48 protein-coding genes and 2 pseudogenes (1 of these 50 running past the window's edge) are annotated in these 57,671 nt (G+C 63.6%); 18 read left to right on the top strand and 32 right to left on the bottom strand.

Translation table 11 applies throughout. From position 1 onward, the window contains the following. The 9 genes in view from tssC to tssJ are tightly spaced (at most 47 nt apart) and all read right to left on the bottom strand, a layout consistent with a single transcriptional unit that may run on beyond the window. A protein-coding gene (gene tssC, locus AWB78_RS20020) for a type VI secretion system contractile sheath large subunit (protein WP_062607366.1) crosses the window boundary here: on the bottom strand, positions 1-679 show its start. 830 nt of this gene lie to the left of the window's left edge; only the first 679 of its 1,509 coding nucleotides appear in the window; its start codon is at positions 677-679; its stop codon lies off the left edge, out of view. Next, positions 672-1,226: a type VI secretion system contractile sheath small subunit gene (gene tssB / locus AWB78_RS20015; RefSeq protein ID WP_062607462.1), complete on the bottom strand. Its 555-nt coding sequence runs from the start codon at positions 1,224-1,226 to the stop codon at positions 672-674. Before tssB ends, tssC begins: the two co-directional genes overlap by 8 nt. 47 nt (positions 1,227-1,273) lie before the next feature. Further along, positions 1,274-2,341 carry a type VI secretion system protein TssA gene (gene tssA, locus AWB78_RS20010; protein WP_062607365.1) on the bottom strand — a complete coding sequence of 356 codons (1,068 nt, stop codon included), beginning with the start codon at positions 2,339-2,341 and terminating at the stop codon, positions 1,274-1,276. Further along, entirely contained in the window at positions 2,328-4,334 is a 2,007-nt protein-coding gene (locus AWB78_RS20005; protein ID WP_062607363.1) for a serine/threonine protein kinase, read from the bottom strand. The genes tssA and AWB78_RS20005 overlap by 14 nt, the downstream gene beginning before the upstream one ends. Positions 4,335-4,356: 22 nt before the next feature. Then, complete coding sequence (gene tagF / locus AWB78_RS20000) at positions 4,357-5,022, bottom strand: type VI secretion system-associated protein TagF (protein WP_062607461.1); 666 nt, start codon at positions 5,020-5,022, stop codon at positions 4,357-4,359. Next, complete coding sequence (gene tssM / locus AWB78_RS19995) at positions 5,019-8,648, bottom strand: type VI secretion system membrane subunit TssM (protein WP_062607362.1); 3,630 nt, start codon at positions 8,646-8,648, stop codon at positions 5,019-5,021. Before tssM ends, tagF begins: the two co-directional genes overlap by 4 nt. Continuing rightward, positions 8,645-9,970 carry a DotU family type VI secretion system protein gene (locus AWB78_RS19990; protein ID WP_062607360.1) on the bottom strand — a complete coding sequence of 442 codons (1,326 nt, stop codon included), beginning with the start codon at positions 9,968-9,970 and terminating at the stop codon, positions 8,645-8,647. Before AWB78_RS19990 ends, tssM begins: the two co-directional genes overlap by 4 nt. A 15-nt stretch (positions 9,971-9,985) precedes the next feature. After that, entirely contained in the window at positions 9,986-11,356 is a 1,371-nt protein-coding gene (gene tssK / locus AWB78_RS19985) for a type VI secretion system baseplate subunit TssK (protein WP_062607358.1), read from the bottom strand. Next, positions 11,353-11,868, bottom strand: a complete 516-nt coding sequence (gene tssJ, locus AWB78_RS19980; protein ID WP_062607356.1) for a type VI secretion system lipoprotein TssJ — start codon at positions 11,866-11,868, stop codon at positions 11,353-11,355. Before tssJ ends, tssK begins: the two co-directional genes overlap by 4 nt. 615 nt (positions 11,869-12,483) lie before the next feature. Here tssJ and AWB78_RS19975 point away from each other — a divergent pair. Both AWB78_RS19975 and tagH read left to right on the top strand, forming a co-directional pair. Continuing rightward, positions 12,484-12,870: a TssQ family T6SS-associated lipoprotein gene (locus AWB78_RS19975; RefSeq protein ID WP_062607355.1), complete on the top strand. Its 387-nt coding sequence runs from the start codon at positions 12,484-12,486 to the stop codon at positions 12,868-12,870. Between the two features lie 49 nt (positions 12,871-12,919). Next, on the top strand, positions 12,920-14,278 hold the full coding sequence (tagH, locus tag AWB78_RS19970) for a type VI secretion system-associated FHA domain protein TagH (RefSeq protein ID WP_062607460.1): 1,359 nt from the start codon (positions 12,920-12,922) through the stop codon (positions 14,276-14,278). A gap of 151 nt (positions 14,279-14,429) precedes the next feature. Here the strand turns inward: tagH and AWB78_RS49740 are convergent, their stop codons facing one another. Then, positions 14,430-14,843: a response regulator gene (locus AWB78_RS49740; RefSeq protein ID WP_062607353.1), complete on the bottom strand. Its 414-nt coding sequence runs from the start codon at positions 14,841-14,843 to the stop codon at positions 14,430-14,432. A 680-nt stretch (positions 14,844-15,523) separates the two neighbouring features. Next, entirely contained in the window at positions 15,524-17,944 is a 2,421-nt protein-coding gene (locus AWB78_RS19960; RefSeq protein WP_082883352.1) for a two-partner secretion domain-containing protein, read from the bottom strand. Positions 17,945-18,600: 656 nt separating this feature from the next. Here AWB78_RS19960 and AWB78_RS19955 point away from each other — a divergent pair. Both AWB78_RS19955 and AWB78_RS50260 read left to right on the top strand, forming a co-directional pair. Further along, positions 18,601-19,182 (top strand): DUF7713 domain-containing protein, encoded by a 582-nt coding sequence (locus AWB78_RS19955; RefSeq protein WP_062607351.1) that lies wholly within the window; start codon positions 18,601-18,603, stop codon positions 19,180-19,182. 162 nt (positions 19,183-19,344) lie between these two features. Further along, positions 19,345-19,632: a CppA family protein gene (locus AWB78_RS50260; protein ID WP_062607350.1), complete on the top strand. Its 288-nt coding sequence runs from the start codon at positions 19,345-19,347 to the stop codon at positions 19,630-19,632. Positions 19,633-19,681: 49 nt separating this feature from the next. Here the strand turns inward: AWB78_RS50260 and AWB78_RS19945 are convergent, their stop codons facing one another. From AWB78_RS19945 to AWB78_RS19935, 3 genes are all read right to left on the bottom strand, one after another. After that, the gene (locus AWB78_RS19945; RefSeq protein WP_062607348.1) at positions 19,682-20,011 is read right to left on the bottom strand and encodes a type II toxin-antitoxin system RelE/ParE family toxin; all 330 of its coding nucleotides are present in this window, start codon (positions 20,009-20,011) and stop codon (positions 19,682-19,684) included. Further along, entirely contained in the window at positions 20,008-20,244 is a 237-nt protein-coding gene (locus tag AWB78_RS19940) for a type II toxin-antitoxin system ParD family antitoxin (RefSeq protein WP_062607455.1), read from the bottom strand. Before AWB78_RS19940 ends, AWB78_RS19945 begins: the two co-directional genes overlap by 4 nt. A 319-nt stretch (positions 20,245-20,563) precedes the next feature. Further along, entirely contained in the window at positions 20,564-21,196 is a 633-nt protein-coding gene (locus AWB78_RS19935; RefSeq protein WP_062607453.1) for an SEL1-like repeat protein, read from the bottom strand. Positions 21,197-21,871: 675 nt separating this feature from the next. Between AWB78_RS19935 and AWB78_RS19930 the strand changes: the two genes are divergently transcribed. Together AWB78_RS19930 and AWB78_RS43640 are read left to right on the top strand one after the other, a co-directional pair. Next, the gene (locus tag AWB78_RS19930; RefSeq protein ID WP_374729480.1) at positions 21,872-22,876 is read left to right on the top strand and encodes a hypothetical protein; all 1,005 of its coding nucleotides are present in this window, start codon (positions 21,872-21,874) and stop codon (positions 22,874-22,876) included. Between the two features lie 244 nt (positions 22,877-23,120). Then, a complete protein-coding gene (locus tag AWB78_RS43640; protein ID WP_074173486.1) occupies positions 23,121-23,432 on the top strand; it encodes a DUF4148 domain-containing protein in 312 nt (103 codons plus the stop codon). Positions 23,433-23,643: 211 nt separating this feature from the next. Here the strand turns inward: AWB78_RS43640 and AWB78_RS19925 are convergent, their stop codons facing one another. From AWB78_RS19925 to AWB78_RS19905, 5 genes are all read right to left on the bottom strand, one after another. Beyond that, positions 23,644-24,051, bottom strand: coding sequence for a hypothetical protein (locus tag AWB78_RS19925; protein ID WP_062607345.1), 408 nt, complete (start codon positions 24,049-24,051; stop codon positions 23,644-23,646). A 64-nt stretch (positions 24,052-24,115) separates the two neighbouring features. Beyond that, positions 24,116-25,201 (bottom strand): porin, encoded by a 1,086-nt coding sequence (locus tag AWB78_RS19920; protein ID WP_062607343.1) that lies wholly within the window; start codon positions 25,199-25,201, stop codon positions 24,116-24,118. 120 nt (positions 25,202-25,321) lie between these two features. Next, positions 25,322-26,638, bottom strand: a complete 1,317-nt coding sequence (locus AWB78_RS19915) for an MFS transporter (RefSeq protein ID WP_062607341.1) — start codon at positions 26,636-26,638, stop codon at positions 25,322-25,324. A gap of 66 nt (positions 26,639-26,704) precedes the next feature. Further along, on the bottom strand, positions 26,705-27,835 hold the full coding sequence (locus AWB78_RS19910; protein ID WP_062607340.1) for a M14 family metallopeptidase: 1,131 nt from the start codon (positions 27,833-27,835) through the stop codon (positions 26,705-26,707). Next, the gene (locus tag AWB78_RS19905) at positions 27,832-28,623 is read right to left on the bottom strand and encodes a gamma-glutamyl-gamma-aminobutyrate hydrolase family protein (RefSeq protein WP_062607338.1); all 792 of its coding nucleotides are present in this window, start codon (positions 28,621-28,623) and stop codon (positions 27,832-27,834) included. Before AWB78_RS19905 ends, AWB78_RS19910 begins: the two co-directional genes overlap by 4 nt. 109 nt (positions 28,624-28,732) lie before the next feature. On the opposite strand from AWB78_RS19905, the gene AWB78_RS19900 reads away from it, so the two are divergent. Beyond that, a complete protein-coding gene (locus AWB78_RS19900) occupies positions 28,733-29,641 on the top strand; it encodes a LysR family transcriptional regulator (RefSeq protein ID WP_062607336.1) in 909 nt (302 codons plus the stop codon). A gap of 401 nt (positions 29,642-30,042) precedes the next feature. Here the strand turns inward: AWB78_RS19900 and AWB78_RS19895 are convergent, their stop codons facing one another. The 8 genes from AWB78_RS19895 to AWB78_RS19865 all read right to left on the bottom strand — a co-directional run bounded on the left by AWB78_RS19895 (position 30,043) and on the right by AWB78_RS19865 (position 40,154). Next, a complete protein-coding gene (locus AWB78_RS19895) occupies positions 30,043-31,161 on the bottom strand; it encodes a sensor histidine kinase (RefSeq protein ID WP_062607334.1) in 1,119 nt (372 codons plus the stop codon). Between the two features lie 252 nt (positions 31,162-31,413). After that, the gene (locus tag AWB78_RS45300; protein WP_082883351.1) at positions 31,414-31,551 is read right to left on the bottom strand and encodes a hypothetical protein; all 138 of its coding nucleotides are present in this window, start codon (positions 31,549-31,551) and stop codon (positions 31,414-31,416) included. Between the two features lie 306 nt (positions 31,552-31,857). Then, a complete protein-coding gene (locus AWB78_RS19890; RefSeq protein ID WP_062607332.1) occupies positions 31,858-32,853 on the bottom strand; it encodes an amidohydrolase family protein in 996 nt (331 codons plus the stop codon). A gap of 37 nt (positions 32,854-32,890) precedes the next feature. After that, positions 32,891-34,201: an MFS transporter gene (locus AWB78_RS19885; protein WP_062607330.1), complete on the bottom strand. Its 1,311-nt coding sequence runs from the start codon at positions 34,199-34,201 to the stop codon at positions 32,891-32,893. Between the two features lie 34 nt (positions 34,202-34,235). Next, positions 34,236-35,459 carry a porin gene (locus AWB78_RS19880; RefSeq protein WP_062607329.1) on the bottom strand — a complete coding sequence of 408 codons (1,224 nt, stop codon included), beginning with the start codon at positions 35,457-35,459 and terminating at the stop codon, positions 34,236-34,238. Positions 35,460-35,502: 43 nt separating this feature from the next. Continuing rightward, positions 35,503-38,223 (bottom strand): aconitate hydratase AcnA, encoded by a 2,721-nt coding sequence (gene acnA, locus AWB78_RS19875; RefSeq protein ID WP_062607327.1) that lies wholly within the window; start codon positions 38,221-38,223, stop codon positions 35,503-35,505. A 40-nt stretch (positions 38,224-38,263) separates the two neighbouring features. Then, complete coding sequence (locus AWB78_RS19870; protein WP_062607325.1) at positions 38,264-39,052, bottom strand: amidohydrolase family protein; 789 nt, start codon at positions 39,050-39,052, stop codon at positions 38,264-38,266. A gap of 181 nt (positions 39,053-39,233) precedes the next feature. Then, positions 39,234-40,154: a GntR family transcriptional regulator gene (locus AWB78_RS19865; RefSeq protein ID WP_062607323.1), complete on the bottom strand. Its 921-nt coding sequence runs from the start codon at positions 40,152-40,154 to the stop codon at positions 39,234-39,236. A 173-nt stretch (positions 40,155-40,327) separates the two neighbouring features. Here AWB78_RS19865 and prpF point away from each other — a divergent pair, with 173 nt between their 5' ends. The 3 genes and pseudogenes from prpF to AWB78_RS43635 all read left to right on the top strand — a co-directional run. Continuing rightward, positions 40,328-41,479 carry a 2-methylaconitate cis-trans isomerase PrpF gene (gene prpF / locus AWB78_RS19860; protein WP_232477763.1) on the top strand — a complete coding sequence of 384 codons (1,152 nt, stop codon included), beginning with the start codon at positions 40,328-40,330 and terminating at the stop codon, positions 41,477-41,479. 2 nt (positions 41,480-41,481) lie between these two features. Further along, positions 41,482-42,213, top strand: coding sequence for an ABC transporter substrate-binding protein (locus AWB78_RS19855; protein WP_062607319.1), 732 nt, complete (start codon positions 41,482-41,484; stop codon positions 42,211-42,213). A 140-nt stretch (positions 42,214-42,353) separates the two neighbouring features. Beyond that, positions 42,354-42,545: pseudogene (locus AWB78_RS43635) on the top strand (MFS transporter); the annotation flags it as partial. Between the two features lie 507 nt (positions 42,546-43,052). Here AWB78_RS43635 and AWB78_RS19845 read toward each other — a convergent pair. From AWB78_RS19845 to AWB78_RS19830, 5 genes are all read right to left on the bottom strand, one after another. Continuing rightward, positions 43,053-44,108: a tellurite resistance/C4-dicarboxylate transporter family protein gene (locus AWB78_RS19845; protein WP_062607316.1), complete on the bottom strand. Its 1,056-nt coding sequence runs from the start codon at positions 44,106-44,108 to the stop codon at positions 43,053-43,055. 177 nt (positions 44,109-44,285) lie between these two features. Then, a complete protein-coding gene (locus AWB78_RS19840; RefSeq protein ID WP_157697575.1) occupies positions 44,286-45,017 on the bottom strand; it encodes a YfdX family protein in 732 nt (243 codons plus the stop codon). Positions 45,018-46,054: 1,037 nt separating this feature from the next. Next, positions 46,055-46,339 (bottom strand): hypothetical protein, encoded by a 285-nt coding sequence (locus tag AWB78_RS46645; protein ID WP_157697574.1) that lies wholly within the window; start codon positions 46,337-46,339, stop codon positions 46,055-46,057. A gap of 236 nt (positions 46,340-46,575) precedes the next feature. Next, on the bottom strand, positions 46,576-46,941 hold the full coding sequence (locus tag AWB78_RS48390) for a hypothetical protein (protein ID WP_232477757.1): 366 nt from the start codon (positions 46,939-46,941) through the stop codon (positions 46,576-46,578). A gap of 860 nt (positions 46,942-47,801) precedes the next feature. Beyond that, the gene (locus AWB78_RS19830) at positions 47,802-48,707 is read right to left on the bottom strand and encodes a LysR family transcriptional regulator (protein WP_062607312.1); all 906 of its coding nucleotides are present in this window, start codon (positions 48,705-48,707) and stop codon (positions 47,802-47,804) included. 122 nt (positions 48,708-48,829) lie between these two features. Here AWB78_RS19830 and AWB78_RS19825 point away from each other — a divergent pair, with 122 nt between their 5' ends. The 8 genes and pseudogenes from AWB78_RS19825 to AWB78_RS19790 form a co-directional block, all read left to right on the top strand. After that, positions 48,830-50,218, top strand: a complete 1,389-nt coding sequence (locus AWB78_RS19825; protein ID WP_062607451.1) for a M20 family metallopeptidase — start codon at positions 48,830-48,832, stop codon at positions 50,216-50,218. 48 nt (positions 50,219-50,266) lie between these two features. Next, positions 50,267-51,568 (top strand): MFS transporter, encoded by a 1,302-nt coding sequence (locus tag AWB78_RS19820; protein WP_062607310.1) that lies wholly within the window; start codon positions 50,267-50,269, stop codon positions 51,566-51,568. Positions 51,569-51,571: 3 nt separating this feature from the next. Then, on the top strand, positions 51,572-52,705 hold the full coding sequence (locus AWB78_RS19815) for an aminotransferase class V-fold PLP-dependent enzyme (RefSeq protein WP_062607308.1): 1,134 nt from the start codon (positions 51,572-51,574) through the stop codon (positions 52,703-52,705). A 129-nt stretch (positions 52,706-52,834) separates the two neighbouring features. After that, a complete protein-coding gene (locus AWB78_RS19810; protein WP_062607306.1) occupies positions 52,835-53,956 on the top strand; it encodes a cupin domain-containing protein in 1,122 nt (373 codons plus the stop codon). A gap of 10 nt (positions 53,957-53,966) precedes the next feature. After that, positions 53,967-54,689: an SDR family NAD(P)-dependent oxidoreductase gene (locus AWB78_RS19805; protein ID WP_062607304.1), complete on the top strand. Its 723-nt coding sequence runs from the start codon at positions 53,967-53,969 to the stop codon at positions 54,687-54,689. A 4-nt stretch (positions 54,690-54,693) separates the two neighbouring features. Then, entirely contained in the window at positions 54,694-55,929 is a 1,236-nt protein-coding gene (locus AWB78_RS19800) for a dienelactone hydrolase family protein (RefSeq protein WP_062607303.1), read from the top strand. 225 nt (positions 55,930-56,154) lie between these two features. Further along, positions 56,155-57,330 (top strand): porin, encoded by a 1,176-nt coding sequence (locus tag AWB78_RS19795; RefSeq protein WP_096031814.1) that lies wholly within the window; start codon positions 56,155-56,157, stop codon positions 57,328-57,330. A gap of 40 nt (positions 57,331-57,370) precedes the next feature. Continuing rightward, positions 57,371-57,671: pseudogene (locus tag AWB78_RS19790) on the top strand (integrase); the annotation flags it as partial.

Here is a 57,671-nt window from a genome sequence, read left to right as displayed (position 1 = left end):
ACTCGGTGTTCTGGAAGATCTTCGTCAGATCGCGCGGATTCGACAGCTCCTGCCACGAGTCCATCTGCATCAGCTCGGGCGACGCGCCGGCGATGAACGGCGCATGCGCAGCGGCCGCGATCTTCGACAGCTCGCCGAGCATCTCGACGTCGGGCGGACTGTGGTTGAAGTAGAAGTCGCCGACGAGACAGCCGAACGGCTCGCCGCCGAACTGCCCGTACTCCTCCTCATAGACCTTGCGGAACAGCGGGCTCTGGTCCCACGCGACGCCCTTGTAGCGCTTGAGCGTGCGGGCGAGCTCGCTGCGCGACGCGGGCAGCGCCTTGATCTTCAGGAGTTCGTCGGTTTCGGTGTGCGTGACGAGGTAGTGAAGGCCACGCCATGCGCCTTCGAGCGCCTGGAATTCGCCGTGGTGCAGGATCTGGTTGATCTGCTCGGTCAACTTCCGGTCGATCTCCGCGATGATCTGCTTGACGCTGCCGTACGCATCGTTCGTCATGCCGGCCGTATGCTCGAGCGCCTGCTGCGCGAGCGTGCGCACCGCGCGCTCGACCGACTCGCGCGCCTCCGCGGTTTTCGGCTTGAACTCCTTCTGCAGCAGCGCGGCGAATTCGTCGCGCGCGTCGGCCGGCTGCGCGGTGCCGCGCGCATCGGCGCGGGCGTGTGCCGTGTCATTCATCTCGCGTCTCCGTCGGGGTCGTGCCGTCCTCGGGCGCCTGCGCGGCGGGCTCGTGCACCAGCGTCTTCAGGAGGTCGGGATCGTTGATCGCGCGCTCGATCAGCTGCTCCGCGCCGTGCTTGCCGTCCATGTACGACAGCAGGTTCGACAGCTCCGTGCGCGCCTCCAGCAGCCGGCGCAGCGCGTCGACGTTGCGCGCGATCGCCGCCGGCGAGAAGTCGTCGATGCGCTCGAACGTCATGTCAACGTTGAAGGTTCCTTCGCCCGTCAGCGTATTCGGCACGGCAAACGCGGCGCGCGGCGCGATCGACTTCATCCGGTCGTCGAAGTTGTCGACATCGATTTCCAGAAACTTGCGCTCCGGCAAGTCCGGCAGCGGCTCGGCGCGCTTGCCCGCGAGGTCTGCGATCACGCCCATCACGAACGGCAGCTGCACCTTGCGCTCAGCGCCGTAGGTCTCGACGTCGTACTCGATCTGCACGCGCGGCGCACGATTGCGCGCGATGAATTTCTGTCCGCTCTTCGCCGCTCTGGTTTTGTCCGTCATCGTCCTCTCCTTCACATCGGTCAAATTGCGCGTTGGCTCATCCGGCGTCATTCGCTCCGCTCGCCGCTCGCCTCGCCGTGCACCTCGCCGCTCAGCATGTCGAGCTTCGGCAGGCTCTCGGGCGCGAGATCCCGGATGATTTCGTAGAAGTCGAGCGCGAGCAGCCGTTGCGCGCGCCGCAGCAGGATCGGCGCCGGATGGCCCGGCTCGTGCAGCTCGAAATAGCGGCACATCCTGTCGATGCCGATACGCACGTCGTCGCGGCTCGTCATTTCCGCGTCGCGCCATGCGGGCCCGCCGGACGGCGCGGCTGCTACCGCGCTGGCTTCGGCCGCCGGCGCAGGCGTCTCGCGCGGCATCGCCTGGACGATGCGCCGCAGGGCCTTTTCGACCTCGCTCGTGTCGGGCGCCCATTCGCCGCCGAGCCGCTGCGTCACGCACGCGCGGATCGCGTCGAGCGCGCGCAGCACGGCGAGCACCGGCGCGAGCGGCGTCTCGCCGCGTTGCCGCGCGGCGAGAAGCGACGCGATCAGCGGTTCGCGGTCGCCCACGGGCTGCGCGCCGTCGTCGCGGCCATCGAGCATGCGTTCGGCATCGCGCACGCCCGGACCGCCTTCGAAGAGCGGCTGGCGGCGCGCTACGCGCGCGCAGTCGTGCGCGCCGGCGACCTCGGCGAGCGCGTTGATGCGCGGCGTCGGGTCCGTATCGCCTTCCGCGTCGACGCGCGGGTGCACATCGTCCCACCATCGCCCGATCAGGCCCGCGACGAGCGCGAGCCCGTCCGCATAGCCCGCGATGCCGTGCAGCTCGGTCCAGCTGCGCGTCAGGTGCGCGGCGACGCGCAGGTCCTTCGTGCGCGCGAACAGCGCCAGCGCGAGCCGTTCGACCGCGCGCCAGTCGGGCGCTTCGGCCGGGATCACGGTGTCGCCGTACTGCTGCTCCGCGCGCGGCGTCGCCTGCGCCTGAAGCTGCAGGAAATCGGGCTCGTATTCGAGATTCGCGCCGCATGGCGCGCCGGGCTCGATCGCGTCCAGCAGCCGGTCGATCAGGTCCGCGCGCGGCGTGTCGCGCGCGCCCGTCGATGGCGCCGCGTGGCTGATGTCATTCGAAGGCATAGTCGATGCTGATCGGTTTGCTGCCGGGATCGATCTTCACGGTGCGGCGCAGCGGCGGCAGCGAGCCGTTGCGGATCTCGATCTGGTAAGTGCCGGGCGCGAGCGACACCGACCGCAGCGGCGGACTCGCGCCGCGCCGTACGCCGCTTACGTAGATGTCGCCCCACGGGCGCACGTGAAAGCGCACGGCGACGGTGTCCATGGCGTCCTGCGGCGGCTGGCCGTCGCTCGTGGCGGCAGGCGCTGAATCGGAGGAAGCCATGGCCTCGGCGCCGGAAGCGGGTGCCGGCAGCGCGGCGGCGGCTTCGGACGGCGGCATGTTCACGACACGCTCCGACGCATCGAGGCTCGCGGCCGGCGCAACAGCCGAACCCGTCACGGGCTGGGGCGGCGCGGCATCGCGGCCATTGGCCGCGACCTGCGGCGCCGGCGCTGCCGCGTTCCCGCTCGCGGGCGCGGTCGCGACGACCGGTGGCGCAAGCTGCGCCGACGCACCCGACGACGGCGGCGCGACGGCCGGCGCCGGACTGGATTGCGCGAGGCTGGCGGCGCCCTGCGCGATGACGGGCGACGACGCGCCGTTCGCCTGCGGCTCGCTCGCGCCCGCCATTTCGCCGGCATGCCGCGCGGGCTTCGCGAGGTACGTGAGGCCGATGCCGGTCGCGAGCAGCAGCGCCAGCGCGCCGCCGATATAAGCCCGCATGCGACGGTCGCGCAGCGCATCGCGCAGGCGATCGAATGGCGGCTGCGGCATGCGGGCCTCGGTGACCGGGGCTGACGCCGACGCTGGCGGAATCAATGCGCCGGGGAGCGTCGAATCGTCATCGGCGGGCGGCGGCGGGCCGACGAAGTTCGTCGCGTCGGCTTCGGGCGCGCCGGCATCGTCGGTTGCGCGCTGTGTCGGCACGGATTGCATCGCGGGCGCTTCGCGCGGCGACGACTGCGGCTCGGGAGACACCGGCGGCGCTTCCTCGCCCTGCGCGTGCTCCGCGCGTTTCGCGCGCGCTTCATCCGGTGACGGCGCGACGGCCGCGTACCCCGCACGCCCCAGATCGCGCAGCCCGAGTTCCGCGGCAAACGCCGCGACCGAATCGGGCCGGTCCGCGATCCGCAACTGCAACGCGTGATCCACCGCGGCGAGGAAGGTCGGGCTGTACGGCTCGCGCCCGGGCAACTCGCGGCTCGCGAGCGGCTGATAGGTGTCCTTGATGCTGCGCACGACCGCCGCCGGCGGCAGCTCGCCCGTGATCATCGCGTGCATGACCGCGCCGAGCGCGTAGAGATCGGTCCACGGCCCCTGGCTGAACGCGGGATCGTCGGTGTATTGCTCGATCGGCGCGTAGCCGGGCTTGATCATCATCGCGCCGTCGTCGACGAGATCGCCGATCCGCTTGCGCGCCGCGCCGAAGTCGAGCAGGACCGCGCCGCCGTCGGGGCAGATCAGCACGTTGTCGAGCGCGACATCGCGATGAAAGCACTGCGCGCGATGCAGCGTGTCGAGCGCGCCGAGCAGCGCGGCGACGACGTTGCGCAGCTGCGGCTCGCCCATGTGCGAGCCGCCGTCGAGCAGCTGCTTCAAGGTGCGCCCTTCGTGGAACGGCATCACCATGTAGGCCGTGCCGTGGCTCTCCCAGAAATGCAGGACCTTGACGAGCCCCGGATGATCGAACTGCGCGAGCAGCCGCGCCTCGTTGAGGAACGCGCCGCGGCCCGCGTCGAATGCCTGCGCGAAACGCTCGGCGCGCAGCGACACGGTGTAGTCGCCGCCGCGCGTCGCGAGCATCGACGGCATGTATTCCTTGATCGCGACGGCGCGCCGCAGCGTGCGGTCGAACGCGCGATAGACGATGCCGAAGCCGCCGATCCCGAGCACCTCGTCGAGCTGCAGTTCGCCGAGCCGATGGCCGAGCGGCAGCGGCCGCACGGTGAAATCGGGCGCGCCGCGGCGGGTCGCCGTCTCCTGCTCGTTGTCTCTCGATAAAGAAGCCTTCATGTTCACCTCCCGGTACCGCTTGCTACGCGCCGCCGCTGAACATGCGCACGAACAGCTCGCCGTCCGGCGCGCCCGTGTGCGCGTGCGTGCGCAGCGGCGATCCGTCCGCGCGATTGGTCCACCAGAAGCTCGTCGCGCCATGCGGATCGAAGTAGCCGGACAAGCCGGGCCATGCGCGTGTGTCGCTCGTGCCGCCGTCTGCGGCGGCGCGCGCCGCGAGGGGGTCGGGCGCGAGGCGCACGCGCGCGAGCGTGGCTTCGAGATCGGCGGGGGCGGACGCATCCCGGATCGCGTCGAGCAGCGCGTGGCCGATCTGCCGGTAGTACGCATCGGCGGCGTCCGGCAGGCCACTCCAGTAATCGGCCGTGTGGATCGGCAACGTGACGACGACGGGGTAATAGCGCCCCACGCGGTCGCAGCTCGGCGCGATGCAGCCGGACTGCACGCACGACGCGCCCGCGCCGGCGGGAATCAGGAAATTCCAGACCGGCGCGACTGTGTAATGGCGCTCGATCTCGTCCGCGCCGCGCTGGCGCAGCACCGCCATGCCCTGATGCAGCCAGCGCTCCCACCAGAGCGCGAGCGCATGCGGCAGCCCGTGGTTCACGAAGTCGCCCGCGCCGGGAATCTTCCCGTACCACGCCGGCGTCTGGCCATCGAATGCGGTGGGCATCGGCATCTGGCTCATGGCTTCGGCGGGCATGTGAAGGACTCCATCTGCGCGAGCCTGAACGGATTGCGCACGCTGCCCGAGCTCACCTGCAGCACGACCGGTTTGCCGTCGACGGTGAAGCGCGCGACCATCTGCCCGGAGCCGCTCCCGGCCGACAGCGCCGCGCGGTCGAACAGCCGGTGCAGCGCCCACGGCCCGTCGGTCGTGATTCCGCCGGACGCGCCGCCCGGCCCCGACACCTGCAGGCGCACCTGATTGCTGCCGCGCGGGCCGGGCCACTGCACCGCGCTCGATGTCATCGGCCCGTGCGCGTAGTTGACGATCTGTCCGTCGACGTCGAGCACCATCTCCGGAATCGACGGGTCCATCTCCTGTGGCTGGATCTGCAGCTTCAGCTGCGCGGTGCGCGCGCCGCCGCCGAAATACACGTCGCGGATCACGGCGGCCTTTTCGAACGAGGCGAGCATCGCGGTGGCCGCGGGATCGGTGTCCGCGTTGCGGTTCGCGAAGCGCCACGGATGCGTGGTCGTGTCGACGATCGGCTGCAGGTTCTTCTGGAAGAACTCGTCCATCAGCCCGCCCGGGGCGAACATCTGCGCGAAATCCGCCGGGGCGACATCGCGCGAGGCGCCGCGCGCGAACGGGTAGCGCCCCGCGATCGCCTGCCGGCAGAAATCGCCGACATTCGCGCCGGCCCGCGTCGCGACCGTGCGCTGCTCGACGCTCGCCACACTGCCGTTCGCGACGCTCGACAGATCGTCGAGCACTTCGCGGAACGGCGTCGGCAGGCGGCCGGCCTGTGCGCGCAGCCGCGCGGGCGCATCGGACGGCGGCGGCGTCGCGCCGCTTCGCAGGGCGTCGTCGGTGGCGGTGAGATACGTGTAGAGGCCATCGATCGCCTTCAGCACCGCATCGAACGCGGCCGCCTGATCGCCGCTGCCCGGCGCGAACGCGCGCAGCGCCGCGAAATGGCTGTCGACGATCTGCTCGGGCGTCGCGGGCGCGGCGTCGGCCGGGTTCGCGTCGCCGCCCTGCCTGCCAGCGAAAATCTGCGCGAGCGAGTTGCGCGCCGCATCGACCTTGTCCTGCGCGCCCGACGCGAGGTTGCGCCCGTTGCCCGGCGCGTCGCCGAGCGCCGTGTCGCGCGCGAGCGCTGCGATGAGGCGCGTGAGCGGCGAATCCACCGACGAGAGCGCGCGCGCCGTCTGGATGCTCTGCGCGAGTGTCGCCGTGTGCTGCAGGCGGATGTCGCCGAGATAGTCGTCCCAGACCTTCAGGTAGTCGTTCAGATACAGGCGGCGGATGTCGCGCGCCCACGCGGCCGCCTCGTTCGTGCCCGGAATCTCCGACGCGCCCAGGTTCAGCACCCACACTTCCTCGCGCCCGTAGGCGTCGACCTCGTCGGCGAGCTTCGGCGCGAACACGTTGCGATAGCCGTTGTGCGTATAGAGCCCCGGCACGCCGTCCGCGAGCGGCTTGCCGCTCTGGCGGCGGAACACGAGCGACGCATCGGGCCCCACCGCGCGCGCGACGCTGAAGTCGTACGACGCCGTCGCCGGGCGCAGCGTGCGCGTGAGCTGCCGGTACAACCGCTGCGAGAACGGCACCTGCCGCAGCCGCTCGCGCACCTCGGCGACGAGCCGCTCGTTCATCGGATAGGGCGACACCGCGACCCGGCCGCCGAACAGCGCCGCGAGATGCGCGCGCAGCGCCGCGCGCTGGGCCGGGGAGAAATCGGCGGGCAGCGAGCGCTCCATTTCGAGATCGACGACGGCCTGCACGAACGCCGGATCGTAGTGCGCGGCGTCATACAGCATCAGATAGGCCTTCAGCGCCGCGTAGGCGTATTCGACATCGTCGGGACGCGCCTCGCGCAGCGCCGTTTCCATGCGGCTCGCGGCGATCGGCAGCAGCACGTCTTCGAGCGCGCGCCGGTAGACGGCATCGACGCCTTCGTCGATCTTCTCGCCCTGAAAGAGTCCCCAGCGATACGCGAGCGGCGGATGCGCGAGATCGATGCCGCCCGGGCGCGACAGGCTGGCGAGCGCATTGAGCACGGGCAGGAGGCGCGCGATGTCGTTCGCATCGGAAACCTTGGCACTGCCGATCTGCGCATCGACGGCGGGCACGCGCACGGCGACCTGCTCCAGATACGCGCGGTTGTTCGCATAGCTGCGCAGCCACAGCGCCAGCACCGCGATGCACACGAGCGCGAGCGCGGCGTAGCCCGCGATCTGCAGCACGCGGCGCCGCTGATGCCAGTGCAGGTTGCTGCCGGCGAGCGCGGCCTCGCGGAAGATGAGGTCCTGCAGCAGCGACTTGAGGAAGAAGCTGCGCCCCGTCGAGCCGGTCTGCGCGGCGGGCGGCACGCCCTCGATCTTCAGAAAGCGCTTGATGCCGCTCATCACGCGATCGAACGCGGTGCCTTCCTGCGTGCCGCTCGTCAGATAGATGCCGCGCAGGATCGGCATCGGCTCGAAGGTGGACTTCGAGAACACCTCGGCGACGAACTGGCCGAGCATGTCCTGCAGATCGGCGATCTGCTGCGGCAGCAGATACGTCATCTCGCGCTGGCGCGCATCGGTTTGCGTGGCGAGCACCTCGGGCAGCGCGTCGTTGAGGCGGCCATGCAGCAGCCCGTATTCGCGATCGAAGGCCGCGCGCAGATCGAAGCCGGGCGTTTCGCTTTCCGCGAACGGGAACGTGAAGCCCCATACCTGCGCGCATTCCGCGCGTCCGAAGCCGCCGAAGTATTCGGCGAAGCCCGCGAGCAGATCGGCCTTCGTCACGAGCAGATAGACCGGAAAGCGGATGCCCAGCTGCGCGCGCAGTTCGAGCAGCCGCTTGCGCAGCACCATCGCGTGCTGCGTGCGCTCCGCTTCGGACGCGCCGAGCAGATCGGCGACGCTGACGGTCAGCATCGCGCCGTTCAGCGGCTGACGCATGCGGTACTTCTTCAGCAGATCGACGAAGCCTTTCCACTCGGCTTCGTCGAGCGCGCGGTTGCCTTCGTGCGTCGTGTAGCGGCCGGCGGTATCGATCAGCACCGCGTCGTTGGTGAACCACCAGTCACAATGGCGCGTGCCGCCCACGCCGCGGATCGCCGCGCGGCCGAACTGCTCGGCGAGCGGAAAGCTCAGGCCCGAGTTGACGAGCGCGGTCGTCTTGCCCGAGCCCGGCGCACCGATGAACACGTACCACGGCAACTGGTACAGATACTGCCGCGACATCCGCCCGAGCCAGCGCGGCAAGCCCTTGCGTGCCACCTCGGGCTGGCCGAAGCGGACCTTCCTGAGCAGCGCCGCGGCTTCGTCGAAGCGGGTGCGCAGCTCGTCGAGCGGCGCGCGCGCGGGGTCGTCCGCCTTGGTCCGGCGCGGCGCGGCCTCACGCAACTGGTTCAGCAGCTGCGCATTGAGCTGGCCGGCGCGCCAGCTGCGCCACGCGAGGCGCGCGCCCCACGCGGCGAACAGCACAACGATCGTCGAGGCGCGCGCCCAGCCGCTTTCGAGCGGCCGGAAGTCCGCGAACGCGATCAGCGGGCCCGCGAGCCAGATGAAGCACGCGAGCACGACGAGCCCCGCGAACGTCCAGATATTGCGCCACGGCATCGGCCGGGCGAATCGCGCGATGGCCTGGTTCATGGTCGGTTTGCCTCCTGCGGCGCGGACGCGGCGCCGCCGGCGGGCGTCGGCATTAGCGTAATCTCGACGCGGCGGTTGAGCGCGCGGTTCGCGAGCGTATCGTTCGGCGCGACGGGATCGAGCGTGCCACGCCCTTCCGCCGCGAGCCGCTCGGGATGATCGAGCCGCGCGGCGAGCAGGCTGCGCACGGCTTCCGCCCGCTCGCGCGACAGATCCCAGTTTGATGCGAAGCGCGCGGTGTGGACCGGCGTGTCGTCCGTATAGCCGCTCACGCGGACGTGGCCGGGCACCTTGTTCAGCGCATCGGCGACGCGCGACAACACGGGCAGGAAACGGTCGATCACCGATGTCGAGCCCGACTTGAACACGCCGTCGCCACGCATCACGATCACGCTGCGGTCAGCGTCGTCGCGAACGGCGACGAGGCCCGCCGCGATCTCCGGCTCCAGAAATTTCGACACGCGCGGCGCGAGCTCGGGTTTCGGCGCCGCTTGCACGGGCCGCAGATGCGGGACGTGCAGCGCGTCGATCGATGCGAACAGGCGATCCGAATGCCCCGCGAGCGCGATCCGCAAGCCGGCGAACACACCGAAGCCGATCAGCAGCGCGAGCGCCGCGCACACCCACAGCGGTATCGCGAAGCGCCGCGTGACGTCGCGCGTGATGACGTCGCGCCAGTGCGGCGAGAGCGGGGCATCGAACTCGCCGCGCACCGAGCGGATCGTCTGGGCGAGCTGGCGCCGCAGCGCGTCGAGCTCGCCGTGGCCGTTGTCGAGCACGCGATAGCGTCCCTCGAAACCGAGCGCGAGACAGAAGTACAGCAGCTCCAGCAGGTCCAGATGCTGGCGCGGCTGCTGCGAAAGCCGGTCGAGCAGATGGAAGAACTTCTCGCCGCCCCAGGTCTCGTTATGGAACGACACGAGTAGGCTGTGCGACGACCACACGCTGCCGCCCCACGGCGTGAGCGCGGCGGCCTCGTCGAGCGCCGTGCACAGGCAGTAGCGCGCGCCGATGATCGCCTCGGACGCAACGCCCGCCGCCTGTGCGCGCGCCTCGAACTGCCGGATCTCGACGACGAGATGCTCGCGCAGCCACGCGGGATTCGGATGATGGACCGTCGAGCGGATCTGCGGCACGAGATTGAGCAGCGGGTTCGCGGCCGCGACGAGCGGATTCGTGCCGCTCGCGGCCCAGCGGCCCGGGCGCGGCTGCGTCGTGGACGGGCCCGCCGCGCCCGAAGCCGCGGCCGGATGCGCGCCGCCCGGATTCGGCGGCACGAACCCACCTGCGCCGACGGAAAACGACTCGGAGGAAGAATTCATCGCGACGTCCCGCCCTTACCCGCGTATCGCCCAGAGCTCCATCGAGAGCCCCGGGAATTCGCCGGCGAAATGAAATGCGAGACCGCCGGAGCGCGCGAGCTGCTTCCACAGCTCACCGCCCTTGTCGATCTCGAAGTACGTATGGCCCGCGTGATACGGAATCTGCCGCGGCGCGACCGGCAACTGGCGCAGCGCAACCCCCGGCAGTTGCAGTTGCACGAGATCGCGGATGCGCTCGACGGGCCCGAGCTTCGCCTGCGCCGGAAAGCGCAATTGAAGGCTGTCCGCCGGCATGTCGGCGCGCACCGCGAGCACGAAGCCGGCCGTATCGCGCAGTACGGGGTCTGCGAGCGTCGCGACCCGGATGCCGTTGCCCGCGTCGCGCAGCTCGATCTGAATGGCGTTCTGTTCGAGTACCGTCGAAAGCGATCGCCGCAGCTCGGTCATCAGTTCTCCAAAGCTTGCGCGCAGATCGTCGTGACGGTAGACGGCGAGCGCCTCCGGACGCCGTCCGGACGCGGTGAACGTGCTCAGGTCGCAGGCGAGCTTCAGCCAGTCGACGAACAGCGCCTCGGGTTGCGTGGCGACGTCCTGCTGCACGTGCCAGGTCGGCGCGAGATACCGGTTGACGAGTTGCAGCAGCAGAAAATCCGCGACCTCCGACACGCCGCCGCGCCCGGGCTCCGACAGTCTCGCGGCAAGCGCCTCGCTGCGCTGCGTGAGGAGCCCGTGCAGCTCGCGCGCGCAGGCGAACAGCACCGGATCGCGCTGCGCGACGAGTCGCGGCGGAATATAGGTGTCGTCGACGATCAGGCGGCCGTCGGTGCGGCGCTCGACGACCTGCGCCACGCCGAGCGCGTGCCAGTCGCCCGTCAGCTCGGCCTGCGGCATCAGCCGCACGTTGAGCCGGCCGGTCTGCAGCAGGGCTGGACCGAGCGCGACCGTGTTGGCGTCGGCGATCTCGTGTTCGCGCACGACATAACGCGCGACGCCCGCGCCGCCGTCATCGTCGAACGAGACTTCCTCGGCGCCGCCACGCCACAGCGGCAGCGCGAGCACGACGAGCTGGTCCTTCGCATCGGCCGGCACGTCGAACGGCTCGGGCAGTTCGTCCGGATGCGACAGATCGAACGGCGTGCCGTCGCGCATCACGCCCGACGCCGCGCGCAGACCGACCTTGCCGAGCGCGAGCCCTTCGCGATCGATCTCGAGCGTGTCGAAGCCCCAGCCGAAGCCCTGCAGCGGCTGGCAGCGCAGGTTCACATGGCGCTCCCAGTGCCGTTCGAGCTGCTGGAAATGCTGCGGCCGCAGGAACATGCCCTCCGTCCATATCACGCGCTGGCGCAGGGCGGCGACCGGCGTCGCGAACGTCGTCGGTCCGGTCATGGGCGCTCCTTCGCGTCGCCGAGCGCGATGCCGCCGTTGCGCACCGCGATCGAGAGCTTCAGCTCGCCCGGCGAGGTCTGCCAGAACTTGTAGGCGTTGAGCTGCCTGGCGCGCGGCAGCGGCACCGTGAGACGCCAGCGGTTCTTCTCCAGCACGCGATACTCCGCGACGATGCCGAGCGCGCCCGCCTCCACGTTGCCGCGATAGTGCAGCGTGCGCGTGTCGCCGGGGCGCAGGATGATGCGATCCGTGCCGAGCAGGTCCGCGCCGAGCACGTTCTCGGGCTTGTCCTGCAGGGAAAAGAAATCCGAGCTTTCGAACGACGACAGAGCCCGCAGCTGGAACACCTTCAGCACGATCGGCGAAGGCTTGCGATAGGCATCGGGATTGACGTCCGGTGCAACATCGACGGTGATCGCATATGGGACGGCGACGGGGTGCTCGGTCGCGCCGCAACCTGCAAAAAGCAATAGGCATTCCAATACGATAAAACCGCCAGACCGCCCTCGCATAATTCAACCTCGCAGCGCAAAGAATCCCCGCCGGGTTCCGCGCAGGAATCCGGAGAATCCGATTAATAGGGACAAGGACAAATTCGGAAATTACGTCATTGGCATATCATTTCACTCCAATATTGCTCGGTAATTTCTTCATAACAAAAGCCGGGTCGAATCATCAAAAACCTTTCAGTTTAACTATGGAAAACGGCAAATAATCCAATGGTTATTGGTATTAAACCCGGATCTTCAAACTGGCGGATTTTTCCGGACCATTCGGCGGATTTATGCGAACGATATTGCCAACGCCGTGCAAGGCACACCCCTCGGGTCTCTGCCAGAAGTCGGTCAATGACGATCGCGTGCCCGACTGTTTCTCCATTTCGCGCGAACGATTCGCTAGCCATATCGCACGCGATTGTGTATGTCAAAACAACTGACGAAACAGAAAACACACCGAACTATAGGTTTGATTTTGTGGATTAACAAGGTGACGCAATAGAAACAATTAGAGACCCTTCTCGGAAAAAAATGTACGGCAGGCAATGCAAATACGCTGATTGGCACTAGAATTCAACAACAGAAGTCATTCAGCCTCCAATCCCATTTACCGCTTTTCGCGATATCGAGATGAAAGGACGTACGTTGCGCATCGTTTTATACGGTGTCCTGTCGCTGGGAATGGCCGGTTGCAAAACCGCGCCGACCGAGAACGCCGCACGCGCCACTGTCGACGGCGCTCGCGCCGCCTATGACGCGAGCGACTACAACCGCACGATCGCGATGCTGAGCCGCGACCCCGACATCGACAGCGCCAGAGTCGACACACAGATCGCCGCGCACAAGCTCCTCGCCTTCAGCTACTGTGTGACCAACCGCATCACGCAGTGTCGGGCCGAGTTTTCGAAGATTCTCGATCTCAATCCGCGCTTCGACTTGTCCCCCGCCGAGAAGGGACATCCGACGTGGGGGCCCGCGTTCGAGGCCGCGCGACGCAAACATGCGGCGTCATCCTGAGAAAATCGGTAGCCCACGCGAGCGCCTCACTCATCGAGCGATGTATGACATGCAACTGATCGTGATCGAATACGCGGGCGAACCAATCGACACCGGTCGCCATGAAGCCGTCGTGTTTCACCCGCCGGGCGGCACAATCGGCAGGGCCAGCGACAATCATCTCGTGTTGCTCGATGACACGCGGCAAATTTCCCGCCTCCAGGCGCTGTTGCAGGTCGGCGATGACGCGTGCCTGCTGAAGAACCTGAGCAGCGTTTCTGCGATCGAGGTGAACCGCGAGCCCATCGGTTACGCAGAGGAGCGCCCTCTCAACACCGGCGATATCATCCGCATCGGCCCGTACGTGCTGCGTGCGGAAAGCGGCGATACCGCCGCTCCGGGGACCGTCGATGGCGGCGTCGCTGCGCCACATGCACCGGCTGCATCGCACGACGATGCAGGCGCCAGTCGCCATCGTTTGTGGGGACTGCTGCAGCATCGTTTTCCGCCCGTCCGAACGCGCGCCGGCCCCCCCGTCGATCCGCCCGCGCGCGACGAACTGCGGCCGCCGCCTCGCGATCTGCATCAGCTCTCGACCGACCCGCTCGACTTGTTCGCGCAACTGTCGGGGGACGTTGCGTCACCGGCGAGCAAGGAACACGACGTCGCCGCCCCGACTCCCGCACGCGCCGCTGCATCGAGGGCGTCTTCGTTCACACAAGCCGATCACGCACCCGGATGGACACAGCATGTGCGTGTGGAACTCACACAGCCGACGGCCGACGCGGATGCCGATCCGCCCGCCGAGCACCCGCCGGGGCCGCCGACACCCGAAGCGTTGCTGCGCGCGTTTCTCGAAGGTACGGGACTCGACGGCGCTGCCGACCCGCATCAATGGTCGGCCGAGCAGATGTACGTCGCGGGCCGACTGCTCGCGATGTTCGCGAACGGCACAGTCGAACTGCTTTCATCGCGCAGCATTCTCAAGCGCGAGGTCAAGTCGCACATGACGATGCTGCTCGACAGGGAGAACAATCCGCTGAAAATGCTGCCGGATGGCAGCGCGGTTTTGCGCCAGATGTTCGGCCTGCCGCTGCCGGGGTTCATGTCGCCTCAGAGCGCAGTAGACGATGCGTTCCAGGATCTGCACGCGCATCAACTGGGCATTGTGGCTGGCATGCGTGCCGCGCTGATGGATTTGCTGAGACGCTTCTCGCCGCGGCGCATGGGCGATCGCGACGAGGCATCCCGGTGGTACGAACGGCGTGTGCCGATGCTATATAAAGCGCGCATGTGGGACAGCTATGTGGCGGCTCACCGCGATACGGTGCTCGCGGTCGAAGACGATTTCGCGTCGGTGTTCGGCAAGGCGTTTCTTGCGGCCTACGACGCTGAAATAGAGCGTTATCGTAGTGGAAACCGGCGGTGAGCGCGCGATGTTGGAGGCGTTACGCGCTGACAAGCAGCCGCACGATAGCGGCCAGGGTTGTCTGCCTAGTCGAGTACCTTCACCGACGCCCACGTCGCCGTCTCAATATTCATCAGGTCGCGGCGTTTCGAGCCAGTGCGCACGCGTATGCCTACGGGCCAGCAAAGCGTTGGAAACTGCGAGTCCCCGCGATCAGTGTCCAATGCTGATGAACTGGACACAAGAACTGGAGCATCTCGCACAGATCGTCCAGCCCGGATGGCTTTTTGTAGTATCCATCGAAGAGCCCGTTCTGCACTGAGGCCGGCAAATCGAGCACGTGCATTGACGTGCATGCAACGACGATGGCATGCCTGCACGTCTGATCTCCCCTTAACCAATTTGCGACGACTACGCCTCCCAAGTGTGGCATCTCGATGTCCAGCAGTACAACTGCCGAATTCCACGCGCGCGCCATCTCGCAAATATCCTGTCCACAACAGGCAACACGCGTGTGGACACCGAAGAACTGCAACGCAGCAGCTAAGGCGTCGGCAGCTTCAGCGTTATCGTCAACAATAACCACTCGCACGGGCGCCGCCGAGTGGACCCGATCGGAAAAGAATGAACCGTGGTTCCGACTCCCCGCGCTTCATTTGGATCCTTCCGAAAGGGTGTAGGCCGTCACCCCAGCGATGTGCACCGGATGGTTCCTGGGATATGGGAGATGTTTGCGCTTATGCGACGTGCTATACAAAATCTTTGACTTCCGGCTAGTCGAAAGCTGGGTGCCAACGCGCGTCGTATGGCTCAGTCGTCTCGAGAATAGCGCCTGCAAGCCGTGCTAGCGCTAGCGGCAACCGCTAGCTCAAAAAAGTCTCGACCTTCGGTTCACGAGTACGATCAAATGTGAAGTATTCCGAGTCGCTGCGCGACAAGGTGTCGGACTTCGCCTTGGCGTGGCCAAGTGCCGTACACAACAAAGCGCCGACGGCCGACGCTTGTTTTCGTTGCTCCAGTAGGACTGCTTGACATTCCCCGTCTCATCCCTCAAGCACACGAACAAGACGCCCTTCGCGGTTCCGGACCTATGCCGCACGATGACAAGCCACAACCGCGCGCCGATTGCGATAGGTTCGCAGTGTGGATGCGGGCCCCAGTCTGTGCTCAAGCAAGACTGGTCGCACAAGATCTTCGCGGCGCTCCGCAGCTAATAAAAATGAGAGGACGGGAGCAGGGCTCGCCGTCCCTGTTCGGCTCAACCGCTCATGGCTGCGCCTGCTGCCACTGCAGCACCGGATGCGTCGCTCCCGCCGGCATCGCCCATGCGCCACCAGAACCGAAGTCCCACGATGCAAAGCTCGACGGTGTGCTCATCTGCGCAGTCGTGAGTCCGTTCGTGTCCGGCGGCGCCGTGCCGCCGCTGAGGTTGGCGCCCGCGGCGCTCGTGCGCGTCGTCGTATCCTTATCCCAGTAGACGTTCGTGTTGATCGTGCCGTAGTTGTACGCCGAGATGCCGCCGTACGCTCCCGGTGGCCCGCCGCCACCGACCTGGCCCACAGCGAACGACTCGTTCACCACGCCGTTGGCGCTGTTGGTGCTGACCAGTCCTCCTCCGCTCCCGATCGCGCCCGTGCCACCGGTCGCATAGGACTGAGTGATCATGCCGTTGTTGTTGGCGACCAACCCGCCCGTGGACCCATGCGAGCCGCCTACAGTCACACCGGTCGCGAATGATTGTGCGATCGTGCCGTTGTTGGTGCCCACAAGGCCACCCAACGGTCCCTGGGATCTCACATCCGCCGAACTCGACGAGCGCTCGACGGTGCCGTTGTTGATGCCCACAAGACCGCCGCTGCCGCCGTTGCCGAAGCCGCTCTGCAAGACCGAGCCCGTCGTCGATACATAGGCGACGACACCGTCGTTCTGCCCCGCGAGCAAGCCGAGGGATCCGTTGTTCGAGCTACCGACGTGGCCATTGGTGACACTCAGGTCGCGCACGGCACCGCTTGTGCCGACCACGCCGAACAAACCCGCGATCGCCTGGGTCGAGATGACCGGCGCGACCGCGTTCAGGCCATCGATCGCATGGCCGAAGCCATCGAACTGGCCAGTGAAGGCGGCATCTGCGGTGGTTCCGATCGGCGTGAACGCATTGGGGGAAGTTTGCGTCGCGGTCGCGTCGATGTCTTTGCCGAGCGCATAGTTGCCCGCCAGGTCTTGCGACACGTTGCGCAAATCCGTCAGGTCGTTCACGAGCCTGTACGCGGTCACTTGCGTGACGAGGCCGCTATACGGCGCAGCAGCCCAGCCGCTGTTTGTGAGCAGCGTGCCCGGTGCGTAGCTGCCGTTCATGTCGTAGAGCGCGCTCACGATGCCGGTGCTAGCCGACCAGTCGATCGTGCCGCCGTTCGTCACGCTGCCGCCGTTGTTCACGCCGTTCGCATCCGCCCGGACCGTGAGATTTCCCGCGCCCGTGTTAGCGATCGTCGCGCTCGGGCTGATCGTCACGTCGTGCGCCGCGCCAAGCGTCAGCGACGCGTCGCCCTGCCATCGCACATCGCCCGCGACGCTCAGATCGCCGGTTGCGCCGTTCGCGGCGGTGGCTTCGACATCGATCGACGTGCCATTGCCCAGGTTGCGCGACAGCGTGTCCGCGGTGGTGCCATCGATCGAGAAGGTCGGCGCGCCGAGCTTCCATTTGCCGGCTTGCACCATCGCACCGGCCACGTCCAGCGCGTTCGCGCGCGTCTCCACCGTGCCGCCGCTGCCGTCGGCGTTCGTCGCGGCGATCTCGCCGTTCGCATGCACCGAACCTTGATCGGCGACGAGCCATACGTGGCCACCGCGCGTCTCGGTACCCGTCGCGCGAATCGCTGCGCTATTGCCCGCGAGCGCGTAGACGTTGCCGTCCGCAGCTTGCAGGCTCGCTTGCGCGGCCTGGATCATGCCGCTGTTCGTCACCGTGCCGCCGCTACCCGTCTGCACGAAGACTTGCTGACTGCCAGACGCGTCGTGCAGCAGGACCTCACTGCCGGTCGCGAGTTCGGCCGAGCCTTGCGGCGCGTCGATCGTGCCGCGGTTCGCGACGGTCGTGCGCGACACGAGAAACACGTCACCGCCGCTCGAGCCGATCTTGCCGAGATTGACGACCGAGCCGTTGCCGCCTCCCGACAGCGTGAGCGGGCCGCCAGCCATGAACGCGTCGTTGTCGACATTGAGTGACGAAGCGACGAAGCGCCCGCCCGTCGCGACCACGCCGCCAGGGCCGATAAGCACGCCTTGCGGATTGATCAGGTAGACGCTGCCGCTCGCACTCAGTTGTCCGAGAATCACGGACGGATCGCCGCCCGTCACGCGATTGAGCGTCGCGCCCGAGCCGTTGTTGAAGGTTACCTGCCGGCCGCCGCCGATCGAGAAGCCGTTCCAGTCGATCACGCCGCGCGACGAGTTCTGATCGATCACAAGCGCCTGACCTCCGCCGCTGATCGAGCCGCTACCCGCGACGAAGTGGCCGCCGTTCGGCAATGGCGGTGCGGCATGAGCGTCAGCGCATGCGAGCGCGACGACGAGCGGAACGAGAAGCGCGAGTGGTCGCAACAGCGCACTGCGAGTACTCCAGAGATGCGCATGCCCGGACCGATGCTTGTGATGCGTCCGCGGGATGAAGCGGGAACCGTACTGCATAAGCCCTCCGATACTGTTGTTCATTCGTTCTTCGTTGGGGCCGCTGACGGTAGAGCCGCTTTCGCCATCAAACTTCCATGAGGCGCGAACATCGACGTGCGAGCAGGCGAGCAGATAGTAACTATGAGCTTAATACGCTCATGCCGTGTTTCGCACAATCGTATTGTTGAAAATTAAATTGGCAGTGCCGCAGCCAGCCGAATGTCAAGGCGACATCCAGATGCGGCATGAAAATTGAGCGCTGTTACTGGTCAGAAATTACGCGCGTTCACTGGCTGTCGCCAATTGCGTGTGGTCGAGAAAGTGGATCTACATCGGTGTCAAGCCGGATATCGCCATGGCCATCAATGACGCGCACGGGTTGAAGAGAACAGAATTGCCCGCGACATCGAGTCGAGCGCGCGGCGGGAGCTGCAGTTATCAGATTTGGGTGAGGAACCGTGCATCCGCATGCCAGAAACGCCAACTTCCGCATCACCTAAATTGGGCGTTCGTCCCGCCGCTCTCGGCATTAAACATAAAAGGAATGATCGAACTTTCGCATTCCGACTGGAGAGAATAATCGGCGGAAATTCATCACCCATTTTTAGGCCACACCCAGCGCCGGTAGCTGGTGCGACAATATCCTCGGAACGGATCGTCTAGCCGGTGCTCTTATGACGCAATCCCGATGTGATCGCTGCGGCGCGACTGGGCCTGCGCACGACTTCGTGAGTGCCGGGTCGGACGGCACTTGGCGCGTGCTCTGCAGCCGATGCTTCAACACCGAAATGGCGCGGTTCGCTGATCTGCAGGGATTCGAACATCCGAGCTTTACACCGCTTCGTCTCCGTGATGTAGACGACAACGATCACGAATTTCACTTCCGCAGTTTGTTGCTCGGCGATCGGCTTTCCCTGGAGGCATTCGAGCTGGCTGGCGACGATGAAGCCGCAGGCTACCGCTTTCAGATCCTTGGTCAAGCTGATTCGGAGCCATTTGCCCTGTTGGGTCAACTGATCCAGAAGATAATGCGGGCCTTAAGCATGAAGCACCTGCAGGCCGACGCCGGACGTTTGCAGATCGCCGACATGACTGTTCGAGGGCGCGTCGAATGGAACGGCGACGAAGGTGCCAGTCAGCCTTGCGTGATCATCGATGGGCGGCGCATTGAGTGGAATGACTTTGGCGCGATGCTTTTGGCGTTCGAAGGATGGCCGTTCCGGCTCGAGATGCTTGACCCGAGCGACGAGGCTTGACGCCGCTACGGGGCGCTTTTTCGCCGGCTGCGAGTTGGCTGGCTGCCTACTCTAGTCCCCGCCTTTTTCTGAGCGCCACTGTGGGATCAACAGTGCTTGCCACTCGCCGAAAAGCTGTATAAATTCACAGTACTGTGTTTATATACAGCACGGAGGGCGACGATGGAGCACCTGGTCAGGATCTGCAACGAGAAAGATCGGCTAACGCTCGAATGGCTGCGCAGGCACGTGGGCGATGCGGCGATCGCCCTCGCCGTCCAGCGATGCACGGGATCCGGCAAGCCTTATCTGTCCGCAGTTTGCCGACGCTTGGGTGTTCAAACACCGGATTTCACTGTTTCGCGGCGGCAAACGTTGAGTCCGATCGCCGAGGACTCGTTGGCGACCATGCGGAGCATCCTCGCAGTGCGAACGACAGCGGCGAGACGGGTTGCGACGTCGACGTGGTAGGTGCTGGGCGGCAGGTCGCAGCCGAACGCAGGTTGATCTGACCGCGCGACTACCCTTCTTCGTTGAGTAGCCACGCGGGAAGATCCCGTGCACCGTTAATCACGCGCCAGATTTCGACGTGATCGTCGCGATCTACATAAAAGACGAGATGGGGGTAGCGCTTGAGTGGCCACGAGCGAAGTCCGGGCAGATCGAGCTCGTAGGCATAGCGGGGAGATCCCACTGCGGGATTTCTGCCGAGCCGCAGATAGGCCTCTTCGACAGCAGCGATAAACCCCAGCGCGGCGCGCTCAGATCCTTCTTCGAGAAGGTAATAGTCAATCTCGCTTTCGACGTCCTGCCGCGCCCGATGCGTAGGGATAACCGGCTTCGACCTCATTTACGCGCATTACGCACGCGCGTGCGCAGCGACTCGAAGTAGCTTCCATCAACCGGCGTCGTCGGCCCCGATGCCACGCCCTCCAGCAGTAGCGCGCGCAATTGCTGCCGCTGCTGATCGCGGCGGATGAGTTCGCGGACATATTCGCTGCTGGTGCCATAGCCCCGTTCGTTGACTTGCTCATCAACGAAGCTTTTCAGTGTCTCCGGCAAGGAAATGTTCATGGTCGTCATGGGATCCAGCATAGCAGGCTTGCCAAAATTTGCCAAAGCCGGCGGCCTGATGGCCGTTCCTCGGGCGTCTCTATCGCGCTGGATTCGTCTCATGCGGCTGAGCGCAGCCGCTCTCGGTACTCCTTTTTGCAATATATCGAGCTGAGCGTTTCCCGTGAACCATCGAGTGTGCAAAGATCACCAAGCCGCGTTTCCAAGCCAATATCAATCTATCAATAGATAGACAAATTGTTGGCGGGGCGCCAGGCAACAGACGCCGCAAAGATTGATCAGCTTCGACGGAGCTGCCACCCATCGTCGCGAAGTGGCCGTTCTACTGTCACTGCGCGGCTTCGAGTAGATTCGAAATCCGCAACTGACAGCGCGCGTCGGCTCCGCCCCGCTTGTATGTCTGAATTGCGCGAGCGTTGTTGGGCAGCGCATCGTTTGACGATTCCGCGCACCACAGACCTTCCCAGTACAGCCCGAGGTTGTGTGCCGCGGCCTTGTGACCAAGTTCAATAGCGTGGTCGTAGAGCGTGACCGCTTTTTTGACATCGACCGGCATGCCGCGGCCGAGCCGCGCACTGTCCGCCAGTGCGGCCGCCGCCAATCCGCGCAAACGCCCGTCGGCCGAGTCATCCTTCATCACGTCCTCAAATATTGCGTTGCCCGTTTCGAAGTCCGCGTCTCCACCCGTGGACGTGACAAGCGAGACGGCGAGCGCCAGGCGCAAGGTCGGATGGCGATTGATGCCAACGCGCTCGAGGAGCCGTCGTCCGAGCAGCGGTGCCCCGTGGAGCGCGCTGGTGAGAAGGCCGTTGGCGATAGCGGCGAGACTCTCGGCGGACAAGAAGCCCGCCGCGGAGAGGACGTGGCGGAAGAACTTCTCTGGGTTGAGCGACGGGTCGCCCAGTCGCAGCATCTTCCACTCACGCTCAATCTGGCCAAACCATCCCGGGTCAACATTCATGGTGAGCAACTCCACGGTGAAAAACGCACCCAATGATAACTCACCCTTTTCTCGTTGCCGAGATACGAAATGAGAGCACGAGTCGTGGGCGCGATTTTGCTTACTACGGTAGGGGCGGATTCATCCTCTCCTCATTGCTGCTCCCGCGCCGTTTGTGTTCGGTGATCATGCGCCGGCGAGGAAGTCTGGAATGGCGGTGTCGGGGGGATATGCCGACGGATCGACGACATGGGGTCGTCACGAGCGTTTTGTTCGTATATCTAAACGCGTATCCTCGTTGCTACGCTGAAACCGAAACATCAGACTGGAGCAACAGTTGGCGAATTAAGAATCGATAACGCTCGTCTATAATTCACGAAACGACCGACTCAACTATGGCAGGGAGCCGACTTCATGAGTCAAGCGCGCGGGCGATACTCGGGATCTCGCGACAGCGGCCAGCGCCAACCACGCCACGTTAAAAAATCTGCGCCCGACCGACAGGGCCAACGATACGTAAAGGGGACTCAAACGCGAGACCCCAGCGCGACCGCGTCTATTTTCAAAACGCGATCATTTCAGTTTCTGGTTGATGCGGTGGGTGCGGAGAATATTGCGCTAGGACTTGATTCGACCCTGACGAGAGTGGCTGAACTCACGAAGGGCGAGAGATTTACACCCGAGACGGCCTTTCACATGGAGACTACGCTTGGGTTGCCGCATGGTTTCTTTGACCAGCCCCATCCACAGCTCGCGCCCGACACAATCGCGCGTTTGAAATCTCCTTTAGCCTTTGTTCAAACCGACGCCGATCCGGAAGAATCATTCGAGACCTCTAAGCCGGTCTTCGCAGCAAAGGGAAGTCAGCCTCAATTTCTTAAAGATCGTTTCCCCGAGGAATCGGAAATGCCCGAGAAAGCAAATGACGGAACGCCATCGCCTGTCAAGAATAGAAGAAACGCAACGGCTTCGCAGTCTAGCGCTAGCAACTCGATCAAGGGCGTACCTGCAAAAAACGCATCTCCGAAGACGAGCCGGCAGCAATCACTTGCGTTGAACGACGTCGCGGCGATTCAAGACATCCGGCGCGCCAACCTCCATGTTCTAACCGCACGCAATGGATCAAAGGTGAGGCTTGGGGTGGTCATGCAACTTACCGGCTCCAACATGGCCCATCGACTGCACGGCAAGAAACGCATGGACGATGCAGAGGCGAATCGTTTCACGGAGCGCCTTGGTTTGCCAACCGGCTGGCTGGACACCCCGCGCGCGCACGAAGACATTCCGGAATCGGTGTCGCGCTTACTTCTCCCTGCTTCGCGCAAGAAGGCATCGGCTCCTGAACAACGGTCAATCACGCATGTCGATAACTCGCCTGTTTCAGCGACTGTCTCGCACGAAAGGGAGACGCCGCTCATCAGCGAAGATAACGCAGGCGCCACTTCCGCTGAGCATGCCAGTCCTGCACGCGCAGAAAGCAACGCCTCGGATTCCGCAGTGCTCGAGCAGATCCCCCAAGCTCCAGTGCCGCAACTTCACACGGCGCCACACGCCTCCACATCGGTGACAAGCCTCGGGAACCTCGAAGGTCTTGAACCGATTGCAGAGGCGCTGATCAAGACACTTGCGGGCAAAGCACGCACTGGACGATTGGACGAGTTGAAGGCGCTGGAGCTTCTGCAGCAAGCAGTGTTGCTATAGACGAGCGTCAGGGCCAAAGCTCGCCACGACTGACGAAGCGAGGCGCGCGAGCAGAGATCCGACGCCGGGCGCACGGGAAAGGCGTCCAGGTTCTCGGCGAGCTGGCGCCTGACTTTCTTCCCTTTGTACGGTGGGCCTGTTCCGATGGCTGGACTGAGGGCAAGATAGGCGAGGAAGTTACGCGCGACCGGCGGCATCGCACCGCTTGCGTTGCGCCGATCGGACGCCTGGGGGGAGACGCGCTATGGAAAAGCTCACGAAAAGCTGCTCGACGCTTGCTGCGTTGGCGCTCCTGCTGACTGGATATGCCACTGCCGGCGCGCCGCATAGCGGGCCACATCTGACCCCAACCGAGTGCCGTGACCTGGCCGCGACTAAAAGCAACGCGCCTCGGACGAGATCTCAACACCGAAGCGAGCTGTCGGCTCTGAGCAAAGCGGGCTATAACCCGTCACCATGGCATGACGACCCAAATTACCCAGCGGATCTACACGCCGCGCAGCGCCGGGTCGACCATTGGTTCGAAACGGAGTGCAAGAAGTCTCAACCCGGGTGAGAAGCACCGGACCCACCCCGGTCCTCGTCAGACTTAGCGCGCAGCAACCGCGCGTCGCTGCAGCGCACCGCAGCGCTGATACCTTGGAGCGTGGCCTGCAGACCACCGCACGGGTATCCGTTTCAACGAATGCCCAGGGTGCGCCACGGCCTTGTTTTCGTCCACGAGCCGGCTCTACTGAACTCGTGACTCTCAGTGTTTCGGTCCGCTCTCAAATATCACGCCCGTGATCGGGCATCCCGGGAACGCACATACTGAAGGGCTCGTGGCCGATAAATAGCCGCTTTGGCAGTAGAACGGCCTCCGCCGCACCGATCGTCATTAGCATTACAAACAGCGACTCGCTGTCATGCCGAACCACGGCGAACCCCGTATCGCCAAGTGTGCCATTGAATCGCGGATCGGCTTCCAGGAGGTCGCCGTCGTCATGAAGCCCCCACAGACGCGCGTCCGGAACCATCATCCAGCAATCCGGCAACCTGAGCAGCACGTCCCGCACGTCGCAGTATTCGCATATGACCGCAGCCTGCGCGTGATCGGGTCGGCGAAACCAGCTCGACTTCGCCGCCGGTTCGACAAGAATGGCCGCCACGGGGAACAACAACAGGTCGAGTTCCATAAGGCTTCCAGAGCATTACTATCGACTGATCCGCCATGCCACATCGCGTTCCGGTCACACGAGGTTAGAAGTAGTGTCGAAGACCAACGCGGGACACGAACTGCTTGTCTGTCGATGAGGGACCCATCGTGGCAATCGATGCCACTGTGCCCGTTGCGCCACCGGCCTTCTGTCCCGCGAGTTCGATATAAACATCGGTCCGCTTCGACAACAGGTAGTCGGCAGCAAGATTCAAGGAATACCAATGGGAATCCTCGAGCTTGTCGTAGGACACCTTGGCGGAAAGATCGACATCCGGCATCGGCCGATAGTCGCCGCCGAGATGGATGACCTGATCCGTCGCAGACTCTCCGTTCAACTTCAGCTTCGTATTCGTGTAGACCACCGAAGCGCGCCAGTTGCCGAACGTGTACATGCCCGCGGCACCGAAGATTCGTTGATTGTCCACCAGTTGCACCGTAGAGGGCGCGAGCCGCTGGCCGAGCAAAGCCGGCGCGCCAGTCAAGCCTGCGTAGACCGGCGCCTGGTTGATGTCGGTCAGTACCAGCGCCGCGGAAAACGGTCCGTAGCTATATTGGACGTTGCCGCTGTACGCGCGTCCAACATTGGTCGACGAGGTGCCGGCATTCTGCCCGAACGAATACATGGCGCCGAAGGTCAATCCGCCGAAGCTCGCGCTGTTGAACTGCACCGCGTTATTCAGACGCTCGCCGGCAGTGCGGTCCAGGTCTGCGTTTTCGAACAGCATGATCCCGCAGTTGAGGTACGGCACCATGTACCGCTCCAGTTGCAGCGTGTAATCGTATTGACGGCCGAGGTAGACATCGCCGATGTCCGATTTCCCAAGACCGACGTATGCCTGCTTGCCGAATATCAGGCCCTGCCCCATCGCTCCCGTGTTCAGCGAGAAGCCATTCTCAAGTTTGAAAATCGACCGCCAGCCTCCGCCCAGGTCTTCGCTGCCGGTGAAGCCAAGCGCGTTGGACTTGTTGATGCCGTCCTGCATCTTGAAGGCCGAGTGGCCTCCGACGTTGCTGATGTAGCTGATGCCGTTATCCACGCTACCGTAGATCGTTACCGACGACTGAGCGAACGCCCCGGCGCCGAACGACTGAAGCATCAACAGCGCGGCAATGTGATGTCTCTTCATTTATGTTCCTGGCACGTCCGATGATTCAAAAGAAAACAGCTCTCCCCGGCGGGCGATGAGCCCGCCTGGGTCTTTCCAGTGCTTTGAGATATCTATGCGGCCCGTCAGTCAGCGCGCAGATCAGTGATCGATCTTGCGATTGCGCGTTTCGGGCAGCAGGAAGGTCGCGGCGAGGCTGATCACACTGGTCGCCACCACGTAGTAAGCGGGGGCCAGAGCGCTATGCGTCACGGAGATGATCCAGGTCACGGCAAATTGCGTGGTGCCGCCGAAGATGGCGGTTCCGACGCCATAAGTAATCGCAATACCAGTACTCCGGAAACGCGCGGGCATCAATTCCGGAATGGCAACCAGCCCCGCGGCGGCGCTAGCCGCAGTCAACGCAGCCAGCACGGCGGTCGCGAGGAGCAGGCTTGCCACGCTAGGCGCCGTGGTAAGCCACCAGAACATCGGCACGATCAGCACCGCCAGCGCGACGCGTGGCACGATCATGGCGGCCTTGCGCCCCCAGGCATCGCAGATCAAGCCGCCGGCCAGCCCGAAGACGAATGTCAACGCGCCGCCTATCAGCACGCTCACCTGCGCGAGCGTGGGTGGCAAATTGAGAACCTGAATGGCAAAGGTCGTCATGTAATTCCCGATCTGCGTCGAAACGGCGCCGGCCAGCAGAACCAGCGTGCCGAGCACGACATATCGCAGGTTGCCGGACAAGCTGCTCTGATCGGGCCGCCCCACTGCCACCTTGGGCGCTTCATCGAGCGTCTCCGGAATATGCCGGCGAATGTAGATGGCAACCGGAACGAGCAGCAGGCTGAACAGGAAGGGAATCCGCCATCCCCAGCTGGCGAGCTGCGAGGCGGTGAGCAGCAGCGAAACAACGACGCCGATCACGCCGCCGACTGCGACGGCCATGCCCTGGCTCGCCAGTTGCCAGCTCGCGTAGAAACCTCGCCGGTTGGCCGGCGCGGCCTCGACGAGGAGCGCCGTCGACGGGCCGACCTCTCCGCCAAGGGCGAATCCCTGGATGAGGCGGCAGATCACTACGATGACAGGCGCCGCCGTGCCGATTACCGAGTAAGCCGGTGTCGCAGCAAGTCCCAGGGTGCCGATCGTGATCAGGACGACCGTGAGGATCATCGCGGGCTTGCGCCCTGCCCGGTCCGCGAAGCGCCCGATCACGATCGCGCCGAGCGGACGCATCAGGAAACCGACGCCGAACGTCGCCATCGACGCCAGCAAACTGCCGAATTCTCCGCCAGCAGGAAAAAACGCTCTGCCGATATAGACGGCAAAAAACGCGTAGATGACGAAATCGTAGAATTCGAGCGCGTTGCCGGCGACCGCCCCTGCTACCGCTGCGCGGCTGATGACGGGGCGCGTCTGGCGTACGCTGCTGGCGTCTTGCGCGCCCGCTTCGAGCGTACTGAAAGTGTTCATGTCTCGTGTCTCCATTATGGTGTCCTCTACTGCCTGGCAAGCTGCGAACAGGCTTCTGTGCGGGACTTACTCATCGATTGCCCTTCGAAGGCCATTGAGCGATTGCAGATAGACCTCGCGTCCCTGTATCCAGACCGCGAGTTTCCAGTCGTCGAATTCGGGGTAGAACGCGCGTTTGAAGGCGGCCTTGATCGCCTCGCGCATGGAGGCGTCCGCACAGTCGTAGCGATGCAGCCAGTGCTCGGCGCGCATGGCGAGAATCACCTGCTCCATCGGATACGTGCCGAACTCGAGGCACACGTTCGTCTGAGTTGCTTGCGGACTTTCCTGCGCGAGCGACGCCTGTATCGGACCGGTCAGCGGAATGCTCGCGGACGTCCCGGTCGCAACCGAGGTCAGGTTGTCGCCCCACCATTGCCGCGAGCGCGCCAGCGTGATCGGATTGTCGAGCGCCGCGAAAATGCGCTCGCCCACTCCGTACGGGCCAAGACCAGTATGGATGTCGATCGAACCGATATGACGGCTCTTCGCGGCATATTTCCGCAGGATCGACCGGAACGTTGCATTGCTCCAGGCCGGACCGACGCCGCCGAAGTGCAGTCCGTCATGGAACGCATACTGCCCCAGTGCGACCGCGCGCTGGAAGCCACGCATGCCGACGCGTTCGCGGAATGCGTCCAGACGCGCTTGGTTCTCTGGTCGCGGTGGCCACTCGGGCGGCAACAGCAGATCGTGTATTTCCGCATAGTCGCGATTCTCTGGAAGCGGCCCGGAAAAGTCGACGAAATTGCGGTTCAGATCGACGTTTTCGTGCGTCGCCCGGCGCGTATGCGAGAAGCCATACGGGTTGACGGCATGCACGTGCAGCACTGCGGTGTCTTCATCGCCGGGTCGCCCGATACGATCAGGGCCAAGCTCGAGCAATCCAGTCTGGATCGCGGATCCGCAGTAGCCTTCGACGCCATGACATCCGCTGATGACAACCAGCAATTTGGACGCGCTGGCGGAGCCATCCAGTGCGACATCGGTCGCGAGGGTCTCGCCATCGGCTCCGCGTAGCGGGAGCTCGTACGAATCGACGGCCAGGCCGCGCCGAGATGCCGCCGCGAGGAATTTCTCGCGAGCCTCAGCATAGCTGCGGCTGAACAGTTGGTTGATTTCAGTTTGTGCCACGGTCGGATGGAAGGATTGATTCAAGCGTGAATGCGGGATTGCAGGCGCTCCTGTTGCCGGAGCCGGCAGGCATCACCGAACGCAGTGAAAATCGCATGCGCAAGCGGGCTGTCATCCACGCGCATTTCAGGGTGCCACTGCACACCCAACGTGAACTGTGCGGCCGACTCGACGGAGACGGCTTCGATCAAGCCATCCGGGGCTTTTGCCTCGACGCGCAGCCCGGCGCCCAGTTTCTCGACACCCTGATGGTGCAAGGAATTGACCATGACGGCTTCCGCCTCGCCCGCCAATTCTGCGAGCCTGCCTCCAGGCGCGATATGGAGGGCGTGGCGATCCTCGTACCAGCGCGACAGGGGCCTGTCATGGTCGCCCTCGCGATGATCGAGCCGCCCCGGCTGGTCATGCACCGCGCGCTCAAGGCTGCCACCAAAGACGACGTTGAGCTCCTGGAATCCGCGACAGATGCCGAGAAAGGGCACGCCCGCCTCGAGAATCGCTGGCAGCAGACGGAACGAAACCGCGTCGCGGTTCGGATCGATCGTGGTCGAGGCCGGCAGCGGCGCCGCACCGTAGCGCTCGGCCGCGACGTTGGAGGGGCTTCCGGTCAGCAGGAAACCATCGATTGTGGAGATGAGCGTCTCGGTGTCGATACTTTCGTCATGGGCCGGCACGATCAAGGGGAGTACTTGCGCCACCTGAGCGAGCGCATGCACGTACCCGTCCAGAACGGCGTGTGCCGCATGCTTATGATGTTCGAAACGATCGGCGACTACTGCGACGACCGGCCTGTAAGCGCGTGGGTGATTCATGTCGAATACGCAAATGAAGACTCGTTAAGGCGAGTCTAGTAAGACTATTCATTTGTGTAAATTGCATATTTATTTCGTCTATCATGCAATTTATGCAAGTGGACCCGCCATGAACACGCGACAACTTCATCATTTTCTGGCCCTGTTAAACGAAGGCACGCTCAGCGCCGCCGCGGCGAGCGTCCATCTCAGCCAGCCCGCGCTGTCTCGGAGCGTGCGGGCGCTGGAGGATTCTCTTGGTGTGCTTCTGTTCGACCGGACGGAGCGCCGGCTGCAACCGACTGCCTATGCCCGGAGTTTCGCCGAACGTGCACGGCGCATCGTCTTCGAAGAACGAGAAGGGTTGCGGGCAATGCAACTGATGCGTGCAGGTGGTGCAGGAACGCTGACGTTCGGCATGGGGTCATCGCTTGCCGATACCTTGCTCAAACCGATGGTGCTCCAATTGCTCACGTCGTCACCGCAGGTCAAGCTGCGGTCAGTCATCGAAACATCGGATCAGTTGATGAAGTTGCTGCTCGACGAGAAGCTCGATTTCTTCGTCGGGGATATCAGGGTTGCCGCGTTCTATCCCGATGTAGCAGTTGAATCGGTCTACCAGTGCCGCTTCGGCTGGTATGCAAACGTGCGGCATCCGCTTTTGAAGGAATCAGCGGTCACGATGCGCGAGCTGATGCAGTTCCCGCTGATTGCGACGGGCTTTCTAGAGGAGTCCCTCGCACATCGCTTCATGGAACTGTATGGCCTGGCGGAGCCCTTCGCCGATCTCTTCGCCGTGATCGTTAGCGATCTTCCGACCGTATATGACCTCGTTTCGTCGAGCGACGCGGTCGTGACATCCACCGACTTTGCGATGCTCGCGGCTATACGGAACGCAAAGGCCGTATTGCTCAACGTCACGCCACAGCTCGACATGGAACTGACGCTCGGGATGGTCCGCCTTAAGGGGCGAACTCTCGTGCCCGCCGCTGAACGAGCTTTCGCGATCATCCGGGAGCGTCTGAGCACCGTTGCTTGATTGCGTGAATAAGGTTGCGCACACCTGTGCACATACCGCGGGAACCTGCGACCGGCGTAGACCTTGGACACGGCGAAATCGATCACGTGGGAATGAAATCAGCGTCACGGTCGAAGGCAAAGCGCGAACCAGCACTCAATTGTTGGTGAGTTGCAGGCTACATTGGCCGAAATCGGAAGACCGTTGTCCGACCCGTTTCTGCCGTTCGGTCAGTTTTTTCGAATGTAACGCTCAAAAGCAGCCGGAGCCGAGACAGGCCGCCATGGAAGTCAGCGATAACAGATATTCGTGACATGAAGTGCGGGCTGTAACGAACCGGTCCGTAGCGTATGCGCCGGTTGGTGACATTGTGGACGCCATCCGACGGACCGGCGCGCCGATTGGACCGATTACCGGTCGCATCATGCTGGTGAGCACGGCAGCGAGACGGTAAAGACGGTGCCGCTTTCTGAAGAGGCGACCCCAATCGTCCCCTGGTGCGCGCTAGTAATGCAGCGGCAGATGTACAGGCCCAGCCCCATGCCTGCCGCCGTACCACGTCGGTCGGCCGGGCCCGCCCGGGTCAGCGGATCGAACAGTGTGGGCAGCGCGCGTTCGGGGATCGGGTTGCCTTCGTTGGATACGACCAGTGTCACCTGGCCATCGTGACCGCCGGCTTCGACGACGATGAGACCCGTTCCGTAGCGAACAGCGTTTGTCAGCAGATTGACGAGCAGCTGGCTGAGCCGGCTACCGTCCCACCTACCTCGGAGTTCCCCCGCCAGGCGCAGCTCGATATTGGCATTGGGGTAGGCCGCGCGCACTTCGTCCACCGCATCGCTACAGATTCGCCCGATATCCTGTGGCGTGAAACTGACCGGCAGCGCGTCGCCCAACCGGGTGCGCGTAAAGATGAGCAGATCGTCAATCATCTGTTTCATCCGAATCGCGCCGCGCTGAACAAAGGCCACCGCCCTCGCGCCGGCAGCGGAGAGGCCCTCGTCATGCAAGAGTACTTCGCCGGCATTCAGCATTGCGCCCAGCGGCGAGCGCAAGTCATGGGCGAGTACGCCTGCGAACAGGTCGCGGATACGCTCAGTGCGATGTGCGTAGTGCCGCACCGATTCGGCAAGCACTTGGTCGACCGCCTCGTTGAACCGGATCATCTCCTGGAACGCCGCTGCACCGGAGGGCGACGTTTTCTGCCAGCGGCGCAGCACTGTGGCGCGCAGGGAACGGAACTCGGCAACCACATCGTTAATGCTGAATCCGTGTGACAGGCGATCCTCCGCATGCAGACGCGCGACCCGGTTGAAGGCGGAATTCGGGGCGACCTTATCGCCGCGCGATTTGGTTTCCTGCTGCGCAGCGTTCTGCGTCTCACGCATGTCCGTCGCGATCGCCGTCAGGATATCAACCGCCGAATCACGCAGCTGGGTTTCCGTCAGCTGGCTGTCCTCCTGGCTGAGCACAAGCGCATAACTGGTCCAGTCGTCAATCAGACCGGGAAGATCGGCGTCAATGAAGTCTGCAAGGCTCATCCGGATCTCCAGCAGAAAGTTGTGCTGTTGTTGGGGGAAGGGCACCCCGATGTTGCACGAGTAGTGAAGGCCCTCACCTCCGCGACCTGCACGTCGACGGTCCGTCCTCGGGAAAGATATCGCCTATGACCCGGATTGTACCCACAGCCTGTCCTGCAATTCTTGCTAGCCGGGTTGGTCTTGCGAGGGAACGTGGCAGATACGTGCGCGTCCGGATCCACAAAAGCTGCAGTAACTTGCCGGACTTACCGGTCACGCGAGCAAGTTGACGTAGTCAATCGCGAATGGCCGGTAACTAATCCAGCGGCCGCTGTCGCGTCCTACTCGCTGCGTCGGGCGCAAGTCGCCAAGCGGATGACCGAGCGCGATCGCGCCGCCGTTCGGATTCACGTCAGTTTCATTATGTCAGCCGGGCCAAGCCCGCAACCAAGCGGAAACTGCCGCGGGCCATCGGACACCACCCAGCTTGGTCGTCCGGCACAGGCGCTTCTCAATCTTCGCTTGCAGCTGCATGCAACCTTCGCTTTCGTTTTGTTATCGCGTCATTCCAGCGAAGACGCGGCAGAGCCTGCTGGCTTTCACGCGTCGGGGGGCGACCGGGGGCACCGATTTGTCGACGAACGTTCTAATCACGAAGCGGTGGCGTGAGCAGGTCGAGACGATCAAAGACTGATGATCCTCCCGACCATGCAGACGTCAGAGTCCCACATCGGTTGAGAAGCCGAATAAACGAACCGCATTTTCGACAAGAAGCCTGCGACGAGTTGTCTCGCTGTGCGCCCATGCTTTTACGAGCGAGAAATCGCGCACCTCATTTTCTTCTCTGAACGGCTCGATGTCCGTGGGCTTGGCATTGCCGCGTCGTTCGGTCGCGCCGGTGTGCGGCCAGTCGGAGCCCCAAACCACTTGCCCAGGCGCGGCTTCGACGAGCGCACGTCCGATCGGCGCCGTATCCGGATACGGGGCTCGCTCCGAGATCCGATAAGGCGCGGACAACTTGACGAAGACCTTGCCGCTGGCCATGAGACCGGTCAGCGCGCTGAACCCGGCCTGTTGCGCACCATGCGCGGCCTTCGCGAATCCGAAGTGATCGAGCACCACCGGATGCGGCTGCGCCTGGATGCGCGGCGCTAGCGCCTGAATGACCGGCAGCGCCGCGAAGATCTGAATCACCGCGGGACGTCCACGAAGCGTCTCGACGGTCTCCGAAAGTCGCCGATACGCGCCTTCGACATCATGGTTCTGCCCGACTTCGAGGTTGATGCGCACGCCGCGCACGCCCGCGCCGATCAGGTCGTCGATCTGCTGTCCCGAGAACGATTTGTCGATGACCGCGATGCCTCGCGCCGAAGCGCCGAACTGCCGTAGCGCGTCGAGCAGGCAGGCGTTGTCCGTGCCATAGACGCTCGGTTGAACCACGACCGTACGCTGCACGCCGATCGACGCATGAAAGCGCCGAAGATCGGCGACCGTCGCGGCCGGCGGCGTATAGCGGCGCTTCGGAGAATAGGCGAAACGCGCGGGGTCGAACACATGACAATGCGAATCCACGACGCCCGCGGGCACGCGGAACCCGACAGGCGACGCAGGCGCCGCCACTTTCGCCGCCTTGGCCGCTTGCGCCGATGCAAGGTCGAAGCAGAACAGCGATGCCGCTCCGGCTGCGACGAGAAACCCGCGTCTGTCCATCATCGAACTGTCTCCATTGTTGTTGTGGCGGGTCGAGCGCTCACTCGTCCTTCACGAAGAATCGAAGCGATGCCGTCAGCAGCGTCGACAGGATGAGCATGACCGCCATGCCGAGCATGCCCATCGAGAACGAGCCGGTCTGATCCTTGAGCCAGCCGACGAGGAACGGACCCGCGAAACCGCCGAACGTGCCGACCGAATTGATGAACGCGAGGCCGCCCGCCGCCGCCGCACCCGACAGAAAGCGCGTCGGAATGCTCCAGAAGACCGCGCGCGCCGTAGTCACGCCGATGATGGCGATCGTGATGCCGATCATGGCCGGCCAGAAGGCGTTCAGCATCGCCGCGACGATCATGCCGCCCGCGCCGAGCAGACACGTCAGCAGCAGATTCAGGATCTTTTTGCCGCTGCGGTCGACGGCGCGCGCCCACGTCAGCATCGCGACAGTCGCGAAGATGTACGGAACCGACGAGACCAGACTGATCGCCGATACGGAAAGACCGTGCGACTTGAGGATCGTCGGCAGCCAGATGCCGATGCCGTACGAACCCATGACGAAGCCGAACTGGATGCCGGTCAGAATCAGCACGCGACGATCCTTGAGCGCGGCGCCGAGATGCTTCTTCTCCTTCTCGCGCCGCTCCGAGGCCAGCATGCCGATCAGCGCGTCGCGCTCCGGCTGAGTCAGCCAGTGCGCCTGCGACGGGTTGTCGCGGAGCATCAGCAGCACCACCACGCCGATGATCGAAGCAGGCAAGCCCTGCATGATGAACATCCACTTCCATCCGGCCAGTCCCAGAACGCCGTCCATGTTGAGTAGAAGACCGGAGAGCGGTCCGCTCAGGATCGACGAAACCGGCACGCCGACCATGAACCACGCGAGCATGCGCGTGCGGTATTTCGCGGGAAACCAGCACGCGAGATAAAACGTGACCCCCGGAAAGAATCCCGCCTCGGCCACGCCCAGCACGAAGCGCGCGAAATAAAAGCTCTTCGGGCCGACGGCGAGCGCGGTCGCGGCGGCGGCGAGACCCCACGTGATCATGATGCGCGCGAGCCAGCGGCGCGCGCCGAAGCGATAAAGCATCAGATTGCTCGGAACTTCGAGCAGGCAATAGCCCGCGAACAGAATCCCCGCGCCCCAGCCGAACTCGGTCGCGGAAAGACCGAGATCGGCGTTCATGCTGAGCGCGGCGAAACCCACGCTCGTGCGGTCGATGTAGTTGAAGATGAACGCGAGCGTCAGAAGCGGAAGCAGTCGCCATGCGGTCTTCGATACCGCCTGTCGTTGCAGCGCTTCCTCGCCCGAGGGCGCGAGCGTCGCGGATTGTGCGTGCGATGCGGATGTCATGGCTTGTCTCCTGCCGAATGCGGATGTTAAGGCGTCAGAACTTGTGCCGGATGCCGACTCGCACCGCGACCTGATTGCTCGTGGTCGACGGCGTCATGCCAGTGATCATCGCGACGGCGGGCTGGTTGAGCGAATCGGTGCCGCTCGCGTGCTCGTAGACCGCGACCGTGTACACGTCGGTGCGCTTAGAAAGAAAGTAATCCGCGCCGAGGCTCGCGAGTTCGTACTTCGCGCCATCGTGGCCGGCCGCGCCGCGACCCTTCGTGTAATCGAAAGCCGCGCCGAAGAGCAGCGCCGGCGTGAGTTGCCATTTCGCGTTGACTTCGGCGTTATGAAAATACGCCGTGCCCGTATAGCCGAATGGATTCGGCCCCGACGACGAACCGAGATCCTGATAACGCGTGTTCGAATAGGCGACGCCGAACGTCGCCGGTCCGATCGCATAAGCCGCCGCGATCGCCGCGATCTGCAAGCTCTTCGCCGATGCGAATCCCGCATACACCGGATTGCTTTGCGGCGACGTTGCCGAGCCTGCGCTGCCGAGATTGTTCGTCGTCGCCGGGCCGCCGTTCGGATTCGAGCCGTAGAACGACGTATTCGGATTGCGCGCGTTCAGATAGCCCGCGCCAATCGAGAGCGGACCGTTCGCATAACCCGCGCCGACCGACCAGATGCTGTTCGTGCCGAACGATCCCGCCACGCCGCCGAAGCTGTACAGTCCGGCGAAGGTGAAGCCGCCCATTGTCGGCGACGTGTACTTGATCGAGTTGTTGATGCGGCGAGTGTTCGATGCATTGTCGAGATCGCCGGGATGCTCGGCCATATAGCCGCCCCACTGCGGCGCGGCGAGCAGCGGCGCGTAGAAGTCCACCACTTCGTCGTACTGACGCCCCGCCGTCACCTTGCCGTAGTCGCTCGCGACGCCGACCCACGACTGCCGTCCGAACTCCGCGCCGCCCTGGCCGAGCGTGCCGTTGTTGGCGTTGAAGCCGTTCTCCAGCAGGAAGATGGCCTTGTAGCCGCCGCCGAGATCCTCCGTGCCTTTGAGGCCCCAGCGGCTGCCTTGCAAGCCGCCCGTGCCGCCATCCATCACGGCCCATTGGTGGCCGCCCTTGAAACCGCTCGCCGTGCGGCCGGTCTGCGCATTGTTCAGATAATTGATGCCGATATCGACAATGCCGTACAGCGTGACATTGCTTTGCGCGTGCGCCGCGAGGCATGGCACGAGCAGCGCGGCGGGCGCGAGCTTCTTGAACAAGGTATGTCTCCGTGAATGTGTTCTTGATTTCGGTCGATGACGCTCAGGCGTCCTGCGTGACGGTTTCGCCGATCAGGCTCGACAACACGTAAGGCAGGATGCCGCCGTGGCTGAAGTAAGTCGCTTCGATCTGCGTGTCGAGGCGCGCGAGCAGCGTGACCTCGCGGCGTGCGCCATCGGCGCGTGTGATGACGAGCGTCACGTGTTGCAGCGGTTGCACGCCGTTCTCGATGCCGATGATGTCGAAGGTCTCGCTGCCGTCGAGTCCGAGCGATTGCGCGCTGTCCTCGCCGATGAATTGCAGCGGCAGCACGCCCAAGCCCGCTAGATTGCTGCGATGAATCCGCTCGAAGCTGCGCGCGATCACGGCCTTCACGCCGAGCAAGCGGGTGCCCTTCGCGGCCCAGTCGCGGCTCGATCCGGTGCCGTACTCCTCGCCCGCGACGATGATCGAAGGCGTGCCCGCATCGATATAACGGCGCGCTGCAGCGAAGATGGTCTCGCGCTCGCCGGTCGGCTGATGCAGCGTGTACGGGCCTTCGTCGGCGGCGCCGTCGGCTTTCGCCGGCAGCATGAGGTTCTTCAGGCGCACATTGGCGAACGTGCCGCGCACCATCACTTCGAAGTGGCCGCGACGCGCGCCGTAAGTGTTGAAGTCCTTCTGCGCGACGCCATGCGCGTTAAGCCATTCGCCTGCTGGCGAGTTCTTCGCGATTGAGCCCGCCGGGCTGATGTGATCGGTCGTGATCGAATTGCCCAGGATCGCGAGCGCGCGCGCGCCCTCGATCTTCGTGGCGGCTTGCGCGTCGCTGAAGAAATCGGGCTCGGCCGCGTAGGTCGACTCGGGCCAGTCGTACACCGCGCCCTCGCCGCTCTTGATGTCGTTCCACAGATCGTGGCCCGCGGTGAAATCGCCGTACAGGTTCGCGTAGTGGCTCGGATTGGCCGCGTAGCCGCTCAATGCCTTGATCTCGTCGTTCGTCGGCCAGATGTCGGCGAGCATGACCGGTTTGCCGTTCTGATCGACGCCGAGCGGCTCGGAGCTCAGATCGATGCGCGTCGTGCCCGCCAGCGCGAACGCGACGACGAGCGGCGGGCTCGCGAGGAAGTTCGCGCGTAGATTCGCGTGAATGCGCGCCTCGAAGTTGCGGTTGCCCGAAAGCACCGCGCTGCAGACGAGATCGTTCGACACGACCGTGTCTTCGAGCGCCGGATCGAGCGGCCCGATGTTGCCGACGCACGCGCCGCATCCGTACGCCGCGATGCCGAAGCCGAGCCGTTCGAGCGGATCGGTGAGCCCGGCGTCCTTCAGATACGCGGTCACGACGCGCGAGCCCGGCGTGAAAAGCGTCTTGACCCAGGGTTTCGCCTTCAGGCCGCGTTCGAGCGCCTTCTTCGCGACGAGGCCAGCCGCGACGAGCAGTTCGGGATTCGACGTATTCGTGCACGACGTGATCGCCGCGACGAGCACATCGCCGTGGCCGATGTCGTAATCCTTCGCCGAAACCGCGTGACGCGTTTCGAGTTGCGCCGCCGTCTTGCCATAGCCGCCGCTCTTCGCGTCCTGAAGCATCACTTCGTCGAAGCGTTGTCCGAGCGCGGACAGATCGACGCGATCCTGCGGACGCTTCGGGCCCGACACGCTCGGCCTGATCTTGCCGAGATCGATACGGATGACGCTCGAATAATCGATATCGCCCGCGCGCGGCGCACCGAACAAGCCTTGCGCCGTGAAGTAATCGCGGATCAGCTCGACTTGCGCGTCGCTGCGGCCGGTCTGACGGTAATACTTGAGCGTGTTCTCATCGACGGGAAAGAAGCCGCTCGTCGCGCCGTACTCGGGCGCCATGTTGGCGATCGTCGCGCGGTCGGTCGCGCTGAGAGACGCCGCGCCGTCACCGAAAAACTCGACCAGCTTGCCGACCACCTTCGCCGCGCGCAGCGTTTCGGTGACCTGCAGCACGGCGTCGGTGGCGGTGACGCCCGCCGCGAGCGCACCGCTCAACTCGACGCCGACGACATCGGGCATCAGCATGTAGACCGGCTGCCCGAGCATGCCTGCTTCCGCCTCGATGCCGCCCACGCCCCAGCCGAGCACGCCGATGCCATTGATCATCGTGGTGTGCGAATCGGTGCCGACGAGCGTATCCGGAAACACGACGCCATCCTTTTCGATGACGCCCTGCGCGAGATATTCGAGGTTGATCTGATGACAGATGCCAATGCCCGGCGGCACGACCTTGAACGTCTCGAATGCCTGCATGCCCCACTTCATCAATTCGTAGCGCTCGCGATTGCGCGCGAACTCCACTTCCATGTTCCGGCGCAAAGCGTTCGGCACGTTCGAGAATTCGGTCTGCACCGAATGATCGACGACGAGATGCACCGGCACGAGCGGCTCGACGGCCTTCGGATCGGCGTTGCGCTTTTGCGCCTGGCTGCGCATGGCGGCGAGATCGGTCAGAAGCGGAATGCCGGTGAAATCCTGCAGTAGCACACGCCCGACGACGAACGGAATCTCGTTCTCGCGCGGCGCGTTCGGTTTCCAGTTGGCGAGGTCCGTCACGTGCGATTCGAGCACCTTCGCGCCGTCGCAATTGCGCAGCACCGATTCGAGCAGAATGCGGATCACCACCGGCAAGCGGCCGATGTTGTCGAAGCCGCGCGCCGCCAGGGCGGACAGCGAGTGATAGCGGACGGCTTGCGTATCGAACGTGCGGAGCGTACGGACGCAGTCGAAGGCGTCGGCGCGAGGTGAGGCCATGATGATGTTCTCTGTGGAATTGGGGGGAATGTCGGGCCGGTCAGAACTTGAAGAGGCTCTGCGGCGTGTCGTGAAGGATCGTCTTGCGATCCTTCGCGTCGGGAATCCATTCGTCGAGCGCGGCGCGCTGCGTCGCGTAGTGCTGCGTCGCTTCGTATTGCGTGAACGGCCAGTCGCTCGCCCAGAGCAGGCGTTGCGGGCCGAAAGCGTCGCGCAGCAGCGGCGCCGCCTGCTTTGCGATGTCGAAGCTCGTGCGATACGCGCCCGAGAGCTTCACCCACACGCGGCCGCTCGCGCCGAAGCCGAGCAGGCGCCGAAAACCGGCGTCATCCGTGCCTTGCTGCCGGTCCGGCATGCCGAAGTGATCGACGACCACGTTCACGCCGGCATCGACGAGCGGCGTCAGCGATTCATGCAGCCGCGCGGCGCGGTCGTTGATCTCGATGTGCCAGCCGCGCTTCGCGCATTCCGCGACGGCTTCGTTCCATGCGCCGTTTGCGAAATCCGGAACGGGCAGATTGCCGGTCAGATTCACGCGCACGCCGACCACGCCTGCCGCTTCGAACGCATCGAAGCGATGCAGGTCCGTCAGCGGGTCGATCGCCACGACGCCGCGGAGCCGTTCGGGCTGCGCGCGCAGGCAATCCAGCAGATACGTGTTGTCGTTGCCGAGCACGCTGACCGCGACCAGCACGCCGCGCGCGATGCCGTTCGCGTCGAGCTGCGCGAGATACGCGTCGAGCGGCGCGTCGTAGTCCGGCGTGAAACGGCGCGGCTCGACGAAGCTCAGGCGGCGATGAAAAACGTGGGCATGCGTGTCGACTGACATGGCGATGGCGCTCTCGTGTTTGACTTTACTGTTGTCGATTTATCATCGAAAACACAATCAGATTACGAAGGCATGTTGTCTTTGTCAACGCGAAAACGCAATCGACGCGCAACCGGGGCGTAAAAAAACCGCCCGAAGGCGGCTGCGTGGGGCTGAGCGCCCGAGGGCATGGTTTACCCGGCTATGCTTCGATATCCTGCGTCTGCTCGCGCTCGAAAACCTCTACGACGGCCTTCTTCGTGCGCGCGGCATCGATATGCCGCTTCAACAGGCTGGCCGCGCCGATGAAATCGCCGCTCTCGATCGCATCGAGAATGTCGATGTGCTCCTGCGCGAGCGCGCGACGCGGCAATCGTTGCTTGGCCTGGCGATACTCGGCGAGCCGCCGCATCTGATCGAGACGGCGCAGCGTTTGCAGCGCGAAGCGGTTGCCCGACCAGGCGGCGATGGTTTCGTGCAGGCGCGCATTCGATTCGAAGCGCTCGGTCGCGGTCATGGCTTCGTGACCGCCGTCCAGAATGGCCTGCTGCTCGCGGCGCAATTCCCGCAACTCCTCCAGATTGGGCCGGAATTTCGGGCTCAGAATGCCCGCCGGCTCGATCGCCGCGCGCAGCGAATACATGTCGTCATAGGCTTCGAGCGAGTCGATCATCGGCAGGAAGCGCCAGCCGTAGCCCGCCTCCTTCTCGGCCCATCCCTCGCTGTGCGCGCGCACGAGCACCTTGCGGACGTCGCCGCGCGAAGCATCCAGAATGCGCGTGAGATCCGCCTCCGTCACGGATTCGGGAATCTCGCCGCGAAACCGCGCATCGGCGAGACGCAGATACAGGGGGTCGTCGGCGGAATTGACCTGCTCGAGCACATCGGGCGGCAGCTTGTCGAACGACGCCTCGACCGAATAGCCGCGATTTTTGTCGTAGCGCATGACGCCCGCCTCGACGAGCCGGTCCAGCGCCACGCGCACCGGCGAGCGCGACGTGCCGATGAGCTTCGCGAGCGTCCATTCCGGCAAGTGCGTGCCGGCCGCGAGGCGCTCCCGGCGGACATAGGCGACGATTTCGCGCAGCGCCTTTTGCTGACTGAGGGTGAGGTCGGAAGTCATGTTCGATGCAATATGCAGAGCCTGGTGCAACTATACCCGCAGCCCGTCGTTTGAGAACGCTTTTGGAGGTGACAAAGACAAATGCTTGCGCGCTATTTGCGTTTGTTGTTAAATAAACGCAACTCAAGCATTGGAGATCCATCGTGGCGCAGTCGAAGATTCAGGCCGTCTATATGCGCGGCGGCACCAGCAAGGGCGTGTTCTTTCGCGACGACTGGCTGCCCGCCACTCCCGCCGCGCGCGACCGCATCCTAATGCGCGTGATCGGCAGCCCCGATCCGTACGGCCAGCAGATCGACGGCATGGGCGGCGCGACGTCGAGCACGAGCAAGGTCGTAATTGTCGGGCCGTCGTCGCGCGAGGATTGCGATGTGGACTATCGCTTCGGGCAAGTCGCCATCGACAAGCCAGTCGTCGACTGGTCGGGCAACTGCGGCAACCTCACCTCCGCCGTCGGCCCGTTCGCGATCGCGCAGGGGCTCGTCACTGCGCCGCGCGACGGCATCGCCATCGTGCGGATCTGGCAGGCGAACATCGGCGCAAAAATCGTCGCGCATGTGCCGATGAAGAACGGCGAAGTCGTCGAGGAAGGCGATTTCGAGCTGGACGGCGTGACGTTTCCGGCAGCGGAGATCAAGATCGAATTCCTCGATCCGGGCGGCGATGGAGACGGCGACGCCGCCGGCGGCGCGATGTTTCCGACCGGCAATGCAGTCGACGTGCTCGATGTGCCCGGCGTCGGTCCGATCGAAATGACGATGATCAACGCGGGCAATCCGGCCATTTTCATCGACGCGGCATCGCTCGGATTGAAAGGCAACGAGTTGCAGCGCGATGTGAACGGCGAGCCCGCCCTACTCAAAAAAGCCGAGGCGATCCGCGCGCACGCGTCGGTGCGCATGGGGCTCGCGAAGACCGCCGAGGTAGCGACGCAACTGCGCCCGCACACGCCGAAGCTCGCGTTCGTCGCGAAACCCGCCAGCTACGTTGCGTCGAGCGGCAAGCCGATCGACGCGGACACGCTCGACATCAACGCCCGCATCTTCTCGATGGGCAAGCTGCATCACGCGATGACGGGCACCGGCGCCGTGGCGATCGCCGTCGCGGCGGTCATTCCGGGGACCGTGGTCAACCGGCTCGTGCCGCAATCGACGGGGTCCGTGCGCTTCGGGCATCCGTCGGGCAGTCTTCAGGTCGGCGCGCAAGCCCGGCAGAAGGACGGCGCATGGACCGTCACCAAGGCGATCATGAGTCGCAGCGCTCGACGGCTCATGGAAGGCAGCGTGCTCGTCCCCGCTGCTTCGTTCGAAAAGAGCGAAGCATGAGTATGAACCTAGCTCTCGACGGCAAAATAACGTCGGCATTCGCGCCTTCCGGCACCCTTCGAGTGGCCGTCAACTTCGGAAATCCCATTCTCGCCTCGCGAAACGAACAAGGGTCCCCGCAAGGTATCTCAGTTGAGATCGCTGAACGACTCGCGGCGGCCCTGGACACGCCATTGCGTCTGGTACCCTTTGACGCCGCAGGAAAAGTGGTAACCGCGGTCGGCGCTGGCGATGTGGACGTCGGTTTCTTCGCCATTGATCCGATTCGTGGTCGAGAAATCGCCTTTACCGACCCTTACCTCCTGATTGAAGGCAACTACCTCGTCCGCTCTGAGTCGCCGATTCTCAGTAAAACCGAAGTCGATCGTGAGGGCGTCCGCGTGGCCGTTGGAAGCGGCAGCGCATACGACCTGTTCCTGACCCGAGAACTGAAGAGCGCTCAAATAATACGCGGCTCCACTTCCCCTGAAGTCGTGAACACCTTCCTACGAGAAGGACTCGACGTAGCAGCGGGCGTACGGCAACAACTGGAATTCGATGCAGCGAGGCTGGGAGGCCTTCGACTTATCGAGGATAGTTTCATGGTCATTCGCCAGGCTATGGGCATTGGCAAAGATCGGGGTCCGCGAGCCGCAGACTGGCTCAATGCCTTTGTTACTCAGCTAAAACAAGACGGAACAGTCGCCGCCGCGATGCGCAAGTATCGGATCACTGGCGCATCAATCGCTGATTGAGAGGGTTCAGCACCTGACGCCGGTCTGACAATCAAGAGGGCGCCCTTGCGCCATAAAAGCGCCCCAAGCTAATCAAGGAACTGGACGCTCGCGCAATCCCCGCGTAGGCCTCCATTCGCCCAGGTATTTCAGGAGACTGTATGCATCAATCAACTTTGTCAGAACAACAAGTTATGGGAAAGATGGCATGGCGACTCATGCCGCTTCTTGTCGTTATGTTTTTGATCGCATTCATCGACGGTCAGAACGTCGGCTTTGCAAAGCTGGAGATGGTTCATGCACTTGGCATGAGTGAAGCGGCTTACGGTTTGGGTGCCTCACACTTTTTGGTTCATCGAGCATCCCGGGAACGCACATACTGAAGGGCGCACAGCCGACAAATAGCCGCTTCGGCAGTAGAACGGCCTCCACCGCACCTACCAGCGCCGTGGAAGACGGTCCGTAGCTATGTTGGACGTTGCCGCTGTAGGCGCGTCCAACATTGGTCGACGAGGTGCCGACAATCTGCCCGAACAAATGCATGGCGCCGAAGGTCAATCCCGCCGAAGCTCACGCTGTTGAACTGCACCGCGTTATTCAGACGCTCGCCCGCAGTGCGGTCCAGGTCTGCGTTTTCGAACAGCATGATCCCGCAGTTGAGGTGCGGCACCATGTACCGCTCCAGTTGCAGCGTATATCCGTGCAGTGGCGCGCGGGATCGAGGATTGAAGGGTAGCCTTGTTATCCGCGTGGAAAGCGGCGCAGGAAGAACTTTCCAGACGGAATTGTTTGCCATCGCGGCTTCAACTGGCGTTGAGCGAACCACCCTCAGACCACTGCCAGGCATTGCGTAGAAGCCGTCACTTCCTCTTGACCGAGCACAGCGCCGAGCACAGCGTCGAGCGTAGCAGTCCGATCGACGCTAGCGCCCACGCCACGAAGGCAACGAGTACGGCCACACGAGCCACGTAGCCGAGAACGTGAAGCCCGGTGGCCTCTGCGTACAGATGGGTCGCGGCGGAGTACATGCCGAGTGGAAAGACGACAGACCATTCAGCCACCGTATAGCGAACCGGCTCGCCAACGATCACGTGCTTCTCGATGTAGAGCGCAACAAGCAGAGGAATCCAGAACGTCGCCAAGACCCAGCATGCGGTTGTCAGTATCCGAAGCACCACTCGGTCGTCGCCCGGCCAACCCGCCACGTTATGCGCCGCCAGAATGAGGTCGCTGCCCGCCAATGTGGTAATGGCCATCGCGCCCATGTTGATCCACCATGGCTCCGTCAGGTCGGCGGCCGTCATTGGCACGAAGCACCATCGATAGAAAATCAGCGTGATCAGGATCATGTACAGCACACCGCCGAGCAGCCATGCGCCGAGTGCGAGCAAATCGAGCAGTGGCGTAGCGTCGCCCTTCATCTGCGACACGGCGGTCGCAAGAACGGCAATCGACTCGGTCGCGACGACCAGCAGCAGCCAGGTCCCGTTGAGCCCGGTATGCAGACCGGGCTTTCTTTGCCCAATCGTCATTGCGCTGAGAAACGCATAGGTAATCACGAACCACATCGCGGCCGCGAGCCCGAGCAACCAGGGCACCGCGGGTTGCAGGACGCGATACGCCGATAGTTGACTGCCGAGCGCGGCGGTCGCCGCAACGAGCGTGAGAAACCCCGGTCCCCGGCCGTGGTCGACGATGTCGGCATGCACCGCACGGGGATAGAGCAACAGACGGCATAGATTGATAGCAAGCAATGCAGGCCAACTCACCGCATTGATGCCGAGAAGAACCCACCCAATGATGTCGTAGCCGAGCAGTCGCGCGGCGATCGAGACGATGCCCGTCGCCATGACCATCGCGAAGGCTGTCGTGGGAAATACCTGCAGCCGGAATTCGCACGGATTTACCGCCGGCATTTACCGCTCCGGGGGAGCCTCATGTCAAAGATGTCCCGCTCCGCTCGCGGCGAGCGTGCGGCAGCCAGATCAAGGCTGCTATTATCGCTGAACAGGCGCGCGGCAACTCTTCGACTGGATCCCGGCCCGCAACTCAACAGCGGGCGCAGTCCGGAGCTACCACACATTTTGGAGCCTTTACCGCGTGCTCGTGGATGAAGCGGGATGGTCCGCGGTTTTCGCGGCCATTTGCGCGGTCGAGGCCGGCTGCGGAACGGCGTCGAGATCGACCCAGTCATACCGTACGCTCGCGAGCGCCTCGTGCAGAGCGTCGTTGGCTTCATAGTACTTGTGCCGGGAGATCAGCCTCGCAGCATCGTCGACGTCGGCCATCACCAGTTTGAGCGGCACGAGTTCCATCGTGTACGCGACGTTGATGTTCGCGACCTTCAACGCGTTAAGCGCCTGATCCCGCTGACCTTGCTTGATGTGCTCATTTGCTGATGCCACGGCTCTTGATTTCCCGGAAGGCTGAGCGAGCTTGTCCGTGATAGTGACGTCCGCGCCCACCGGAAGCCACACCATGGTCCGCGAAACGCGAGCGACGTCCGGTTCATTGCGCGGCATGCTGGACGCCGAAGGCGGAAGTTTCAGATCCTTTTCAGCGGCCGAAAACGCAGTATTGTCCGCCTGCGCTTGCAGCAGCGATTTCTGGGCGGCTTTCACAAGCGTGGCGGCCTTCGCCCCCTGACCGTTGAAGATTGCGAGGCGCGCGAGTTCGATCTGCTGGAACGCCTCGTTTCCCTTCCCCGAGACCTTGCCCATGTCCGCCGCGACGTTGCGCGGAGACTCAGCTGCCTGCACGGTCGTTCCGCAAACAGCGGCGGTAAATAATGCGCAGGTGACAGGGATAAACTGATGCCTTTTCATGGCTTTTTCCTCCTGCAAGTATGCGGCCCAAAACTCGACTGCCGCCGCGGACGCTCGAATTCCCCTTGCGTTATCGTATCGGCGCTTTGAACAATGCGTGGGCTTCAAACTGACGCTTAAAAAATAGGCCGCGCCGCTTAAGGAAGGCTTAAAACGCATCAACGCGCGACCGAGGCGCGGCACTGGCGCGCCGCGTCGAATCCGTGGGGGTAGCTCGGCGAGAGGTGACAGCTGTCGCTATCAGGCGGATGGACACAGCTGAAATGATCAGAGTCTTGTCGGAGCGACGAGCGGAGCTTCAAGTACTCGCTTCATGGAACCGTTGACGGCATGCTTGCAGAGAACTTACGCCGGCGAGCCCGCACCGTCGCGGTTTCGACTTCCCCGCGCCCCAACCTCCGCCAAACCTGTCAGCGACCGCGCTTGACCAGTGTGCGTTCTCAATCTGAGCGTCGCTCAGGTAACTCGGAAAGCAGGCAGGATGTTCGAAGCCGGTCGGAAAGCCGCTGGTCGAATAAGCGGTGTTGTCCGATGTTGTCCGCGTTGTTGGGACCCTCGCCGACGGGCACGCTTCCTAGACCTGCTAACTTGCGCTTCCGACAGGCGATTGAGTGATCCGCGCACGCGCTATCGCCGCGCACGCCCACCAATACGCGCATCTTGGACGCTGCGGTGCGAAGTCCAATGGCCCAAATCGAAGACGAATGCCTGGTGCGCCATGTCGATCAACTACGAGTTTTGACGGAACCGTCTGATGCCGAAACGGCCTGTTTTGACGCGCACAAGGAAGCGCTGCGTTGGGATCAGAAGCGTACACCGATTGAGTCGTGGCACGACCCGCTTCGTGCGGAGTCGGCTCGTCTTGTGAGCTGGCTGAATTTCCGTGGCCGACCACGTCGACACGGATCACACTTCCATGCTGGTATGAACGATGCTCCGACCACAGGGAGAAGCACTCACCCTTCTGATTGATCTCGTCGTTTTGGACCGGAGCAATAAAGGGTGAGCGAAGTCAGAGGAATCATCTGACCTGAAAGTCACATCTCCCCGAGATTGCCAGTTGGAGACAATCGCCATGACTCTATCCACCCTTTTACAGCAACCGGCCGAACGGAAGCCAAGAAAACGGGCCTACCCTCTATGTTCAAGAACACGCCGCTGGCACCTGAGTAGACTTCAAGGAAGCCCACCGCTTTGCCTTGCGCGTCGTACACCACCGGCAGGCGCGGCTCGCCGTTGCCATGATGGCGCCGTTGATAGCGGTCGTCGGCAGCGGTTGCATTCGCACAAAAAGCAAGCAGGACAAGAAGAACTCGACACATGAGGCACCTCCTTCGCCGATCTATGGCGATTCATACTTGATGGTCAGCGGCTCGGGATAATGCGCCGTTAAGGGATAGCTGGTTTCGGCCGCGAATCCAGGTACGGGCGCCGTGGAAGGCGGCATGTGTCCACTGCCCGAGGGAGGGTGGCAGTTCGTACCTTCGAGGACTGCTACGATTTGAATGCCAGCCGAGTCAGTATCGCCCGCAATCAGCAGTGTGACGTCGTCACCTCTTCACATGGCGACGGACGGCCGCGGCCCTGTGTCGGTCAGAATGACCGGCGACCCGCTGCACGTAGGATTCGAGTAAGGGAGCAAGAACGAGTCTAACCATTGAAATTTTGCCGAATCGTACGCATGGAAATTGCTGTTCAAGCGGGTGATTTGGGCGAAGACCAGCACGCCGTCGATCGACAGGAAGACACCGTCGTAGCCGCCGTAAGATGCCAAGCGTCCAATAAGCTTCCCGTGCGCATCAAAAAGCTTGAGGGCGCGGTGTTCGTCGTTTCGCTGTCGGTCCCCATCCTTGTCTCCAGCACCTGAATGAAGCGGAGTAGCGCTTAGAAAAAGAGAGAGTGCAAGAATGAGTAAGCGACGCATGCGCATCTCCTTCGAGTGACAGCAACCGCGCATGGCGCGCGACTCACCTTCAGTCAACGAGGATAGATTCGCGATGCGTCCGTTTCAAGGAACATCGGTTGGTGTCGAAAAGGGAAAAGCGGGACGTAAAGCGCCTGGAGCACAGGCAGACGTTGTGGTCAATGTCCTTTGGTACTTTCAGGATCACTGACGCGAGATGGCTTCGGTGGAGCGGTTCCAATGCGAGCCCGTGCGCCATGCGGTCACAACCACATCTCGCCGCGTAGAGACTCAATATCCGCTTCGTGAAGAAAGTATTTAGCCGAGTTGAACGGCAATAAAGCAAGGCCGATCCACTGCCGCTGTTGCAAAACTCGCACTCGGCGTGCCGACGATCGCGGATGAGGCGGGCAATCATGCGGGCATTATCGAACAGCCTGGCGTCTACGGCACCGACGCCGCGCACACGGCATTGCTGTCCGGCGCGTGCGGACTCGGGTAGCACCGTCGTTGAGTTTAGTCAGCACATGCACGTCTTGCACAAAGGCATAAGACGTCGTGCTAGCGTGCTACGTCTTTTGGAGGTGCTTCGCACCGCCCTTCGTTACCCTAAAATGACAAACCCGAACGACGATGCCCCGCCTGACGGAGGTCATTCCGCGTCATCGGAGTTGTTGGATATGACGAGGAGAGTCTCGTTGTCGGACTCGAGCCACTAGAGGCATGGTGTCACCGATGCAGCAGCAGCGACCGAAATACATAGAGGTCTCCTCGGTAGAAGCGAGATTCATTCGTGTTAGGGCAGCGGCGCGATTAAGTAGGGGCAGGTCCGTTCGGTATGCTACCGACTTTTCGTTTTAGGCTTATGTAAAATCCGAAGTTCACGCCTGCTTCAAATCGCGAATGATCCATTCGAGACATGACAAAGCAAGATCGTCCAAACTACGCCCCGCAAGCGTCAACACCTGCAGACGGCGCTGTGTAAGGAGAGCGTTGTCGAACGGCTTGGCCTTCATGCCGTCCACGCCCAACCGCTTCGCAACTGACACATACCCGGACGGCATGATTGCCTCCGGCACCTCGAGTGCGAAGCGATACAGCGCCGCGACGTAGCGGCTCGTCATCATCGGCACAATCTCGATGTTCTCGACATTGCACGCGATGTCGAAGAGCTGCCGGTTGGTTGTGCCCTTGTCCTGGAGAAGCACGGGATATCCGGTCAGATCCTTCAGTGAGACCTTCGTCTTTCTCGCGAGTGGATGCGTCTCGTGCATCAAAGCCATGACGGGCGCGGGCTGCGTGTATTGCACGGTGACGCCCGCCTCCGGCTTGAAGCTGAATGCGAGCGCGAGCGACGCCTCGCCCGACAACAGCAACTGGCTCGCCCGCTCCGACGACACCACCTCGAGCTGAATCATGATATCCGGATGCTCGAGACGGAAAGCGCCCAGCGACACGGGAAGAAAGTCGAACGCAAATCCTTCGGTGCAAGCGATCGTGAGCGTGCGCGCGCGGCGTTGCTCCTCGCCCTGAATCTCCTCGAAGGCGGCTTGTGCATCCGACAGCGTGCGCTGCGCGTGGCGCAGCAACACCCGGCCGGCATGCGACAGAACCATGCCGCGCGCATGGCGTTCGAACAGCGGCACGCCGATGTCGCCTTCGAGCTTGGCGATATGCCTGCTCAGCGCGGAGACGGTCAACCCGAGCTTCTCCGTCGCCGACGTCAGTGAACCGGCCTGAGCCACGACCGAAAAATAGTAAAGCGACGGCTCCAGCAGCTTGCGCATGACAATGACGCCAGGGTTTGCAAGGTTTGAGAAAAACGCAAACGTACCTTGTTTGATTGCGAATACACGAATACTCGCACGGCGCTAATCTGGTGTCACTCGCCTTACATCACTTCATCGACATGACCCGACAAAGCGCGCTCGCCCTCGCCCAATCGCACTTCGACAGCGGCGAATTTCTCGCCACGCTCCACCGACGCGTCGCGCTCGCCACCGAAAGCCAGCGCGCGGACGCCGCGCCGGTGCTGCGCCGCTATCTCGGCGAAGAAATCGAAGCGTCGCTGACGTCGCTCGGATTCACCTGCGAGATAGTGGAAAACCCTGTGGCGGGCATGCCGCCGTTTCTCGTCGGCAATCGCATCGAATCGCCGTCGCGTCCTACGGTGCTGCTGTACGGCCACGGCGACGTGGTCGCCGGCGACGACGCCAACTGGACGCATGAGCGCTCGCCATGGCGCGTGAGCGTCGAAGGCGAACGATGGTACGGACGCGGCATCGCCGACAACAAGGCGCAGCATTCCATCAATCTCGCCGCGCTCGCGGCGGTGTTCGCGGAGCGCGGCGAGCTCGGCTTCAACGCGAAGATGATCTTCGAGATGGGCGAGGAAGTCGGCTCGCCGGGACTCGACGCCGTCTGCGCGATGCTGCGCGAGCGCCTGTCGGCGGATCTGCTGATCGCATCGGATGGTCCGCGCCAGCGTGCGCCCGCGCCCACCGTGTTTCTCGGCTCGCGCGGCGCGCTGCACTTTCGGTTGCGCATCGCCAATGCGTTCGGCGCGCGTCATTCGGGCAACTGGGGCGGCGTGCTCGCCAATCCCGCGACGGTGCTCGCCAACGCGCTCGCGAGTCTCGTCGATGGTCACGGCCGCATTCGCATCAACGCCCTCTTGCCACCGCCGATTCCGCCGCAGGTGCGCGAGCGCGTCGCGCATCTGGAAATCGGCACGGACGCGGGCGATCCGCCGTTGTCGCCGAACTGGGGCGAACCCGGCCTCACGGCTGCCGAACGCGTCTTCGCGTGGAACACGCTCGAAGTGCTCGCGATGCAGTCAGGCAACGTCGCCAATGCGGTCAGCGCGATTCCGGCCGCCGCTGAGGCGGTGTGCCAGTTGCGCTTCGTGGTCGGCACAGAGTGGAAGCGCGCGAAGGAGCTGATCGAAGCGCATCTGGCGCGCGAAGGCTTCGAAGATATCGAGGTGACGATCGAGGCGTCCGGCGGCGCGACTCGGCTCGATCCGGACGACCCGTGGGTCGCGTTCACCGAGCGTTCGATCGAGGCATCGACCGGCAAGCGCGTCACACTGTTGCCGAACCTGGGCGGCACGATTCCCAACGAATGCTTCGCGGACACGCTTGGCCTGCCGACCATCTGGATTCCGCACTCGTATCCCGGCTGCCGCCAGCACGCGCCCGACGAACACGTGCTCGCGCCGGTCATGCGCGAGGCCCTGCAACTGATGACCGGCGTGTTCTGGGATCTCGGCGAACCCGGCGCGTCGCACAGCCGATAACTTTCGTCTGCTTCGCCATTTCACCCTTTGCACGGAACCCCCATCATCATGGATTCGACTGTCATCGAGGAAAGCCCGCCGCAGGCCGGCGCGAAGCCCATGCGGCGCCTGATCATCGCGACGAGCATCGGCAATGCGCTCGAATGGTTCGACTTCGCCGCGTACGGCTTCTTCGCCGTCACGTTGTCGAAGCTGTTCTTCCCCGCGCACGACGAGACCGTCTCCTTGCTGATGACTTTCGGCACCTTCGGTCTTTCATACGTGTTCCGCCCGCTCGGCGCGCTTCTGCTCGGACGCTACGCGGATCGACGCGGACGCAAGTCGGCGCTGCTCGTCGCGCTCGCGCTGACGACCGTCGGCACGCTCATCTGCGCCGTGATTCCGACCTATGCGCAGATCGGCCTCGCCGCGCCGATCGGCCTGATGATGGCGCGCATCCTCATTTCGTTCTCGACGGGCGGAGAATTCGGCAGCGGCACCGCGCTGATGATCGAGCAGAAGAGCCGCCGCAAGGCGTTCCTCGCGAGCTGGCAGTTTTCGAGTCAGGGCATGAGCACGGTGCTCGCGTCGTGCGCGGGGCTCGTGCTCAGCACGCAGCTGTCGCCGGCGCAGATCGAATCGTGGGGATGGCGCGCGCCGTTCATCTTCGGCCTGCTGGTTGCGCCAGTGGGGCTTTATATCCGCAAGCATATCGACGACACCCTGCCCGCTCATGAGCACGACACACACGCCACCGCACGCCATGCGCCCGTGCGCGAACTGCTCGCGCACAGCAAGGGCCGCATCCTGCTGGCCGCGGGCATCATGGCCGTGTCCACCGCCGCGAGCTATCTGATGATCCTCTACATGCCGACCTACGCGGTGAACCAGTTGCACCTGCCGGCATCGACGGGCTTCGCCGCGACGGTCGTCACTGGCACGATCCTCATGCTGTTCACGCCGCTGATGGGCCATCTCGCCGATCGCTACGGACGCAGCCGCATGATGGTCGTCTCCGCGATCGTCACGCTGCTCACGATCTATCCGTGTTTCGCGTGGCTGCTGGCGAAGCCGTCGCTCTCCGTGCTGATGGCGATCATGGTGCTCGCCGGCGCGTTGAAGGCGATTTACTTCGGTCCGCTCGCCGCCGTGCTGTCCTCGCTCTTTCCGACGAGCGTGCGCAGCACGGGCCTGGGCTTCAGCTACAACATCGGCGTGATGGTGTTCGGCGGCTTCACGCCATGGCTCGTCACGGCAATGATCGGCGCAACGCACGATCCGCTCTCCCCCGCGTTCTATCTGATGGCGTGCGCCGTGCTGAGCCTCGGCTGCATCGCGCTCTACCACTTCAAGCTCGTGAAGCACATCTGAGACATGAATATGCCTGACAACGACTTCAGCGGCTGGTTGATGTATCACTCCGTGGGCGTGTATCCGGGGCATCGCGAGGCGATGACCGATGCGCTCGCCCGTTTCGCATCGACATGGTGTGCACCCGATGACACGCGCTGGGACGAGGCGCTCGCCGCGCGCGCACGCCTCTTCTCGGACTGGGCGGCACTGATCGGCGCACGCGATGCCGACGTGTTCGGCGCGCAGAACGTGACCGATGCCTTCGCGCGCTTTCTCGACGGCCTCGCCGACGACGTGCTGCGCGATCGCACCGTGCTCGTCGCAGCGGACTGCTTCCCAAGCCTGCACTTCCTGCTGTCGGGACTCGCCACGCGGCGCGGCTTCACGCTGCGCACCGTGCCCGTGCGCGCAGGCGAAGACTACGTGCGCGACGAGGACTTCATCGAGGCATGGACCGGCGACGTCGCGCTCGCGCTCGTCACGTGGGTATCGTCGCTCACGTCGAAGCGCGTGAATCTCGCTGCCATGTGCGAACAGGCGCGCCGGCGCGGCAGCCTCGCCGCGCTCGACGTGACGCAGGGCACCGGCATCCTGCCGTTCGATCTGAACGAAACGCCCTTCGACTTCGTCTGCGGCTCGACGCTCAAGTGGTTGTGCGGCGCGCCGGGCACGGGCCTCGGCTATATCGCGCCGCATGCGCTCGCACGCGGCGTCGAGCCCGCGGTGCGCGGCTGGTTCAGCCAGGAGAATCCCTTCGACTGGAACATCGATGCCTTCTCCTATGCATCCGATGCGCGCCGCTTCGATACGGGCACGCCGTCCGTGCTTCCGTTCGTCGCTTCGCAGCCCGGCATGTCGTGGATGCGCGCGCAACCGGCGGGCAGCGTGCGCGCGCACAATCTCTCGCTCTGCCACGAACTTATCGCAATGCTCGACGACAAGCGCTATCGCCTGCTCTCCCCGCGCGCGGACGACGAACGCGGCGCGAGCATCATGGCCGAAGCGCCCGCGCATCTTGATGCCGCGAGCATCGTCGTGCAACTGAAGGAGGCCGGTCTCTTCGTCGATTCGCGCGGCCGCACGCTGCGCTTTTCGCCGGGCGTCTGCACGACGCGCGCCGGACTCGAGAGGCTCGCGCAATGTCTGCCGCAATGAAGCGTCGCGGCTCGCGCGTTCTTTCGAGCGCGCCGCGACGTATCGGAATCGCCTGTGTGCTGACTGGGCCGCCGGCGCGCGTGAGCATCACGCGCCGCCGCATCCCTTTCAACTGCTATGCGAGTTTCCATGAACACGTCCACCACCACGACTGACGCGCGCATCGAAGGCGTGCAAGGCTTCATCGTGCCGATGCACTGCACGGACCTTCCCGCGACCATGCAGTTCTTCATCGCGCGACTCGGCTTCCGGCTCGATGCGATCTTCCCCGCCGATGGGCCGCGCACCGCCATCCTGTCGCGCGACGGCTTCAACCTGAAGCTCGGCCTCGACGTGCGCGACGGCGAAGGCATCACCACGCTGAACGTGCTCTGCGACGATCCCGCGCAATTGCCCGGCGAAATACGCGAACTTGTCGCGCCCAACGGCGTCGTCGTTCGTCTTCTCCACGCCAATCCGCCGATGATCCTTCCGCCCACGCGCCAGCAACTCGTGCTCTCGCACGCGGGCGACGACGCGCACTGGAGCGTCGGCCGCGCAGGCATGCGTTATCGCGATCTGCTTCCCGAGCGGCATGGCGGCGCGTTCATCGCGTCGCATATCCGCATTCTCGAAGGCGGCCCCGTGCCCGACTACGTGCACTGCCACAAGATCCGCTTTCAGACAATCTTCTGCCGCAAGGGCTGGGTGCGTCTCGTCTATGAAGGACAAGGCGAGCCGTTCATTCTCGAAGCGGGCGATTGCGTGCTTCAGCCACCGGAAATCCGTCATCGTGTGCTCGAAAGCTCGGCGGGCGCGGAGGTCATCGAGCTCGGCAGTCCCGCTGAGCACATCACGATGGCCGATCACGACATGACCTTGCCCTCGCCGCTCTACGATCCGGAACATGACTTCAACGGCCAGCGCTTCGTGCGGCATGTCGCGAAGCATGCAGCGTGGAAGCCGTGGAAATCGCAGGGATTCGTCGTCGCGGATACGGGTATCGGCGCGGCGACCAATGGGCTCGCGGGCGTGCGCGTGGTGCGCGCGGAAGGCGCTGGGCAGGAAGTCTCGCGCATGCACGACACCGAATTCTGCTTCTTCCTCGTGCTCGCGGGCAGTCTCGATGTGGCACAGGGCGAACAGCGCTGGCGCCTCGCAACTGATGACAGCATCGCGATTCCAGGCAAGCTGCCCTACACGTTCACGCGATGCAGCCCGGATCTCGAACTGCTCGAAGTGACCCTGCCCGCCGATTTTTCACTCGCCTGAAGAACCGATCATGATCGATCGCCACACCATCGCCTTCGTTTCCGGCGCGAATCGCGGGCTCGGCGCGCAGTTCGTCGCGCGTCTGCTCGCGCGCGGTGCGGGCAAGGTCTATGCCGCGTCGCGTACGGGACATATCGATATCGACGATGCGCACGTGATTCCCGTCACGCTCGACATTACCGACGATGGAAGCGTCACGCACGCCGCGCGTCTTGCTGCCGATACCACGCTGCTCGTCAACAACGCGGGCGTGAACCGTCAGTCCGCGTTTCTCGCGCCGCATGCGCTGGACGATGCGCGCGCCGAGATGGACGTGAACTACTTCGGCACCTTGCGCATGGCCCGCGCCTTCGCGCCCATGCTGATGGAATCGCATGGGACGATGATCAACGTGCTGTCGATCCTCGCGCGCGTGAGCCTGCCCGCGATGGGATCGCTGTGCGCATCGAAGGCGGCGGCGTTGCGTCTCACCGAATCGATGTGCGCGGCACTCGCGCCGCACGGCGTGCGCGTGCTCGCGGCGCTGCCCGGTGCGATCGATACCGACATGAGCCGCGATTTCGCAGGCCCCAAGCTCGATGCCGCCGAAACTGCCGATGCCATCCTCGATGCGCTTGCCGACGATGCGCGTGAAATCTACGTCGGCACAATGGCGCAACAGCTCGTACAAGGGCTCGCATCGAATCGTGCGGCGACGCAGGCCCAGCTTCTTTTCCCATCAGGAGACGCTTGAGGACATGGGTTCATACATCGACATAAACAGTCACGACGGCAAGCGCTTTCGCGCGTATCACGCCGCGCCCGCGCAAGGCTCGGGGCCGGGAATCGTGCTGCTTCAGGAGATCTTCGGCATCAACGGCTACATGCGCGCGATGGCCGATCGCTTCGCCGAGGAAGGCTATGTCGCGCTCGTTCCCGACCTGTTCTGGCGCATGAGGCCGGGCGTCGAGCTGGGCTACGGCGAAGCGGATTTCAACGAGGCGCTTGGGCTCAACGAAGCGCTCGATATCGACCTCGCCGTGCGCGATATCGGCGCAACGCTCGACGCGTTGCGCGCGCTGCCCATGCAGGCGGGCAAGGTCGGCGCGATCGGCTATTGCCTCGGCGGCAAACTGGCGATGCTCGCCGCGGCGCGGCTCGAACTCGATTGCGCGGTGAGCTACTACGGCGTCGGGCTCGATGCGTATGTCGACGAGATCCCGTCGATCCGCTGCCCGATGCTCTTCCACTTCGCGGGCAACGATGCCTTCTGCCCGCCCGCGACGCGCGAAACCCTGCTTGCCGCGTTCGCCGCGAATCCGAAGCTCGAAGCGCACGTGTATCCCGGCTGCGATCACGCGTTCGCGACGCCCGAACGCCCGCACTACGACAAGCCCGCCGCGACGATGGCTTACTCGCGCACGGTCTCGCTGCTACGGCGCACGCTCGGTCCGATTCACGATCTCAACGCGCTATGGGAGCGCCACTGTTACTACGAGTTCGCGACCCGCGACGTCGACGCCGTCATGCCGACGATGGTCGCCGAGCCCTACGTGAACCACGTCCCGACGATGACGGGCGGCGTCGGTCACGATGAACTGAAGCGCTTCTATCGCTATCACTTCGTCGATGCAAATCCGGCGGACACGCGGCTCATTCCGCTTTCGCGGACGATCGGCGCGGACCGCATCGTCGATGAATTCGTGTTCTGCGCGACGCATGATCGCGAGATCGACTGGCTGCTGCCGGGCCTCGCGCCTACAGGCAAGTACTTCGAGGTGCCGATGCTCGCCGTCGTCTGCTTTCGGGGGGACAAGCTCTACAACGAGCATATCTACTGGGATCAGGCTTCGGTGCTCGTGCAGATAGGCGTGCTCGATCCGACCGGCTTGCCCGTCGCCGGTATTCAGACAGCGAAGAAGATGATCGACGAAACGCTTCCGAGCAACACGCTGATGCGCAATTGGCCCAGCAGCGTGGACAAGCCGAACTAAGACGACTACGGCTCTTCTCGAGGCGCGACGACCCGTTGTGGCGTCGCGCCTTTTCCTTTGTCCGCGCCGAATGCCTTGCCGTACCAAGCATTGCGAATCTCGCAAACCTCGCTTGATTGATTGCGAATACTAGATCGGTCGCGAGCCGGTAGAGTGCATAAGGAGTTGTCGATGCAAGCGCTCCCCACGAGATGAAACCTCACCATTCATTACTTCGTCATGCCAATGAAGATCAAAACACTATCGGCTGCCGTACTTCTCGCTGCTTGCAGCGCCGCCCACGCCGATGTCAGCGCCGTCACGCTGTACGGGCTCATCGATTACGGTGTGAACTATCAGAGCAACAGTGGCGGCGGACGCGTGATAGGCGGCGCGAGCGGGATCATGCAAGGCTCGCGCTGGGGCTTCAAGGGCGTCGAGGATCTCGGCGGCGGGCTGTCGGCGATCTTCCAGTTGGAGAACGGCTTCGATCTGGGCAAAGGGACCGCGTTGCAGGGCGGCGCGCTGTTTGGACGGCAGGCGTATGTCGGTTTGTCGAGCAACGCATATGGCGCGCTCACGCTGGGGCGTCAGTACGATTCGCTCGTGACCTTCGTCGAATCGCGCATGAACTCGGCGAACTATGGCGGCGGCACGACCGCGCATCCGGGTGATCTCGATAACCTCAACAACAGCAAACGCGTGAACAACTCCGTGAAATACATGAGCCCGAGCTTCGGCGGCTTCACGGTGGGTGGTGTATATGGTTTCGGCGGCCAGGCGGGAGACTTCTCGCGCAATCAGATCTGGTCCGTCGGCGCGGGCTATGACTACGGTAACTTCTCGGCGGGCGCAGCGTACATGAACGTGCGCAACCCGAACCAGTCGTTCTTCACGAGCACGCCCACGAACGTCGCGGGCGCCAATCTCAACAACATGACCGCAAGCCCGGTCTATAGCGGGTATGCGTCGGCACACTCGTATCAGGCAGTGGCCGCGGCCGGACGCTATGCGCTGGGTGCGGCGACGTTTGGCCTCGTCTACAGCAACGTGCAGTTCAAGGGTCTCGGCGATACGTCTTCCGGCTCGAATCCTCTCGGACTCACGGGCACGGCGAGATTCAATACGGGCGAGTTCAATCTCACGTACTTCTGGACTTCCGCACTGGTGAGCGAGCTCGTCTATAGCTATACACACGGCTCGGGCGTGGGCACGATAGGCTCGTCGAGCTACAACACGGTGTCTTTGTCACTCGATTATTACCTCTCGAAGCGCACGGACGTCTATGTGATCAGCAGCATGCAGCTCGCAAGCGGGACCGATTCCACCGGACGTGCGGCCCGTGCGACGCTCAACGCGCTGACGGCGTCATCGACGAATCGCCAGACGTTTGTTCAGTTGGGCATGCGTCACAAGTTCTGACGTGCAAAGGCGGCCCCCGCCACTCGCGACCGATGACACTTTGAAAGAGCAACGCTACATCTTGGCGAACCCGTTTTCAGGGGTCAAGGTTCGCGGTGCGACGCGCGCGGCTTCGCTCGATGCGTCGCGCGCTTTTACTGAAGGCGAGTGGCAGCTGGTTCGGGCGATCGCCGACGGCCTGGAGTATTCGTACGGGTGGTCCGCGTCAGCGGCGCAACGGCTGCGGTTTCTGTTGGACTTCGGCGTGGCGACGGGCCTACGGGCCGGCGAGCTCGTGGGGAGGACGCTGCGGCAGATTGAGACCGATCCCAGCGGACTCCACTGGCTTCGAGTCACCGGCA

It is taken from the genome of Caballeronia calidae (genome assembly GCF_900044055.2).
GTDB classification, from domain to species: domain Bacteria; phylum Pseudomonadota; class Gammaproteobacteria; order Burkholderiales; family Burkholderiaceae; genus Caballeronia; species Caballeronia calidae.
This window is presented reverse-complemented; position numbering and strand designations above follow the sequence as displayed.

Coding starts and splice junctions, on each gene's coding strand:
- tssB (WP_062607462.1), bottom strand. CDS start 1,226: ATGACGGACAAAACCAGAGCGGCGAAGAGCGGACAGAAATTCATCGCG.
- tssA (WP_062607365.1), bottom strand. CDS start 2,341: ATGCCTTCGAATGACATCAGCCACGCGGCGCCATCGACGGGCGCGCGC.
- AWB78_RS20005 (WP_062607363.1), bottom strand. CDS start 4,334: ATGAAGGCTTCTTTATCGAGAGACAACGAGCAGGAGACGGCGACCCGC.
- tagF (WP_062607461.1), bottom strand. CDS start 5,022: ATGAGCCAGATGCCGATGCCCACCGCATTCGATGGCCAGACGCCGGCG.
- tssM (WP_062607362.1), bottom strand. CDS start 8,648: ATGAACCAGGCCATCGCGCGATTCGCCCGGCCGATGCCGTGGCGCAAT.
- AWB78_RS19990 (WP_062607360.1), bottom strand. CDS start 9,970: ATGAATTCTTCCTCCGAGTCGTTTTCCGTCGGCGCAGGTGGGTTCGTG.
- tssK (WP_062607358.1), bottom strand. CDS start 11,356: ATGACCGGACCGACGACGTTCGCGACGCCGGTCGCCGCCCTGCGCCAG.
- tssJ (WP_062607356.1), bottom strand. CDS start 11,868: ATGCGAGGGCGGTCTGGCGGTTTTATCGTATTGGAATGCCTATTGCTT.
- AWB78_RS19975 (WP_062607355.1), top strand. CDS start 12,484: ATGAAAGGACGTACGTTGCGCATCGTTTTATACGGTGTCCTGTCGCTG.
- tagH (WP_062607460.1), top strand. CDS start 12,920: ATGCAACTGATCGTGATCGAATACGCGGGCGAACCAATCGACACCGGT.
- AWB78_RS19960 (WP_082883352.1), bottom strand. CDS start 17,944: ATGCAGTACGGTTCCCGCTTCATCCCGCGGACGCATCACAAGCATCGG.
- AWB78_RS19955 (WP_062607351.1), top strand. CDS start 18,601: ATGACGCAATCCCGATGTGATCGCTGCGGCGCGACTGGGCCTGCGCAC.
- AWB78_RS50260 (WP_062607350.1), top strand. CDS start 19,345: ATGGAGCACCTGGTCAGGATCTGCAACGAGAAAGATCGGCTAACGCTC.
- AWB78_RS19945 (WP_062607348.1), bottom strand. CDS start 20,011: ATGAGGTCGAAGCCGGTTATCCCTACGCATCGGGCGCGGCAGGACGTC.
- AWB78_RS19940 (WP_062607455.1), bottom strand. CDS start 20,244: ATGACGACCATGAACATTTCCTTGCCGGAGACACTGAAAAGCTTCGTT.
- AWB78_RS19935 (WP_062607453.1), bottom strand. CDS start 21,196: ATGAATGTTGACCCGGGATGGTTTGGCCAGATTGAGCGTGAGTGGAAG.
- AWB78_RS19930 (WP_374729480.1), top strand. CDS start 21,872: ATGGAGACTACGCTTGGGTTGCCGCATGGTTTCTTTGACCAGCCCCAT.
- AWB78_RS43640 (WP_074173486.1), top strand. CDS start 23,121: ATGGAAAAGCTCACGAAAAGCTGCTCGACGCTTGCTGCGTTGGCGCTC.
- AWB78_RS19925 (WP_062607345.1), bottom strand. CDS start 24,051: ATGGAACTCGACCTGTTGTTGTTCCCCGTGGCGGCCATTCTTGTCGAA.
- AWB78_RS19920 (WP_062607343.1), bottom strand. CDS start 25,201: ATGAAGAGACATCACATTGCCGCGCTGTTGATGCTTCAGTCGTTCGGC.
- AWB78_RS19915 (WP_062607341.1), bottom strand. CDS start 26,638: ATGAACACTTTCAGTACGCTCGAAGCGGGCGCGCAAGACGCCAGCAGC.
- AWB78_RS19905 (WP_062607338.1), bottom strand. CDS start 28,623: ATGAATCACCCACGCGCTTACAGGCCGGTCGTCGCAGTAGTCGCCGAT.
- AWB78_RS19900 (WP_062607336.1), top strand. CDS start 28,733: ATGAACACGCGACAACTTCATCATTTTCTGGCCCTGTTAAACGAAGGC.
- AWB78_RS19895 (WP_062607334.1), bottom strand. CDS start 31,161: ATGAGCCTTGCAGACTTCATTGACGCCGATCTTCCCGGTCTGATTGAC.
- AWB78_RS19890 (WP_062607332.1), bottom strand. CDS start 32,853: ATGATGGACAGACGCGGGTTTCTCGTCGCAGCCGGAGCGGCATCGCTG.
- AWB78_RS19885 (WP_062607330.1), bottom strand. CDS start 34,201: ATGACATCCGCATCGCACGCACAATCCGCGACGCTCGCGCCCTCGGGC.
- acnA (WP_062607327.1), bottom strand. CDS start 38,223: ATGGCCTCACCTCGCGCCGACGCCTTCGACTGCGTCCGTACGCTCCGC.
- AWB78_RS19870 (WP_062607325.1), bottom strand. CDS start 39,052: ATGTCAGTCGACACGCATGCCCACGTTTTTCATCGCCGCCTGAGCTTC.
- AWB78_RS19865 (WP_062607323.1), bottom strand. CDS start 40,154: ATGACTTCCGACCTCACCCTCAGTCAGCAAAAGGCGCTGCGCGAAATC.
- prpF (WP_232477763.1), top strand. CDS start 40,328: ATGCGCGGCGGCACCAGCAAGGGCGTGTTCTTTCGCGACGACTGGCTG.
- AWB78_RS19855 (WP_062607319.1), top strand. CDS start 41,482: ATGAACCTAGCTCTCGACGGCAAAATAACGTCGGCATTCGCGCCTTCC.
- AWB78_RS19845 (WP_062607316.1), bottom strand. CDS start 44,108: ATGCCGGCGGTAAATCCGTGCGAATTCCGGCTGCAGGTATTTCCCACG.
- AWB78_RS19840 (WP_157697575.1), bottom strand. CDS start 45,017: ATGAAAAGGCATCAGTTTATCCCTGTCACCTGCGCATTATTTACCGCC.
- AWB78_RS46645 (WP_157697574.1), bottom strand. CDS start 46,339: ATGTGTCGAGTTCTTCTTGTCCTGCTTGCTTTTTGTGCGAATGCAACC.
- AWB78_RS48390 (WP_232477757.1), bottom strand. CDS start 46,941: ATGCGTCGCTTACTCATTCTTGCACTCTCTCTTTTTCTAAGCGCTACT.
- AWB78_RS19830 (WP_062607312.1), bottom strand. CDS start 48,707: ATGCGCAAGCTGCTGGAGCCGTCGCTTTACTATTTTTCGGTCGTGGCT.
- AWB78_RS19825 (WP_062607451.1), top strand. CDS start 48,830: ATGACCCGACAAAGCGCGCTCGCCCTCGCCCAATCGCACTTCGACAGC.
- AWB78_RS19820 (WP_062607310.1), top strand. CDS start 50,267: ATGGATTCGACTGTCATCGAGGAAAGCCCGCCGCAGGCCGGCGCGAAG.
- AWB78_RS19815 (WP_062607308.1), top strand. CDS start 51,572: ATGAATATGCCTGACAACGACTTCAGCGGCTGGTTGATGTATCACTCC.
- AWB78_RS19810 (WP_062607306.1), top strand. CDS start 52,835: ATGAACACGTCCACCACCACGACTGACGCGCGCATCGAAGGCGTGCAA.
- AWB78_RS19805 (WP_062607304.1), top strand. CDS start 53,967: ATGATCGATCGCCACACCATCGCCTTCGTTTCCGGCGCGAATCGCGGG.
- AWB78_RS19800 (WP_062607303.1), top strand. CDS start 54,694: ATGGGTTCATACATCGACATAAACAGTCACGACGGCAAGCGCTTTCGC.
- AWB78_RS19795 (WP_096031814.1), top strand. CDS start 56,155: ATGAAGATCAAAACACTATCGGCTGCCGTACTTCTCGCTGCTTGCAGC.